General features: G+C 49.1%; 46 protein-coding genes (2 of these 46 cut by a window edge). 16 read left to right on the top strand and 30 right to left on the bottom strand.

Annotation, left to right across the window (positions count from 1 at the left end; translation table 11 throughout):
* From map to A596_RS21870, 3 genes are all read left to right on the top strand, one after another.
* Positions 1-60: the 3' portion of a type I methionyl aminopeptidase gene (gene map / locus A596_RS03325; protein ID WP_039912657.1), read on the top strand. 720 nt of this gene lie to the left of the window's left edge; 60 of the gene's 780 nt are visible here — the last part of the coding sequence; its start codon lies off the left edge, out of view; its stop codon occupies positions 58-60.
* 203 nt (positions 61-263) lie between these two features.
* Positions 264-878, top strand: a complete 615-nt coding sequence (locus A596_RS03320; protein WP_039912656.1) for a class I SAM-dependent methyltransferase — start codon at positions 264-266, stop codon at positions 876-878.
* A gap of 24 nt (positions 879-902) precedes the next feature.
* Positions 903-1391 carry a GNAT family N-acetyltransferase gene (locus A596_RS21870; RefSeq protein ID WP_052417193.1) on the top strand — a complete coding sequence of 163 codons (489 nt, stop codon included), beginning with the start codon at positions 903-905 and terminating at the stop codon, positions 1389-1391.
* Positions 1392-1530: 139 nt separating this feature from the next.
* On the opposite strand, the gene A596_RS03310 is transcribed toward A596_RS21870, so the two are convergent.
* From A596_RS03310 to A596_RS03275, 8 genes are all read right to left on the bottom strand, one after another.
* On the bottom strand, positions 1531-3714 hold the full coding sequence (locus A596_RS03310) for a xanthine dehydrogenase family protein molybdopterin-binding subunit (RefSeq protein ID WP_039912655.1): 2184 nt from the start codon (positions 3712-3714) through the stop codon (positions 1531-1533).
* Positions 3714-4199 (bottom strand): (2Fe-2S)-binding protein, encoded by a 486-nt coding sequence (locus A596_RS03305; RefSeq protein ID WP_039912653.1) that lies wholly within the window; start codon positions 4197-4199, stop codon positions 3714-3716. Before A596_RS03305 ends, A596_RS03310 begins: the two co-directional genes overlap by 1 nt.
* 67 nt (positions 4200-4266) lie before the next feature.
* Complete coding sequence (locus A596_RS03300; RefSeq protein ID WP_039912652.1) at positions 4267-4860, bottom strand: nucleotidyltransferase family protein; 594 nt, start codon at positions 4858-4860, stop codon at positions 4267-4269.
* Positions 4861-4876: 16 nt separating this feature from the next.
* Complete coding sequence (locus A596_RS03295) at positions 4877-5917, bottom strand: XdhC family protein (protein ID WP_052417192.1); 1041 nt, start codon at positions 5915-5917, stop codon at positions 4877-4879.
* 163 nt (positions 5918-6080) lie between these two features.
* Positions 6081-6971, bottom strand: a complete 891-nt coding sequence (locus A596_RS03290; protein WP_039912651.1) for a hypothetical protein — start codon at positions 6969-6971, stop codon at positions 6081-6083.
* Positions 6972-7178: 207 nt separating this feature from the next.
* Positions 7179-7547, bottom strand: a complete 369-nt coding sequence (locus A596_RS03285) for a hypothetical protein (RefSeq protein ID WP_039912650.1) — start codon at positions 7545-7547, stop codon at positions 7179-7181.
* 453 nt (positions 7548-8000) lie between these two features.
* On the bottom strand, positions 8001-8504 hold the full coding sequence (locus A596_RS03280) for a hypothetical protein (protein ID WP_052417191.1): 504 nt from the start codon (positions 8502-8504) through the stop codon (positions 8001-8003).
* A 19-nt stretch (positions 8505-8523) separates the two neighbouring features.
* A complete protein-coding gene (locus tag A596_RS03275) occupies positions 8524-10698 on the bottom strand; it encodes a tetratricopeptide repeat protein (protein ID WP_268745675.1) in 2175 nt (724 codons plus the stop codon).
* Between the two features lie 290 nt (positions 10699-10988).
* Here A596_RS03275 and A596_RS03270 point away from each other — a divergent pair, with 290 nt between their 5' ends.
* Both A596_RS03270 and A596_RS03265 read left to right on the top strand, forming a co-directional pair.
* Positions 10989-11627 carry a Crp/Fnr family transcriptional regulator gene (locus A596_RS03270; RefSeq protein ID WP_039912703.1) on the top strand — a complete coding sequence of 213 codons (639 nt, stop codon included), beginning with the start codon at positions 10989-10991 and terminating at the stop codon, positions 11625-11627.
* 360 nt (positions 11628-11987) lie between these two features.
* On the top strand, positions 11988-14930 hold the full coding sequence (locus A596_RS03265; RefSeq protein ID WP_039912649.1) for a TonB-dependent receptor: 2943 nt from the start codon (positions 11988-11990) through the stop codon (positions 14928-14930).
* Between the two features lie 75 nt (positions 14931-15005).
* Here the strand turns inward: A596_RS03265 and trxC are convergent, their stop codons facing one another.
* The 4 genes from trxC to A596_RS03245 form a co-directional block, all read right to left on the bottom strand.
* Complete coding sequence (trxC, locus tag A596_RS03260) at positions 15006-15446, bottom strand: thioredoxin TrxC (protein WP_039912648.1); 441 nt, start codon at positions 15444-15446, stop codon at positions 15006-15008.
* A gap of 233 nt (positions 15447-15679) precedes the next feature.
* Complete coding sequence (locus A596_RS03255) at positions 15680-17125, bottom strand: efflux transporter outer membrane subunit (RefSeq protein ID WP_039912647.1); 1446 nt, start codon at positions 17123-17125, stop codon at positions 15680-15682.
* On the bottom strand, positions 17122-20328 hold the full coding sequence (locus A596_RS03250) for an efflux RND transporter permease subunit (RefSeq protein ID WP_052417189.1): 3207 nt from the start codon (positions 20326-20328) through the stop codon (positions 17122-17124). The genes A596_RS03255 and A596_RS03250 overlap by 4 nt, the downstream gene beginning before the upstream one ends.
* A gap of 150 nt (positions 20329-20478) precedes the next feature.
* Positions 20479-21660 carry an efflux RND transporter periplasmic adaptor subunit gene (locus A596_RS03245; RefSeq protein WP_039912646.1) on the bottom strand — a complete coding sequence of 394 codons (1182 nt, stop codon included), beginning with the start codon at positions 21658-21660 and terminating at the stop codon, positions 20479-20481.
* A gap of 344 nt (positions 21661-22004) precedes the next feature.
* Here A596_RS03245 and A596_RS03240 point away from each other — a divergent pair, with 344 nt between their 5' ends.
* Positions 22005-22649, top strand: a complete 645-nt coding sequence (locus A596_RS03240) for a TetR/AcrR family transcriptional regulator (protein ID WP_039912645.1) — start codon at positions 22005-22007, stop codon at positions 22647-22649.
* A gap of 38 nt (positions 22650-22687) precedes the next feature.
* Here the strand turns inward: A596_RS03240 and A596_RS03235 are convergent, their stop codons facing one another.
* The gene (locus A596_RS03235; protein ID WP_039912644.1) at positions 22688-23587 is read right to left on the bottom strand and encodes a LysR family transcriptional regulator; all 900 of its coding nucleotides are present in this window, start codon (positions 23585-23587) and stop codon (positions 22688-22690) included.
* A gap of 118 nt (positions 23588-23705) precedes the next feature.
* Here A596_RS03235 and A596_RS03230 point away from each other — a divergent pair, with 118 nt between their 5' ends.
* Complete coding sequence (locus A596_RS03230) at positions 23706-24917, top strand: MFS transporter (protein ID WP_235425605.1); 1212 nt, start codon at positions 23706-23708, stop codon at positions 24915-24917.
* A 51-nt stretch (positions 24918-24968) separates the two neighbouring features.
* Positions 24969-25778, top strand: a complete 810-nt coding sequence (gene dkgB / locus A596_RS03225; protein ID WP_039912643.1) for a 2,5-didehydrogluconate reductase DkgB — start codon at positions 24969-24971, stop codon at positions 25776-25778.
* A 171-nt stretch (positions 25779-25949) separates the two neighbouring features.
* Here the strand turns inward: dkgB and A596_RS03220 are convergent, their stop codons facing one another.
* The 16 genes from A596_RS03220 to A596_RS03145 all read right to left on the bottom strand — a co-directional run bounded on the left by A596_RS03220 (position 25950) and on the right by A596_RS03145 (position 49825).
* On the bottom strand, positions 25950-27233 hold the full coding sequence (locus A596_RS03220) for a DUF5009 domain-containing protein (protein ID WP_052417188.1): 1284 nt from the start codon (positions 27231-27233) through the stop codon (positions 25950-25952).
* 204 nt (positions 27234-27437) lie between these two features.
* Positions 27438-30116, bottom strand: coding sequence for a YncE family protein (locus A596_RS03215; RefSeq protein ID WP_039912642.1), 2679 nt, complete (start codon positions 30114-30116; stop codon positions 27438-27440).
* Positions 30117-30161: 45 nt separating this feature from the next.
* A complete protein-coding gene (locus A596_RS03210) occupies positions 30162-30740 on the bottom strand; it encodes an NAD(P)H-dependent oxidoreductase (RefSeq protein ID WP_039912641.1) in 579 nt (192 codons plus the stop codon).
* Positions 30737-33364: an efflux RND transporter permease subunit gene (locus A596_RS03205; RefSeq protein ID WP_052417186.1), complete on the bottom strand. Its 2628-nt coding sequence runs from the start codon at positions 33362-33364 to the stop codon at positions 30737-30739. The genes A596_RS03210 and A596_RS03205 overlap by 4 nt, the downstream gene beginning before the upstream one ends.
* Positions 33339-34157, bottom strand: coding sequence for an outer membrane lipoprotein-sorting protein (locus A596_RS03200; protein WP_039912639.1), 819 nt, complete (start codon positions 34155-34157; stop codon positions 33339-33341). The genes A596_RS03205 and A596_RS03200 overlap by 26 nt, the downstream gene beginning before the upstream one ends.
* Before the next feature lie 40 nt (positions 34158-34197).
* A complete protein-coding gene (locus tag A596_RS03195) occupies positions 34198-35475 on the bottom strand; it encodes a DUF1302 domain-containing protein (RefSeq protein ID WP_039912638.1) in 1278 nt (425 codons plus the stop codon).
* The gene (locus tag A596_RS03190; RefSeq protein WP_039912698.1) at positions 35463-36239 is read right to left on the bottom strand and encodes an SDR family NAD(P)-dependent oxidoreductase; all 777 of its coding nucleotides are present in this window, start codon (positions 36237-36239) and stop codon (positions 35463-35465) included. The genes A596_RS03195 and A596_RS03190 overlap by 13 nt, the downstream gene beginning before the upstream one ends.
* Positions 36240-36244: 5 nt before the next feature.
* The gene (locus tag A596_RS03185; protein WP_039912637.1) at positions 36245-37009 is read right to left on the bottom strand and encodes a 3-oxoacyl-ACP reductase family protein; all 765 of its coding nucleotides are present in this window, start codon (positions 37007-37009) and stop codon (positions 36245-36247) included.
* 153 nt (positions 37010-37162) lie between these two features.
* Positions 37163-40099, bottom strand: coding sequence for an aminotransferase class III-fold pyridoxal phosphate-dependent enzyme (locus A596_RS03180; RefSeq protein ID WP_052417185.1), 2937 nt, complete (start codon positions 40097-40099; stop codon positions 37163-37165).
* Positions 40100-40104: 5 nt separating this feature from the next.
* Positions 40105-41388: a beta-ketoacyl synthase N-terminal-like domain-containing protein gene (locus A596_RS03175; RefSeq protein ID WP_039912635.1), complete on the bottom strand. Its 1284-nt coding sequence runs from the start codon at positions 41386-41388 to the stop codon at positions 40105-40107.
* Positions 41372-42658 carry a beta-ketoacyl-[acyl-carrier-protein] synthase family protein gene (locus tag A596_RS03170; RefSeq protein WP_039912634.1) on the bottom strand — a complete coding sequence of 429 codons (1287 nt, stop codon included), beginning with the start codon at positions 42656-42658 and terminating at the stop codon, positions 41372-41374. The genes A596_RS03175 and A596_RS03170 overlap by 17 nt, the downstream gene beginning before the upstream one ends.
* Positions 42655-43809: a beta-ketoacyl synthase N-terminal-like domain-containing protein gene (locus A596_RS03165; protein ID WP_039912632.1), complete on the bottom strand. Its 1155-nt coding sequence runs from the start codon at positions 43807-43809 to the stop codon at positions 42655-42657. The genes A596_RS03170 and A596_RS03165 overlap by 4 nt, the downstream gene beginning before the upstream one ends.
* 88 nt (positions 43810-43897) lie before the next feature.
* Positions 43898-45172, bottom strand: coding sequence for a beta-ketoacyl-[acyl-carrier-protein] synthase family protein (locus A596_RS03160; protein ID WP_039912631.1), 1275 nt, complete (start codon positions 45170-45172; stop codon positions 43898-43900).
* 5 nt (positions 45173-45177) lie between these two features.
* Complete coding sequence (locus A596_RS03155; RefSeq protein ID WP_039912630.1) at positions 45178-45747, bottom strand: acyl carrier protein; 570 nt, start codon at positions 45745-45747, stop codon at positions 45178-45180.
* An 831-nt stretch (positions 45748-46578) separates the two neighbouring features.
* Complete coding sequence (locus tag A596_RS03150; protein WP_039912628.1) at positions 46579-47076, bottom strand: FKBP-type peptidyl-prolyl cis-trans isomerase; 498 nt, start codon at positions 47074-47076, stop codon at positions 46579-46581.
* 160 nt (positions 47077-47236) lie between these two features.
* Positions 47237-49825, bottom strand: a complete 2589-nt coding sequence (locus A596_RS03145; RefSeq protein WP_039912627.1) for a di-heme oxidoredictase family protein — start codon at positions 49823-49825, stop codon at positions 47237-47239.
* 345 nt (positions 49826-50170) lie between these two features.
* On the opposite strand from A596_RS03145, the gene A596_RS03140 reads away from it, so the two are divergent.
* The 4 genes from A596_RS03140 to fabB all read left to right on the top strand — a co-directional run bounded on the left by A596_RS03140 (position 50171) and on the right by fabB (position 53982).
* The gene (locus A596_RS03140) at positions 50171-50908 is read left to right on the top strand and encodes a 4'-phosphopantetheinyl transferase family protein (protein ID WP_039912626.1); all 738 of its coding nucleotides are present in this window, start codon (positions 50171-50173) and stop codon (positions 50906-50908) included.
* A gap of 93 nt (positions 50909-51001) precedes the next feature.
* Entirely contained in the window at positions 51002-51964 is a 963-nt protein-coding gene (locus A596_RS03135) for a polyprenyl synthetase family protein (RefSeq protein WP_039912625.1), read from the top strand.
* Between the two features lie 137 nt (positions 51965-52101).
* Positions 52102-52626 carry a 3-hydroxyacyl-[acyl-carrier-protein] dehydratase FabA gene (fabA, locus tag A596_RS03130; RefSeq protein WP_039912623.1) on the top strand — a complete coding sequence of 175 codons (525 nt, stop codon included), beginning with the start codon at positions 52102-52104 and terminating at the stop codon, positions 52624-52626.
* A 144-nt stretch (positions 52627-52770) separates the two neighbouring features.
* Positions 52771-53982 (top strand): beta-ketoacyl-ACP synthase I, encoded by a 1212-nt coding sequence (gene fabB, locus A596_RS03125; RefSeq protein WP_039912622.1) that lies wholly within the window; start codon positions 52771-52773, stop codon positions 53980-53982.
* A gap of 61 nt (positions 53983-54043) precedes the next feature.
* Here the strand turns inward: fabB and A596_RS03120 are convergent, their stop codons facing one another.
* On the bottom strand, positions 54044-54919 hold the full coding sequence (locus A596_RS03120; RefSeq protein WP_039912621.1) for a sugar nucleotide-binding protein: 876 nt from the start codon (positions 54917-54919) through the stop codon (positions 54044-54046).
* 140 nt (positions 54920-55059) lie between these two features.
* Here A596_RS03120 and A596_RS03115 point away from each other — a divergent pair, with 140 nt between their 5' ends.
* The 4 genes in view from A596_RS03115 to A596_RS03100 are tightly spaced (at most 18 nt apart) and all read left to right on the top strand, a layout consistent with a single transcriptional unit that may run on beyond the window.
* A complete protein-coding gene (locus A596_RS03115; protein ID WP_039912620.1) occupies positions 55060-56340 on the top strand; it encodes an NAD(P)/FAD-dependent oxidoreductase in 1281 nt (426 codons plus the stop codon).
* Positions 56337-57155, top strand: coding sequence for an aldo/keto reductase (locus A596_RS03110; RefSeq protein ID WP_039912619.1), 819 nt, complete (start codon positions 56337-56339; stop codon positions 57153-57155). Before A596_RS03115 ends, A596_RS03110 begins: the two co-directional genes overlap by 4 nt.
* An 18-nt stretch (positions 57156-57173) precedes the next feature.
* Positions 57174-57554 carry a phosphoribosyl-AMP cyclohydrolase gene (hisI, locus tag A596_RS03105; protein WP_039912618.1) on the top strand — a complete coding sequence of 127 codons (381 nt, stop codon included), beginning with the start codon at positions 57174-57176 and terminating at the stop codon, positions 57552-57554.
* A gap of 15 nt (positions 57555-57569) precedes the next feature.
* Positions 57570-57671 carry the beginning of a phosphoribosyl-ATP diphosphatase gene (locus A596_RS03100; protein ID WP_039912617.1) on the top strand. Its footprint extends 240 nt past the window's final position, so the window shows 102 of its 342 coding nt (coding positions 1-102); the start codon lies at positions 57570-57572; the stop codon falls past the right edge of the window.

Raw genomic sequence — 57671 nt, 5'->3', positions numbered from 1 at the left:
GTCACCGCCGATGGTTTTGAAGTATTGACACTGCGCGCCGAAGAAAAAATTAATGCGTAAATAAAAATGGATAACGTCAAAATATAAATCAACATCGCGTTAAGGTCGTAAAGTAGTAACATCTAACCTCCAATGCGTTATGTGCATAAAAAAGTACCTCTATTATTTAATCAACGACACCCTGGCCTGGGGATCATAAAATTCATCAAATTCCTATCCCTTTGTTTTTTAACATGCTTATAAATAAATATAAGTGATGCATTATGAAAATAAATGATTACGACTCCATCGAAAGACATTGGCTTCACGCAAGAAAGGCACTTCCACCAAAAGACCGGGAGTTGTTCGAATTATTTCTGGGCACCCTTCCTATCAATAGCAAAATACTGGATTTAGGTTGCGGCCACGGAGCCCCTATCGCTACATTACTTGCAACCGGCGGACACAAAATAGTGGGCATAGATCGTTCAGAAAAATTATTAGGCTATGCACGAAATACGCTGCCAGAACATGAGTGGATATTGAGTGATCTTGAAGACTTTGAACCTGCAGATAGTTATGATGGAATTGTCATATGGGATTCCCTGTTTCATTTGCCAAGGGCGAACCAGCTAACCTTACTGCGCAAAGCCGCTGCATCATTGAAACCAAAAGGAATGCTTATACTTTCAAGTGGCGGATCAGAAAATGATATTCCTCCATTCACAGATCAAATGTTTGGCCACACATTTTTCTATGATTCATTTACCGTAAACCAGCTCTTGCAACACTGCTCAGAATTAGGGTTGAACGTCATCAAAAGTATCCTGCTCAATACTCCGGATGGAAAAAGGGACAAAGGACGATTAGGCGTTGTCCTGCAAAAATCAAAAAAGTAATTTTTTAATATAGATAAAACCAAAATGTATCTTGAACAAGCAAAAACCATCAAAGATTGGCAAGCCGCATCAAAGCTATTACTCGATGTTATGGAAAATTTAAATCATCAACACCTAACACTATGGAATGAAAGCCAACTAACGCTGGATGGCTTGAAAAAACAATACAAAGACAATGAGCTTTATCTGGTTAAAAATCAGGGAACACTTGAAGGAGTAATATTCCTACAGGAGATAGATCCTTATTTCTGGCCAGAGCTCACGAGTCGAGATAGCTTGTTCTTGCACAAACTCGCCATTCATCCCAAACATAAAGGCTTCAATAAAGGAACCGAATTAATTAGATTAGCAGAGCAGGAAGCAACTAAACGCGGATTAACATGGTTGCGGCTGGATTGTGATGACAGAGAACCTTTGCATAATTTTTATCAAAGTAATAACTTTCAACTAATTGACATTAAAATAATAAATCAATTCACAGCTGCCAGATATTCAAAAGAAATAAAAACCTGAATACTTTCGTTAACAATATCGTTTTACAATGTAGCCCGTATGGAGTCTAACGCAATACGGGATTTCGTTTTCATAAAACGCCCATGCATTAGAACAACCCATAATGCGTTTCACTCCACACGGGCTGCGGCTCGGCAAATTAAACCTTATTCCCCAACGGCAATTTAGTCACCGGCTTGCCAGTAGCCGCAAACAACGCATTACCAACAGCACCCGCAATCGGCGGCAAGCCAGGCTCACCTACACCAGTGGGAGCTTCTGCGGATGGAACAATATGCACTTCCACTTTTGGCATCGAATCAATTCGCAGCGGGGTGTAAGTGTGGTAATTAGTTTGTTCAACGACGCCATTTTTCAACGTGATGGCTTCGCCCAATGCAGCACTTAATCCCATACCAATACCACCTTCCATTTGCGCGGCAATGACATCCGGATTTACTGCGACACCACAATCCACAGCACAAACTACGCGCTCGACGTTAAATGTTTTATCGGCATTGATGCGCACTTCGGCAACTTGCGCCACCCAGGTTCCAAAGGATTTATGCACAGCAATACCGCGCGAAACACCCGCAGCCAGAGGCTTCCCCCAATTGGCTTTTTCAGCGGCAAGGTTTAATACACCTAACGCACGCGGTTCATTGGCTAACAATTCACGTCGGAAAGCTACCGGATCTTTTTTTGCGGATTTTGCGAGTTGATCGATAAATGTTTCGATAACAAATGCATTGCCGGAATGCCCCACCGAACGCCACCACAACGTAGAAATTTTAATGGGAATTTCTGTGCCCTGAACTTGCAGATTGGGAATGGCGTAATGCATGTCGTTAACGCCTTCGACAATACTATTATCGAGTGGGCCTTGAATCATTCCTTCAAAGGGCGTGCCACGCATAATGGATTGCGCAACAGCATGGTGTTGCCATGCAAGCGCTTTTCCATCGGGCGATACTGCACCGCGAAGATGATGAACCGCCATAGGGCGATAACGCGCGTTGAGAATTTCATCTTCGCGCGTCCACACCATTTTTATCGCGCGGCCAGGAAGTTGTTTGGCGATCTGCGCAGCATCCACTACATAATCACCGGCGCAAGCACGGCGACCAAAACTGCCACCGGCATATAGTGAATTAATTTTTACTTGTTCCGGTTTTAAACCGGTGACTTTGCCAACTTCCATTTGGTCGATGGTCGGCATTTGGCTGGCGAACCACATTTCACATTGGTTTTTATCCACTTTGACAACACAATTCAATGGCTCAATAGCAGCGTGTGCAAGATAGGGAATTTCGTATTTGGCTTCGATAACCTGTTCAGATTTTTTTAATGCAGCTGACGCATCGCCTGTATTTTTGACGATATGGCCAGTCTTACTGGCGGCTTCATGACAAGCGGCAAACAATTCATCACTACTGCGGGTTTCACATGCCGATAAATCCCATTCAATTGCCAATAATTTTCGCGCTTTATTCGCCGCCCAGAAATTTTCGGCAACAACTGCAACGCCGCGCGGGATTTCCACCACCGCAATAACACCGGGGGATGCTTTGGCTTTGGCTACATCTACTTTTTTCGCCTTGCCAAATAGTTGCGGAGGGTAAGCTACCAGCGCCGTTAGCATGCCGGGCAATTGGATATCCTGCGTATAAATAGCAGTGCCGTTGGTTTTATCTGCACTATCTTTGCGCGGAATTTTTTTGCCGATTAATTGGAAATCCTTTGGATCTTTTAAAACCGGTTTTTGCGGCGCGGGCAAGGTTGAAGCCGTGGCCACCAACACACCAAATTCACTGGAGTGCTTGCCGTGGCTAACCACACCATTTTTGATTTGCACTTCAGCCTGTGGAACTTTCCATTCCGCAGCTGCAGCAGCTTGCAACATTTCGCGCGCAGCAGCGCCCGCAGTGCGCAATTGTTGCCAGGAGTTTGCGATAGACGATGATCCACCAGTACCTTGCGTTGGCCCCCAGAATAAATTGTTGTAACGCGTCGCATCTGCCGGTGCAAACTCAAATTGAATTTGGTCCCAGCGCGCGCCCAGCTCTTCAGCTATTAGCGTTGTCAATCCGGTGCTCACACCCTGCCCCATATCCATATGCTTGATTGCCACAATCACGTTGTTATCCGGTGTAATTTTCAGAAATGCGTTAAACACCGGTGCATCACTCACCGTCGCGGCATCGGCGGGAATTGTTAAGGAAATAAAACCACTGCCGACCAATAAACCGCCACCAACACCGGTCGCTTGTAAAAATTGACGGCGCGATAATTCCAGCGGGGAATTTTTATCGATTGTTGCGAATTGCTTATTGAGGAAGTTCATCAGGCTTTTCCTCCGACTGTGCTTGCAGTTTTACCGATTGCATCGGCCGCCTGGTGAATTGCATTGCGGATACGATGATAGGTAGCACAACGGCAAAGGTTGCCCGACATTGCCGCGTCGATTTGTTCGTCAGTTGGTTTTTTATTGGTTTGTAATAAAGCAGTTGCCGACATAATTTGTCCGGACTGGCAATAACCGCATTGCACTACATCCAGATCGCGCCAGGCTTTTTGCACCGCTTGAAAGGCAACAGAATTCATACCTTCGATCGTTTGAATATTTGCATTTGCTACGGCGGACACCGGTATGCTGCAAGAACGCACGGGGGTGCCATCCATATGCACGGTGCACGCGCCGCATAACGCCATACCGCAGCCAAGCTTGGTACCGGTCATGTGTAATTCATCGCGCAACACCCACAACAGCGGAGTATCCGGGTCTATATCCAATTCCTGTTTTTTACCGTTAATCGTGAGCGAAATCATAGGAGACTCCTGCGAATAAAATTCAGTGAAATATCTTTCGGCCAAGGTTATGTATAAATATTTTTATTTAGATTATTGCTAATTCACGCTGCAAATCTGCGGGTGTATCTATATCGAATTCCGCAGAAGGAATATGCACAGCAACTACGTGTTGCGCGTAATTGAATAGCAATTGTTTCGCACCACGGTCACCCACACAGTTGCGTAAATGCGTTTTGAAACTTGCTGGAAAAATTGCCGGCACACCCAATGTATCGGCAAAACTTGCACAAATAATTTGGCTTGGACTACTGTTCCATAAGCGATATAAACGCTTGACATCATCACAGCTGATGCGCGGCTGATCACCCAACAATACCAAAACCGGTTTATCATTCTCCAGTTGGCTTACACCATGAGCCAGCGAATGTCCCATTCCCATTTGCCAATCAGCGCAATAGGCTAATTCGACACCCGGAGCATCAACATGCAGGCGATCACTATGGCTTACCAATTGTTCGTGACTGGCCCCGGTCACAATAATAATTCGCTCTGGCGCCACTGCTTTCGCCGTTTCAATGACATAACTGATTAGCGGCTGGCCTCGATAATCGGTAACCAACTTACAACTGCCGAAACGTGTCGCTGCACCGGCAGCAAGAATGATGCAATCAATCGTCATAAAATATTTCCTTGTACTAATTATTTACAAGGCTGGGCAAAGGTAGTGCTTGATCCGGCGCGGCAAATACACCCAGCGGCAACGCGCTGCTACCAAATAAACGCGCATGACATTCCGCCAACACCGATAACGCAATGCTTTCCGGCAAATCCCCACCCAAGGCTAGCCCCATCGGACCAGCGATGGGATAACGCAATTGCGCGTCAACCAATCCGGCAAGCGCAAGCACTTCCGCTTTGCGGTGTGCAGGGCCAAGCAATCCGATATAAGGGTTTTGCAAATCACGTGTTTGCAAATTGGCAATTGCGGCAGCATCCAGATTTATATTGTGATGCGCGATAACGATGGCATCTACTTGCTGCAAATATTCAGCAGAAATATTTTCAACAGATTGTGTAAGTGCTGAAATATTTTCAGGAAAATTTTCGCGCTTTTGCGGTGTCAGGCGTTGATCGGCCAAAGAGACTCGCCACCCCAATGCAAGCGCGAGTTGGCATAAAGGAATCATATCCACACCATTCCCCAGCACTAGCAAATGCGGCAATGGATTGATGGTGGTTGTTAATTGCTGGTGGACGCCCGATTGCAAATAACCGGCGCGGCGCAGTGTAAAATCACGCATGCAAGCCGTAAAACTTGCCGTCGAAAAATCCAGTTGTACAGAGTACTCACACGCTTGATGCTGCTGTAAACAGGAAAATATCTCGGCAAGTAATAAATAATTGTTTTGTGTATTGCACGGATGCAACAAAATTTCAGCGGCACCGCCACAACCAATGCCCAAGCGCCAGGCAATATTATCCTCATCGCTTGCATCGTAAATAACACGTCGCGATTTTCCCAACGCAATTACCTTGCGCGCTTGCAATAGCAAATCTGACTCTATGCAGCCGCCGCTTAGCAAGCCAAATTGATGCCCGGCATCACTCAGCAGCATTAACGCACCGGTTTTGCGATAAACAGAACCTCGCGTTTGAATGACCGCCCCCAGCACCCAATTGGCCTGCTCTTTTAACGGCAACCAACGCGATAACAAATGAAAGAAATGATTGGACATACACAGGCATCCTTAACGTCGGCTGCGGTGCTTAACCAAACGATAATCCCACCGGAATTAATGGAAAGAAAGACCTGTTAACAAAACTAAACAGCGATATGACAAATGCCACCGGCAGAGTTCTTGAATATCGCCCTGGAAAAATCGCAAATAAAAATTATTATCAAAAAAGCTGGAGCCGCCTGTGATCAGGCACACCTAAACTACCGTCGTCATCCGGATTGGATAATTCAATCAACTGTCGATCAGCGAGATGCAGGCGTTTTAAACGTTCGCCAAAATGATCAGTAAATATTTTTCCCATCAGTCCGCTTGCGCTCAGGTAATTCAAACCCAACGTTAAGCGATCAGCCAATTCCGGTGCAGCAGGGCTCACATAAAAATAGACTGGCAACGGCATATAAATCAGTAAGGACTTTTCCGGAACCAGACTCCTTACCAATGCGCCATCAATTTCATAATGGTCATCAATTTCAATCGCACTGAGCGGCACAAAATAATAACGTTTACCTGCCAGCATTTTGAGTAACATTGGCATCGTTAACGCTTCGGCGACAGAAAAGCCATTGTGTTTATATACATGCCCTTCCCAGCCCTTACCAAAACCCATTGGCAGTTTTCGCAATTCATCGCTGGATTTAATGTTGGAGAATAGCGGCTGGTTTTCGTTGCGAATTAATAGAATCCGGTATCCCATAAAACCATTCAGGATCGGAACACCCACACGAATCAATCCTTTACGTGCGCCATTCATTGTCGGAAATCCCACCAGGCGATCCACATTGACTTTATCACCCAATACCAGCAAATCATGTTTGCGCTCGGAACTGATTTGTTCCTGCGCATACATCAATTTGAAAGGACCATGGGTTGATTCAGTCACCTTGAGTGCTGCAGAGATAAGGGCCAGGTAATAATCCTCGTTAATCGAGGTGTTGTTACCAATATATTTCACTAACAACGGCTCCCCCGCCAACGCGACAGGCGCAAGCCAAACCGTAGTTAAAAACAGGGACACAATAAATTGCAAAACACCGCTTGAACGGCCACACATAACGCCCTCCCCTTATTTTTTCCAGGGTGTGGTTATGTCAATAATCCTAGCAGTAGTTTATTTCTGCGACACGCATTTTTTCAAATTTGAAAATTGCACCATCTTTGTTCACAGCAGGCAAAAACAAAATCACAGCGAATGAATCAGCAAGTGAAATGAAACGCACTGATATATGAACTGAAAATGATGTAGTCGCGGCAAGAACAGCTACTTGGTAGAGGGAGAGCGCCGCAGGTAAAAAAAGGTGGCGATAAATATCAACAGGATCGCAATCAGAGGATTCGCCTCCGAAGAATTTTGCGGCACCGCAAACCATTCATGCAGGGTATGAATTTTGGGGGGATTATCAGTGGAGTCGCTACAATGGTCAGCGGTTTTGCAATCTTCCTTATTAACTTGAGCTTCTGCGACATCCCTGCCAGTAACTCCTCCTTGCTGAAGCCCCACATCCTTGTGCAAGACCGCATCTAATGCTGCCGTGACTTCGGCAGGGTTCACATCCAATGGAACCGTACCGGCCTGAGCAGCCAGTGAAAAATTGAGTAACGCGCAGACAATGAGAGAGTGAGGGACCATTCGCGTAACTCCTTTTTTCACCCTGATTAAACGCTAGATCTGTATCCTTGATACCATGCCGGTGGTGATGCCAATCAACCTGCCATTGCGTGATACGGTGGCCAGAATAACGACATTACTAACGAAAGGCTGTGAAATATTCACATGAATTTAGCTGATGATAATGTAGCCGGGCGCCCTGCCGCATGGCTGAATACCTGCCGCAAAACTCAAGGCGATTGGGGGAGGCGTAATGCCTGATATGCGTCCTTGCCACCTTCGGTTTTGCTGCAAGCAGCGTCTTGTCCTTGAATATCGGAATACCTATTCCGCTCGCTTATCCTTGCTGACGCCCTGCTACTGATGGCTAAGATATAGTGATCCTGATGAAAAATATGTGCGGTTTTGTAAGGGGGGGATGTGACTTATTCACATGGGGTAAAAAAGCCGGCTGGCGCCGGCTTTCAATAAAAATTAATCATCACGTTTAATAATAAATGGGGGGTCGAGCTCACGATCCTTAATTCGTATAGCATAATTAAATCTGACTTGCTTGGTTTTGGCGAACTCTTCTCTGAATTCAGGCCTGTCCAATATATCTTTAGGAACATCCACAGTCACAACACCATTAGCTGATCTATATAGTGTTTTCTTTTCAGGAATTTTTTTATCTTTAAATATTATCTGAAAATCGTCCGGCCCAGCAAAAATTGCTCTTTGCCCTGGTTTCAAAACAATCTCTCTAACAGTTTCTAAAGGCATTCCGTCTTTATCAATAGCAATCCCAACAACAGCCGTATTTGTGCCTTTTAACGCAGTGCTTACCGGCAATTTTGCCCTAGTTAACGACGCTGCCCCTCGATCAACAGCTGAAACGACGCTCTTGTCAACTGAGGAAACAGTATTATCAACTGCAGATACACACCCTGCAAACATAAACAAAATTGATACAACACATAACTTACTTTTTACTTTCATAACAACACACTCCTTAGTTTCACTTTAAAATTAATAATTTTTTTATTCTATCCTCATTTAGAAGAACAAAATCAGGATCTGCAAGAAGCAACCCAAGAGTATATTCATTGCTCAATAGTTTATTTGCATATTCAACAATATTTTTCTCATCTTGCTCCAATACAGCTATTCGTAAATGCGAATAATATGATTCTGTATTGTTTCCTCCGAGGTTATCTGCAATAAGCATGTACTCTTTAGCTTTTTTTATTTCACCTAAATATGCGTATGCTCTTGCAAGATACTGATAAGGCTTTTCTATATTACTATTCACATCTATCTCAGAGTTGGCATACTTTATAACATCATCAAAGCATTTGGCGGCCAAGTGCTTCTTTAATGGCATAAACTTAAAAGCATCACCGAGATATGCCATATATTGATAATTATTTGGCTCAAGTTCTAACGCTTTTGCATAATAAAAAGCCGCTTTTTCAAAGTTTTTGTCAACATAAAACACAGTTCCGGTATTAATGAAAACAGTTCCAGAAGGTTCAATATCAGCCGCTTTGGAAAAATATTCAGCAGATGATGAAAAATCATTCAAATAATAATAATTTACTGCTATGTTATTCAAGGCAATAACATTTTCAGGAAGTATCTTTAGAACATGTTTGTGATTTTCAATGGCATCCAAGTGCCTACCAATTCGACTTAGATAGTAAGCATAGCCTGAAAAACCCCTCCAATTTTTGGGGTTATTTTTAATTGTTTCAGAATATAACTCCTCTGCCTTTTTACGATCTCCCATAGCAAACAGAGTAGAAGCCAACGCAACGTAAGCAGTAACATCTTCTTTATTAATTTCAATAGCTTGATCCAAGTATTCAATCGCCTCGGAAAATCTACCTGTATCCCTATAAATACCACCTAAAGCTTTATATGCTTTTGAAACCTTTGAATCAATTTGAATAGCAATGAGGCAATTTTTTTCGGCGTCATTGAGCCACGAAGATAAATTTGTTATTTCATATTTTTTCCAATAAGCCTCACATAGGCCGGCATTGGCGAGGGAAAATTTTTTATCGTGAATTAGTGCTGTCTGAAAATTCGCGATGGCTTCATCTGCTTTTTCGTGTGATAGTTCGCCATTCAAAAAATCCAACCCCTTCAAATAAAAATCATATGCCGTAATATCATTAGTCAGCCTTAACGGCGCCGGCCTAAAGTTCTGCAATTGAAATTCATCAGCAAGATAACGCGCAATCTCCCCCACCAAACGATCCTGCAAAATAAAAATATCCTGATAGGTTCCATCCAACTTTCCGCCGGCGATTTGTACGTTGTCTTTGCGGCGGAATAATCGATAGGCGATGCGTAAATTGTCGCCGAGCTTTTGTACGCTGCCTTCCAATCTTATAGGGGCGTGAATACCTTCTTTGGCATCGACGATATATACATCGCGCATATCCGCGAGTTGCGAGCGGACGGCTTCGGTGATTCCGGCGGAGAAATAATCCGCATCGCCTTTTTCATTCATCAGGTTTTTAAAATCGGCGATTTCTACATAGTTGGCCGCATAACCCGGAACTAACCAGCGCGGAATAAAGTAGATGCCAGCGGCGATGAGTGCCAGTACGGTGGCGGCGATCGGGTAACGATAGGCGACAATTTTTCGATTCAGGCCGCGCAAAAAATAATGCAGGTGATCACGCCAGTTGATGCCGGCGGGTTTGATTAAATAGACACGGATTTTTTGCTGGATATTTTTTAACGATTGCGCACCCAGGCGTTTAGCTGGTGCAGACAGTGAAAAGCGAACTTCGTCATAAACACTTTGTGAAATACAAATACCATCAGCAACAGCAAGCGGTTCCAATCGCGCGGCGATGTTGACGCTATCGCCAAACACTGCACCATCGCGCAGCATTACCTCACCTTTGTTTAAACCGATGCGCGTTTGCAGGCGCGGGAGTTTTTTATCGCGCGCTTCATTAAACGCGAGCAAATGTTGCTGGATGGCTATAGCAGCCGATACCGCTGCTACTGCCGTATCAAAACGCGCAAAAACTGCGTCGCCCACAAATTCCACCAATTGCCCGCCTTGTGCTTCGATGTGTGAGAGCAAAATTTTGCGATAATCCCCCAACATTTCCACCGCCAGCGACTCATTGCGCCCCATAAGGCGTGAGTAGCCGACAATGTCGGTGAACATCAATGTTTGTTCACAATGCTGGATAGAATCGGCGACCATGGTGCAGTCAGCTCTCCGTGCGCTAGCGATTAATGGTTGGGATAAAATTATGATCCTTGCCACAAAATGCGGGCAAATAAAGGCGCGATTATTGTGTGTTTTGGTGACAATAACAACCAATCGACAACGCCGGATCAGTAACGTGAGACAATCCACAAGTTTTTGAAGACTTTGGCGCCAAAATTGGCTCTCGCTTAAGACATGGGGTTATGATTGCCATCGCCAATCAACTATTCCAAGAAGCCATTGCCATGTTAGAGAACGTCAGCTTGTTTGCCGATGTACCACCGCATTTTCTCACGGAACTGGAAAAACTCAGCGTACAGCGCAAATACCCCAAGAACACCGTACTGGTCACGGAAGGCGATGAATCCACTCATTTATACATTATTCGGAAAGGCACCGTTAGCTGCTATTTGAATAATGAAGATGGCCGCCAGGTCAATCTGAATTACTTACACGAAGGCGAATATTTTGGCGAGTTATCACTCATTGATGGAAAACCTCGTTCAGCATCTGTCATGACTATCAGCGATTGCGAAATTATTCTGGTGTCGCGCGCCAGCGTGCAGGAATTAATTCGCAAACATCCCGAATTCGCGATGTTACTCCTGATCGAAGTCACACGTCGCGTGCGTGAACTCACCGATAGTGTAAAAGATATGGCGCTATTAGATGTCTATGGTCGCGTAAGCGCAGCACTGGAAAAGTTAAGCGACGACAACAAACGCATTCACAACCCTAAAGTTACCCACCAGGACATTGCCAATATGGTTGGCTCATCGCGCGAAATGGTGAGCCGGATTATGAAGCAATTGTTGATTGGCGAATATATCGAGCAATGCTCTGGCTATATCGAAATTAAAAAGCCATTGCCACGTTACTGGTAACCGCTACACCACATACTGCACGACAGGGATGTTATTCCACGCTCTCCACTTTTCAGCAATACTGAATTAATTCAAACAGTAACCCCCACCCGACCATATTTATTGCAGCACAGGCAACACCGATTCCTCTAGCGACAGAAAATGCAGTATTAATTTTCCCTGTTGATTTCAGCAAAGCTCGCTGCACTGGATAAAACACAAACGCGAATAACGCCAAAAAGCTGCCATGCGTGCCGCTTTAAAAACAACAAGCCATTTCAAAAATAAACATTCTGCTACACCGTAAAAAACTCTGGCACACATATCGCCTTAAAGGGATGCGAGTTATTCAACATCATCGTCCGATCACAAGGTAGTTATATGCCGATTAAAGCCATAAAATTTTTCGTGGATTATTTATTTACATTTTTTCCCTCCAATAAAAAAACAAACCAATTCTTACCTGTTTCGATAGAGCGACCACTTGCACATACAAACAAACGTGCAGGAACCCATAAGGCGAAATGGATCGCATTCGGCCTTATTCCTTTATTCATTCAATTTGCAATAGCAGAACAATCCACCACCAATGAAAAAACAACGGATGTTACTGAACAATTGATATTGCCCTCGACTACGCTTGCACAAGCAGCCCAACATGGCGAAGCAACCAACCAAGGGGCTAACCAAACCAGACTCGGAAAAGTTACGGTGACATCCAGAAAAAAAATTCCACCATTGCAGACAGTGAAAGAAGTTCCTGCATCTATTTCGATAGTGGCCGGTGAAGAACTTACCAAACAACAAACATCAAATTACCGCGATATTTTAAAACGCATCGGCAATGTGAAATGGGGCGGTTCCAGTACCAACCCTACTACCACGGCACTAGCCGTGCGCGGCGTCGGCTATTTGGGTAGCGGCGGTGCATTGGGTTTTGACGGGAGTGTTAATACTACTGTTGACGATGTTCCGTTTATCCTTTCCAACATGGCAGTGTTCAACAGTTATTATGATCTCGATTCTGTGGATGTTGCGCGCGGCCCGCAAGGAACTCGCGGCGGATATACCGCCAGCCTCGGAAAAATTTCGTTTAAAACCAAAGCCCCTTCATTCGAACCGGAAGCGGAAGGCTCCCTCACATTTGGCCAGCTGAATAGCATCATTACCCGCGGAGTGATTGGTGGGCCTATTATTGAAAATGTGCTTGCGTGGCGCGGTACGTTTTATCGCGAACAATCGGACGGCGCGTTTGAAAATTATTATTACCACACGGCCAGTAACGGTGGTAACGAGGTTACTTACGGCAATATTGATCGCACCTTCGGCAAGGTACAATTTTTATTAACACCAAGCGAGAATTTCAGTGCGCGCTTAAGCATTGATGTCACACCCAATAGCAAAGAATATGGCATTTCATCTAACGGTGGTTTTTTACCGCGCGCGATACCGGATTATTATGACTCACTCGATCCCGCTACCGGAAAAATTACTTACAATGATCGCAAAGTAAATCAGGATAACCAGGACACCGGCAAACTCACTCGCCGCTGGTTTTCACAGAATCCCGGTTACAGTTACGATGGTACTTATTTACATAAATCCTATCGTGCGGAGCATTATCCTATCGCCAATGACAGCAAAGGTGTTGCGTTGCACCTGGATTGGACAGTGGATAATTACCAATTGAAATCCATCACCGGTTGGCGCGATTACCATTTTGATTTTGGTAGCCCCAATTTCAGTTTACCAACGCCGTTCGATATTCTGGTCGGGCCATCATCCGGCCTTGGATATTTCAAACAAACTACGCAGGAATTTCGATTAACACACAAGTCCGACGCCAGTATTAATTATCAAGCCGGCGTATTTTTTGCGGATGTGTTTAAAACCAACGGTGGTTTCGGTCGCGGCAATAAATTCGGCAATGATGCCGGCGCCTACTACGCGAGCAAGGCCCAATATGATGCGCTGGATATTGATGGCAATGGCCGATATTTATTGAGCAATTCGTTAAATGACTTAGCCTCCAATACCTATGCCGAAAAAGAAGACAGGTCTCTGGGCCTTTACGGCAATTTGCAATGGCAGGCTACCGAAAAATTTATCGTCGATGTTGGCTTGCGCATTTCTGATGAAGAAAGGCGCAATGATGAAAACTACAATTTAATTTACAACCAGGGTGTCGCACCGGAATTAAATCCGGCAACGGTTAATAATGTGCAGCTTGGCGGCTTTGATTCAACCACGACGGGAACACTTTATTCAGGGAAAATCAGCGCAGCCAGTTCAACCAATATTGGTTTCCTATCACCGGGCAACACACCGGAGCAGCGAGCATTAGCCGATGCTGCAGCAAAAAAATATTTTGGTGTGGCAAGTTATGGTGATTTAACCGGCGCGCAAGCGCGCCAGTTGGCCTATGCAAAAGCTATTCGTTTTGGACGCCTCAGCACGCTGTACAATTCAACGGCCGCCGAACCATTTAACGATACACTTTACACCACACACCTGAGCCCGAGTTATGCATTTACCCCGAACCATACCGGTTATATTTCCTGGCAACATGGGGAGAAAGCTGGCGTATCACAAATTGTTGGCGCCACCAAACTTGGCGGAACATCCTACCCGGTCAAGGCCGAAAAAAATGAAACCTTTGAGCTGGGTTTAAAATCTGTTTTCCTCGATCAAACACTGGTGGTAAACACCACGGTGTTTTACCAGGAAATCACTGATTACATTGCCAATCGCTTTGTATTTGATGAAGTGCAAACCCGCGTTAATAACGATGGCAATAATGTGTATATCACCGCGATTGGCAATGTGCCTGAAGTTAGCGCAAAAGGGATCGAACTGGATATTGCCTATAACATTAATAACACCAGTATTCGCTTGTCCGGCGCTTACAATGATTCACGCTACGAAGATTTTAAAGAAGCCGGCAAGCCACTCGAGCTTGGGGGAACTAACACACCCTATTATGATATTAGTGGCCGCCGCTTACCCGGTGTCGGGCCAACCAGTTTCAATGCGTTTGTAGAACATACCTGGAGCTTCACTAACAAGCGCGAAATTTTCGCCAATGCTAATTACAACTACACCAGCAATTATCTCACCGACCCGGCATTATCGCGTTACAGCAAAGTAGATAGCTACGGGCTTACTGATATCGGTGTGGGTTACGGCACCAGCGATGAAAAATTCCAGATCAGTTTGGTAGTAAAGAATTTATTTGACGAGGAATACGGTTACCAACCCTTGTGGAATATTGCCATTCCCAGTACTCCGCGCTGGGCGGGGATTACTATCAGCGGAAAATTATAATTACCAAAAAAATAAGGGCCCACTCCGGGCTCTTATTTTTTTACTTTTCGCTGCGACTTTTATGTGAACACCTGATTAACCAAACAACCCCGATTCATGCAGCCAGCGCATTAATTGCGGCATGGGTAAAGCCCCGGACACACGCTGCACTTCTTTTCCATGGTGAAACAAAATCAAGGTCGGAATACTGCGAATATTCCAGCGCTGACCGATACTCGGTACGTCTTCCGTATTGAGTTTAACGAAGCGAATGTAGGGCTCCATTCGTGCCGCCGCTTCTTCAAATACCGGCGCAAAACCCTGACACGGGCCACACCAGGGAGCCCAGCAATCCACCAGCACTGGAATATCATTACCCTCCAGGGTGTGCGCGACATTGCCGGGATTTAATTCCATCGATTTGCCACTGAATAGCGGGCGTTTGCATTTACCGCAATTAGGCTTGTCTTCCAAACGTTCGCCCGGCAGGCGGTTGGTAGCAAAACAATGTGGGCAATTGATTTGAATACTGCTCATAGGATTTTCCACGGATAAATAACAATTTAATTATTGGACGCCGACAGCTTAACAGAATTTCACCTGCTCATAAAAAGCGACATAAAAAAGCCCGCTCGTGCAAGACCCAAGGGGTAGGAGCAACACGGCAGGCAAAGAGCAACTCTTTACAATGAAGGGCTTAAAGAGTCGGTTTTCCAAAATAAAAACAATAACCAGAAACACAAGACAATACGCACGGAATCAATGATGACTTAAGGATTACTCGCCACCGGATTCTGTTGCAACTCCCAACCACCACCCAGGGTTTTATACACCGCAACCAGGTTCAACAGCACTTGCATATCGCTCTGCGCTAATTGCGCACTTACGTTTAGCTGTGAACGTTCAGCATCCAATACCGTGAGAAAATCGCTGCTACCTACTTCAAACTTTTTCCGCGCAAAAAATGCCGCTTGGTTGCTGGCGGACAGTGCGCGCTGCAATCCGGTGCGGCGCTCCTCTTCACGTGCAAAATTTTGCAATGCATTATCGGTTTCTTCCAATGCTACCAACACGCGCTGCTCAAATTCTGCAATGCGTTGATGCGTGCGGGCATCAGCAGCATCAATTTGCGCATCGACGCGACCAAGGTTAAACGCGGCCCAATGGATTCGCGGTGTAAAAGAAAATGTTTCAGTTTCCCGATTCCCCAAACGCTCCCAATCCGTAGAGAGATATCCGAGGCCACCGGTAAAACTGATACCGGGATATAAATCCGCCACGCGAATATTGTATTCAGCAACCGATCCCGCCAACGCTTGTTCCGCACGGCGAATATCCGGGCGACGCTTTAATAAATCCGCGGGATTTCCCACCGCAAATGAGGCTGGAATTTCCGGTAGTGATTTCACTTCCGCGAGCGATGTTTTTAATTGCTCTGTTGGTGTACCGGTTAATACGCCAATGCGATTGAGCGCTGTGTTGACTTGCGCTTGTAATGCGGGAATGGTTGCGCGCGTTAATTCGAGCTGTGCTTCTGCGCGTGCCACATCCAATTGGTCACCGCGCCCCACTTCTTCAAACCGCTGCGTTAGCTGCAAGGATTCCTGTTGGTTTTTGGCGTTGCGTTCGGCCACATCCAATAAATATTGATTACCACGCAAACTGATATACGCGCTGGCAACTTCCGCCGCTACACTCACTTGTGCGGCTTGCAAATCTGCTTTACGCGCGGCAACTTGCGCTTTGGATAATTTCACGCCGTTGCGCACACGGCCAAAAATATCCAGCTCCCAACTTGCACCAAAACCTGCTTGATAGGTTTCCGTAATCGGAGCATTGGCATCACCACTGATATCTACACTTTGGCGCTGGCGGGTGCCACTTGCATTAGCTTCAACAGTCGGATAGCGATCCAGCCTGCTGTTGCGTAAATATGCGCGCGACTCTTCCAACGATGCCTGTGCGATACGGATGCTGTGATTGCGCTGTAATGAATCCGCAATCAATTGATTTAATTGCACGTCATGCAACTGCGCCCACCAATCAGCGACCGGCTTTTCTGCACTGACTCCCTGCGGCAAATTAAATGCCGCCGGAGTTGCTGGCAATTGTGCGAGTTGTTGCGCGTTTTCAACCGATTTAAATCCGCTGCATGCACTGATCATCAAGGGTAACAACGCCACACTGAATACTTTAATCAATACTTTTCGTTTCATGCTTTCACCTCGTGATGGGTAATTGCTGATTGCTGTTGAAAGTTTCCGGCGGTCTCATCGTGGTGATGATATTTACGGTTACCTTCCAGCTTGCGCAACAACACATAGAACATCGGGGTAAAGAACAATCCAAAGAAAGTCACACCCAACATACCGGAGAACACCGCGATTCCCATTACGCTACGCATTTCTGCACCGGCACCGGTTGAGAACACCATCGGCAACACACCCATAATAAAAGCGAAGGAAGTCATCAATATCGGACGCAAACGCATGCGGCTGGCGGTAATGGCAGCTTCATAGGTTTGCATGCCGCGAATTTCCAACTCCCGCGCAAATTCCACAATCAAAATCGCGTTCTTGCTGGCGAGGCCGGCAAGCACAAACAAACTGATTTGCGTAAAGATGTTGTTATCGCCATTGCTCACCCACACACCGAACAGTGCAGACAAAATCGACAGCGGAACAATAGTCACTACTACCAATGGCAATGCCAGACTTTCGTATTGCGCAGCCAACACTAAAAACACCAGCAACAAACACAATGGCAAAATATAAATTGCAGTATTGCCAGCCAACACTTCCTGATAGGTCAAATCAGTCCATTCATACACAATACCTGCAGGCAATACTTCATCCAGGATTTCAGCGATGGCATCTTGCGCTTGACCGCTGGAATAACCGGGCGCTGCATTGCCATTTATATCCGCCGCCAAATAACCGTTGTAATGCGCCGCACTTTCAGGGCCGTAGCTTTCTTTCATCGTTAATACTGCACCTAACGGCACCATGTCGCCTTGCGCATTACGCACTTTTAAATTCAACGCATCTTCCGGCGTGTTGCGATAAGGCGCATCCGCTTGTGCGATGACTTGATAAGTGCGACCAAACTGGTTGAAATCATTGACGTAGAGCGAGCCCAGATAAACCTGCATGGTGTCAAAAATTTCTTTTACGTTTAATCCCAGCTGTTTGGCCTTGGTGCGATCCACATCAGCATACAATTGCGGCACGTTGATTTTGTAGTTGGAGAACACGCTCGCCAACTCAGGGCGCTGCATGGCTTTTTGCTGCACTTGCGCAACAACTTCCGCAAGCTTCTCGTAACCTAAACCGGCGCGATCTTCAATTTGCAATTTAAATCCGCCTGTCGTCCCTAAACCGCGCACGGGTGGTGGAGGGAAAATTGCAATAAATGCCTCTTCGATGCCACCAAATTTCATTTGCAGTTTTTGCGAAATTGCCGCCGCAGAAAGATCATCGCTTTTACGTTGGTCGAAATCTTTTAACGGGAAAAACACAATGCCGGCACTGGAGCTGTTGGTGAAACCATTAATACTCAAGCCCGGGAATTGCACTGCATTTTCTACACCCGCTTCGGCCAAACCGATTTCCCCCATCTCACGAATCACTTTTTCAGTGCGATCCAGGGTTGCACCGTCAGGCAATTGCGCGAACGCGATCAGGTATTGTTTATCCTGCGCAGGCACAAAGCCTTTCGGGATAATATTGAAACCCACCACCGCAATGCCAAGCAAAATCGCATACACACCTACAGCAGCCATTTTGCGGCCAAGAATTTTTCCAACTTTGGTTGAATAATTTCCGGATGCACGCGCAAAGCTGCGATTGAACCATGCGAAGAAACGGCCAAATATTTTATCCATACCAATGGTCAGGCGATCCTTGGGTTCGTTGTGGCCTTTTAATAACAACGCTGCTAACGCCGGGCTTAAGGTCAGCGAGTTAATTGCAGAAATCACCGTAGAAATCGCAATCGTCAACGCAAATTGTTTGTAGAACTGCCCCGTCAAACCACTAACGAAGGCAATAGGTACAAATACCGCAATCAGCGTTAATGAAATGGCAATAATCGGCCCGCTCACTTCCTGCATCGCTTTATAAGTTGCCGCGATGGGTGTTAAGCCTTCTTCGATATTCCGCTCAACGTTTTCCACCACCACAATCGCATCATCCACCACGATACCGATTGCCAATACCAAGCCAAACAGCGAGAGCGTATTGATGGAAAATCCGAACGCCCACATCAACGCAAAGGTACCGATAATTGAAACCGGAACGGCCAGCAACGGAATAATCGACGCGCGCCAGGTTTGCAAAAACAGGATCACCACCACTACTACCAATGCGAGCGCTTCGGCCAGGGTTTTAATTACTGCTTTGATCGAACTTTTTACGAAAATCGTCGGGTCATAAACAACGTGGTAATCCACACCTTCCGGAAAGCGTTTTTTTAATTCCGCCATAGTGGCACGAACGTTATCGGAAATTTGAATCGCGTTGGCACCGGGTGCCTGGAAAATGGGGATAGCAACCGCAGGCTGACTATCAAGCATGGAGTTCAACGCAAATTCGGACGCGCCCATTTCCACACGCGCAACATCTTTCAAGCGCGTGATTTCACCATTACTGCCGGCGCGAATAATAATTTCACCGAATTCTTCGGGATTATCCAAACGACCTTTGGCATTAACCGGTAATTGCACATCCACGAGGTCAGTCACCGGCGCACCACCGATAATACCGGCAGCAACCTGCACGTTTTGCTCGCGAATTGCATTGACCACTTCATTGGCGGTGAGATTTTTCTCGGCGATTTTTTCCGGATTCAACCAGATACGCATCGCGTAATCGCCCGAGCCAAACAGGCGTACCATACCAACGCCCTGCACTTTGGCGAGTTCGTCTTTAATATTCATCAACGCATAGTTGCGCAGATAAAGTTCGTCGTAACTTTTATCCGGCGAAATTAAATGCACCACCATGGTTAAATCCGGCGAGCTTTTTACTACGGTCACACCGCGCTGGCGCGTTACATCAGGCAAACGCGGCAATGCTTGTGAAATACGGTTTTGCACCATTTGTTGTGCAAGGTCAGGGTCGGTGCCGATACGGAAGGTCACGGTCAAGGTTAAACGACCATCAGTAGTCGCTTGCGAAAACATGTACAACATATTTTCAGTGCCGGCGAGCTGCTCCTCCAATGGCGTTGCAACGGTTTCCGCAATTACTTTCGGGTTTGCACCGGGATAAGATGCATTAACGACCACCGAAGGCGGAGAGACATCAGGGTATTCCGAAATCGGTAATTGAAACATGGCGATGAAGCCAGCGATAAAAATCAGGAGTGAAATCACACCGGCAAAAATGGGGCGATCCACAAAAAATCTGGATATGTTCATGGTGTACCTGCCAGCTTTTATGGCCAGGGTCTTATAGAGACCGGGGTTTTAATGGGATGAGTTTGGAGAGCACCGGTAAAATTTACCGGTGCCTCGCTGTGCTCTTTCAAAAATTAAATCGTGTTACAGAATGTCAGGAAACCAATCAGACTAATGAATTGACGCAACCCGCGTATCTTCTTCCTCTGATTTTTTGGTTACTGCAACGGTGGGATTCACGACACTTTTCGGTCGCACATGAGAAAGGCCATTCACAATTACTTTTTCACCGGCATTCACCCCAACCTGAATAACCCGCTGGCTTTCGTAATGATCGCCAAGGGTCACTTCGCGATAATTGGCGGTGTTGGTTTCATCCACCACCAACACATATTTTTTACTTTGGTTGGTCCCGATTGCGCGTTCAGGCACTAATAACGCCTGAACTTTTTCCGCCGACCCCAAACGCACATTGGCAAACATTCCTGCGGTCAGTGCGCCATCTTTGTTGTCAAAAATTGCGCGGGCGCGAATAGTGCCGCTGTTGGTATCCAGACGATTATCAAACGCATAAATGTGGCCTTCATATGCAGATTTCGTATCACCGGCAAGGCTCAGCTCTACTGGCATCGCTTGAACATCTTTGGTGTTGCGCACCAACTGCACGTAAGTCGCTTCATCAACATTGAATTCAGCGTAGAGTTTGTCGTTGGCAACAATTTGCGTCAGCACGGGTGCATTTACACCGGCTTCCACTACGTTACCGACGGTGAGTTCAGCGCGGCCAACACGACCGGAAATCGGTGCGCTGATGTGCGCATATTCCAAATCAAGTTTTGCCTGGTTCAATGCGGCATCGGCTTGCTTTACGTCGGCCTGGGCAACCTGATGGGCGCTCAGGGCAGAATCGTAAACACTTTGCGATACCAGTTTTGCACCGATTAATTGTTCGGCACGGGTCAGTTCATCCTGCGCGAGCTTGGCGCGCGATTGGGCGGTCGCCAATTGCGCTTGTGCACGCTGCACCGATGCCTGGTGCGGACGCGGATCAATTACAAATAACGGCTCACCTTTTTTCACCTGTTGACCTTCGGTGAACAACACCTTCTGGATAGTGCCGCTAACCAGCGGTTTGATCGCTGCGCTCTCTACCGGCGCCAGGCGACCGGAAAAGCCAGCCCAGGAACGGATTTCCTGGGGCTGTAAAACAACAACATCAACCGCCGGGGCGGGTGGTACGGCTGCGGGAGTTGCCGCAACGACACCAGATACATAATGGACACTGGCAATACCTGTCAGTATGGCGATTGCAGCGTAAGTAATAACTTTGCGAGATAGTATTGTGCTAGACATGATGGGCTCCTGTTGCTCTTGCAAATCAATGACGAGTTAAGCTCCCTTGGGGGAATACCAGAACGGAGAGGTTGAACCGGACATTTCGGCAAACTATACATACCGGTTGGTATGCTGGTCAACAGAATTTTTTATTTCCATTGTTTCCCAGTGCAAATGCAGATGCCTAAACCGCTCAAAACATCAATAAAATCAACAGACTTATCGGGTTGCAGGATTTTTTCCAAAGCGCTATCTTTCCCGTACCGACGGTTTAAAGCCCGAGTATGCGATTGAAAAACATACCACCCGGTATCATAATAACCACAACATTTGTACGCCCACTTTTTTGAGTAACCCTGTTTATGAACGCCCCTGATACCCGAACACTGCTACTGGAAACCGCGCTGGACCTGATCTGGACCAGCAATTACAGCGCTGTGGGTGTAAATGAAATCTGCAAGCAAGCAGGCGTCACCAAGGGAAGTTTCTATCACCATTTTGAATCCAAAGCCGAATTGTTCTGCGAAGCAACCAGCCACCACTGGGAAAAAATTCGCCAGGATATGGATTGCATGCTCTCGCCCATCAACACACCGCTTGAGCAATTGGAAAACTGGTTGCAATTTATTTACGTAAACAAAGTGGGCGAAGATAAAGACAACGTTCCCGGGTGCGCTTTTTTCAGTGCGGGTATGCAGGCGGGTTGTAGTGAGCCGCGCATTACTGAAACCTTGCAGCTGATGACGGAGCGCGGCGCAAAATACAATCAGGCACTGGTGCGCAGCTTGCTGAGCGGCAATTATTTGTGTGAACAAAAAGATATCGAACAAACCGCGCGCTTGATGCAGCAGTATGTGCAAGGCCTGATTACGCACGCACGCGTGACCCGCAATATTGATAATGTGCGCAGTGATTTGCCAACGGCAATTTATCGCCTGATTGGTTTGAAACCGGAATTCTGGTTTAGCGCAAAACCCACTTGGCCTTGCTCTGGCGGTGACAAATAATTTTCAACTATCCGCGATAGAAAATTAATTAAGGAGAATTAATTTATTTTTTGTTTCCCCACCTGTTCGCTCACATAGTCCAGGAAGCAGGAAATGCGTGAAGCCAGTGCCGTATTGCGATAATAGACTGCATTTACCGGCTGTAATACCTCTACCGTATCACCTTCCAATACCTGAACCAGGTTTCCTTTTTTTCTATCTTCGCTCGTCATAAAATCCGCCAGGCAAACAATACCTTCACCGGCCAACGCCAATTGCCGCAATGTTTCCCCGCTTGATGCGAGCACCTGCGGTGCAATAATAAATCTATCGCCTTGTGCGCTTCGCAATGGCCACGCATTCAAGGATTCAGGCCGCGAAAAACCCAGCAAGCGGTGCGACAATAACCCCCCGGGAGATTTGGGCTCACCCATTTCACGCACATAACCAGGGCTGGCGAGAATACGCAAACGATTCGTCATCAATGGCCGCGCATGCAAACTGGAATCACCAAGCGCGCCGATGCGAATAGCGATATCGGTGCGATGTTCCAGTAGATCGATAATTTGATCATTGGTATTTAATTCGAGTTCTATATCGGGATAACGTTGGCGAAAGCCGCGCACCAATGGCACAAGCACATGCAACATAAATGGCGATGCGGCGTTAACGCGTAATAAACCCGCCGGTAACTTGCGGCGAATTTCCATCTGCTCTTCTGCTTCTTCCACCGCGCTAATAATTTTGCGCGTTTGCGCGAGAAATACCTGACCTTCTTCGGTTAATTCCAAGCGGCGTGTGGTCCGGCGCATCAAGGTGACTTCCAGTTTTTCTTCCAGGCGCGCCAGCGCGCGACTCAATGCGGATACCGTTTGCCCCAGTTGATCGGCAGCGGCAGTGATCGATCCGGTATCTACTACGCGCACAAACGCCTGCATTTCATCGAGTGTTGTTTTCATCATTGCCTCATTGTTGATTTTTTCGCAAAAATCTTATGCATATAAGGCTATTTTTCTGCAAATATCAACCCACCACAATAGCGACCATCATTGATTAATCGTTATTGAGGAAAGATTTATGCGTATTCCCATCGCCTTGCTGGCGCTGACCATCAGCGCTTTTGCCATAGGCACCACCGAGTTTGTGATCGTCGGTTTGATCCCGACCATTGCCGCCGATCTACAAGTCAGCCTGCCGCCAGCAGGGTTACTCGTCAGCCTTTATGCCCTTGGTGTTGCGGTCGGTGCACCGGTGTTAACCGCGCTCACCGGCCAATTACCACGCAAATGGTTGCTGCTGGGTTTGATGTTGTTATTCACGCTGGGCAACCTGGTTGCCTGGCAAGCACCGGGTTATGAATCGTTGGTGATTGCACGAATTCTAACGGGCCTCGCGCACGGTGTTTTCTTTTCAATAGGCGCAACGATTGCCACCAATTTAGTGGCTAAAGATAAAGCGGCCAGCGCGATTGCGATTATGTTTTCCGGCCTTACGGTGGCGTTGGTGACCGGTGTTCCATTGGGCACTTTTATTGGCCAGCATTTTGGTTGGCGCGCAACATTTTTAGCCGTGTCCGCGTTAGGTGTAATCGCATTTATTACAAGCTTGTTATTTATTCCACGCACCTTGCAACACAACAAGCCGGCGTCGGTTTTGCAACAGTTACAGGTGTTAAAACAACCGCGCTTGTTATTGGTCTATGCAATGACGGCGGTGGGTTATGGCGGTACTTTTATTGCGTTTACCTTCCTCGCGCCGATCCTGGAGCAAATCACCGGCTTGAGTAATAGCAGTGTCGCTCTGGTTTTACTGGTGTATGGCTTCTCTGTGGCAGTGGGAAATATTTGGGGCGGAAAACTCGCCGATCAAAAAGGTCCGATTCCTGCACTGCAAATTATTTTTGCCGGATTGGCGTTAGTGCTGTTTGTATTTACATTTACTGCTGCGAATCCATGGTTTGCAGTGGCAACCGTTTTAATATGGGGCGCATTTGCATTCGGTAATGTGCCGGGATTGCAAGTTTATGTAGTACAGCAAGCCGCGCATCACACGCCCCATGCAATTGATGTTGCATCAGGCTTGAATATCGCTGCGTTTAATTTGGGAATCGCATTGGGTGCATGGGCCGGTGGATTGATTGTCGATAGCTGGGGTCTGCAACACACCCCCTGGATCGGCGCAATGGTTGTCGTGTGCGCCATTTTGTTAACACGCTGGAGCGGCAAGCTCGACAAAGCCAACCCATTACCCGGTGATTTACCGGAGAACCTCGCTGTCAGCTCTCATTAATATCGATTACTTTTTTAGCATCATCTCAAAATATTTTTACGGGGATACATTATGAGCACCGCAAATATTCCACCATTCGGCCTGGGCACATTCCGCTTGAAAGACCAGCAAGCATTTGATGCGGTTTATAACGGCATTGAACTCGGCTATCGCAATATCGATACCGCGCAAGCTTATGACAACGAAGCCGATGTCGGCAAAGCAATCAAAGCCAGCAAAGTTTCTGCAAATGAATTATTTGTTACCACCAAAATCTGGACGGATCGTTTTGCCGAAGGAAAATTAATTCCCAGCCTGAAAGAAAGTTTGCAAAAATTGCAGCTGGAACGCGTGAATCTCACGCTGATCCACTGGCCGTCGCCCAACAATGAAATTCCAGCGGCGGTTTACCTGGAGCAATTACTGCAAGCAAAAAAAGAAGGCTTAACCGAATTAATCGGCATTTCCAATTTCACCATCAAACATACGCAGGAAGCGATTAACATCATTGGCGCCAATGAAATTGCTACCAACCAGATTGAAGTGCATCCGTTTTTGCAGAATCGCAAATTGATTCATTTTTTGCGCGAACAAGGCATTCATATTACAGCTTACATGCCGCTCGCTGTCGGCAAGGTGTTACACGAGCCGGTTATCCAAAAGATTGCGGAAGCCCATAAAGCGACGCCGGCGCAAATCGCACTGGCATGGTCTTTACAGCAAGGTTTTGCGGTGATTCCATCGTCGACCAAACGCGAAAATTTGCAGAGTAATTTACATGCGACGAACATCAAATTAACCGATGAGGAAATAAAAGCGATTACGGAACTGGATAGTGGTGACAGGGTTGCTAACCCCGGGTTTGCGCCTGAATGGGATTAATCTGTTGCCGGAAATTACTCGAATGTGAGTTCGTGGTCCGGTTCATTGTTTCAAAGTCCTAGAGCCATGGATGGCGAAAGGAAGCTCCATGGATGGATGCGTTTTTGAAACAATGAACCGGACCACGAACGTGCTACAAAGCGCGATCAAAAACATTTACACAACCGTAGATTAAAGCTTAACGCGCAATCCCATCCGTGTAAGGCCAGCACCAATCAACATAATCACGCACGAAAAAAACAAACTCCAGATAATTCCCGGCACACCCGCATCAAACATTTCCGGACGAAAATGAAAGCCGACAATCCCGCTTAATGCAAACAAAATGTACGGCAAAATATAAACCAGCAGAGGATTGGTTGCGGAAGGTTCAAAGAATTTGGTCCAGGCATATTGTTGTTTTACATCCACCAACCAATACACCGCACCAAAAATTGCACAGCAGAAAAACACGCTAAACAAGCCCCAACTCGGGGTAGACCAAATTTTAGAGATCGGAAAAAACTGCCAGCTTGCAAGCGCCAGCAATCCCGCTACCGCGGTAAACAACCAATAATATCCAGCTTTCTTTGTAGCAAATTGCGGGGCATAAAATAATTGCGACAGGATAACGCCAGCCAACACAATCGCAGCGTGGGTGTAATTACCGCCCTGCTCTTTTATCAGTGCAAGTAGCGGCGCAGTGGTTGTATCAGCTTTAAATGAGATCGCAAACAATCCGAGTAAAACTAACGCAATAATCGCCAGTGTTAATACGCGCGCGGATGCAGAAATAATATTGCGGCACAACAAAAAAATTGTGCCCGCAATTAAATAGGCCCAACCAATTAACCCGAGGATTCCCCACCACTGCGGTGTCATACCGGCACTCGCGGTGCCTTTATACAACCACCACAACATGATTAAACCGGCAACACCAATTAACTTTGCACCCAGCGCAATCGCAGGTGAAATAGTTTTGGGATAATTCGACCAGATCAGCAAGACATAAATAAACATCAGCAACGACCACAGCGGCATGGAGATACTCATCGCCGCCGCGTCATAACCGGATTCGGTATTAACCATAAACACCCCAATCACGATCAACCCGACACTGCGCAGCACAATGTGTTTAAAAATTTCCAGCGATGAATCGCCTTTATTAGCGCGCGCCTGGATTGCAAACGGAATAGACATACCGACGATAAATAAAAACGCCGGGAAAACCAGATCCACAAATGTCATGCCGTCAACGTCCGCAGGAAGATGCTTCATCCACTGCGGAATATCCGCAACACCTGCCAGCTCGTTAACAAATACCATGGTAAAAATGATGATGCCGCGAAAGACATCGATGGATAACACGCGATTAGGCAACGCACGGCCAGGTTGCCCGTTACCCGATAGCTCGTTATTAGATGGATTATTAGATAACCCGTTGCCATGCCCCGGAATTGAGGTTGGAGAACTCATGATGTTAGCCCGTCGTAATTTATAAAAATTATAGAACCAGCCGACAATAACGGACCCAAACCTGTTACTGCAAGCCATCCTGACAACGTTGCCTTATTTTTTACACTTTTCAACAAAACAAAGCCCGCATGGCGATAAAACCAGCGGGCTAGTATTAGCTTTGGTTGATATTCACCAACCAGTATTGCAAGAAACTACTTTCTATTAACGCTCATCGCCGTCCAGAACACCATCTTCATCGCGATCCAGGGCCATGCGGTAACCCGAGCCGGGTGGTGCGCAGGTAAAGGTCAACGTGTTGCCCTTAACGGCCGAGGCGTACATGAGGGTGGCCAAACTGAGCGGCGGAGATTTGCGACTATCCAATGCAAATTTGCCATTATCTTTTAACAAGCCACCCACAGATTGCCCAAGCAGTTCTCCCTTAACGATCAAATCACATTCAGGGCGCGGTGTTTTTACTTGCGCAGCTGCGAACATAAGTTCTATCCGATCGCGCGTGGCCTTGTTAAAAACATTTTTGTAGTTGAGCGTAACTTGCTGGCCAACAACCGGTGCCATCTCACCCACCATACTCAAAACAAAATCCACCACATTTTGTTTATCGGTTTCCGTTTCAAACTGGAACAAATTGAATTCCAGTGTAAGGAATTCGCTGACCGAATCGATACTGCCATCACTTTGGTAACCGAAGCCGCGAATTTGTTCACCGGTAAATGGATAGCCGTCATTCGGGCTACCGGTGCTGCCAAACATTCCCACTTTTTGATAGGCGTTGCGCAGATGCGGTGTTTTAAAGTTCTCAGCAAGGCCACCACCTTCCACCGCCATTAAACCGGATGTACCAAATTTGCCGGCTGCAATATCCACGGTGTGGCAATCATTACAGGACATCAGCCCTGGACCAGTGCTAAGAAAATTGCGGAAGGTTTCTTCGCCGGCAGCCTGGCTTGGCGTTAGCACATTATCCAAACGGCGAATAGGGGTTGGTGGATAGGTTAACTGCATGGCAAATTTCGCGAACGCATCAATTTCTTCATCGGTGAGCGGTGTCGCGCGTCCTAATAATCCCTGGAATGCAACATTGAAATCTTCAAAGGCCTGCTCTTCCAATGTTTCATCAGCATCGTGCGTAATACCGGTGCGGTCACCGCGCCAATGCATCGGTCCGTTGCCCGCCATGCCACGGAAACTTTGCGTTCCCATCGGGCCTTTCATCGGATTGAAATACGGCGTGGTAAATTCCGGGAATGCGTCAAAGAGCGGAACATACTTGCGCGGGTTATTGGCAATTAATGCATCGGGATTTCCCAAATCCCAGGACAAGTGATCCATATCGCCAAAGACATGGCAACCTGCACAGGAAGAATCACCGCGACTGGATGTAAGCGCTGCGTCATATAAAAATTTTCGCCCATCGACAATAGTTTGCGGCTCCGGATTGTAAAGCGCGAGCTTGGCAATTTCCTTACGGTTTTTGGTATTGATCATAGCGACCGAATTATCAAAACGCGTAATGACAAACAAGCGTTGATTGTCATCATCCAAGACCAAACCGCTCGGACCACCACCACTCAAATTAATTTGCTGGTTTAGTGACGGCGTAAAACTATCGGATTTCAATTCATCAGTGGAATAAATACCAATTTTTTGCGAACCAAAACCAGCAAGGTATAGTTTTTTTCCATCATTGGAAATCACCATTTCCAATGGTGTGGCCAAACTTAACTGCCGCTCTGTTTCTGTGCCGACAGGTTTATCGTAGGATTTAATATGTTTGTTCAAATGGCGCGGCAACACTTTGCCATCATCAATCACAGTGATACGGCTCTGCACAAAATTGCCGCGCACAGTTGATGAAATGGAACCCGGCCCCTCAAAACGAATATTGTTGCGCGCTTCAGTGTTGGAAACATACAGCGTACCGGTTTTAGGATTTACAACCATATTAAACAAGGTCGTCCCAACACCTTTGTATTCTGTAATTTTCCTTGGCAATTTCGCATCGGCATCGATCACAAATACGTCGTTGTCCGGCAATGAAAAACGGACTCGGTCGTTCCAGATTTTCGGCGCTTCGCCCGTCAGCGGATTCCCCGAATCCACCCAATCCTTACCGTTGAATTTCACAATTACACCAGTGGATACTGCCTGCTCACCGGCAGTATTTATATGGGGCGATGCTTTGGGCAAACCACCATTCGGTAAATCACCTTGCAATACGGTCGTCTGGTTACCGGAATTGAAAACGGCGGCATACACTTTTGAACCATCTTTGCTGGTTGCCAATGCGCGCGGCGTGTCGCCAAACAAACTTAAAATAGTAAGCGGCTTTCCACCCAAGCCTTCACCGGGATCGGTTGCATCAAATACCCACACGTCAGCACGGCCAACACCGGCTTTTTTTAATTGCGGATCAAAAGGTGCATTCTGGCCGCGATGCGCGGTGGTAATAAACGCGCGGTTTTTATTTTTCCCGGCAAACACAATATCGCGCGGTTCATCGCCAACCAATAATGTTTGCGTTACGCGCGGCTTGCCCTGATCGAGACGCACAATGCTGATGCTGTCGGATAAATGATTGACAACCCATACTTCATTTTTATTGCGTACGGCTACCGATACCGGCTCCATTCCCACGGGAACCGAATGCAAATGCACAAGGCGATCGGATTCCGCACGTAAAATTTCCAGACGGTTATCCGGCGTATTCACCGCAAAAACCAGGGATTTATCGTTCGATATTGCCAGTGGCCGTACATGGCCACTTTCAAAGGCAACGAATGAACTGGTGGGAGGAGTGGCGGCAGCCGGAGTGCAGGAAAAAAAAGCACTGAGCAATGCCATCGATATTTTAAATAAGTGTTTCTGACTAACACGCATGATTAAACCCTGCCTTGGATTCATTTAATGATTGAGTGAAAAATCCTAAATACGCCCGGCGTATTTAATTACCGCTTGCCGCCATTTTTCGCGTTGTTGGTCGGTTGAATTGCGCACCGGGCCAAACGCACTGATTTTGACGGGCTTGATACCACACCATTCGAGAATGGTAATTTTCATTTGATTGTGCCCCGGCATTTTATAAATCCAGCGGTAATACCAGGGCGGTGTATCCATAGTCACAATCAAATGCGCACTTCTCCCTGCAAGCAACCTATCCCACCACACAGAATTCTCGCGGTAGCGAAACGCAAAACCGGGCAAGAATGTCCGATCAAAAAAACCTTTCAACAAAGCGGGAATGGAACCCCACCAAATGGGATAAACAAACACAATGTGCGAAGCCCATAAAATGGCCTCGCGCATTTCCACCAGGTCAGGTTCCAGTTCCTGCCGCTGGTTATAACCGTGGTGTAAAACGGGATCAAAATTCGCGTCACCCAATTTGAATAACTTTACGTTGTGGCCGTTTGCTCGCGCCGTTTGCGTATAGGATTCGGCCAATGAACCGCAATAGCTGTTGGAATCGGGATGCCCGAGAATCACCACAATATTTTTAGTCATGAATACTCACTTGTTTTTGCTGCTTTTATGAAAAGAGGGTTTTCAATTGCCTCACTATTTTCTGCTTGCGGCTCCTTGCGCATAAACCAGGGTGCCAGCATCGAGATCAGGAAGATCGACATAAAACCGCTGATTGTCAATGCTAATGCCACCAGCCCACCAAGATGCGCAATCGGCGTAAATTGTGAAAATAATAATGTGAGGAAACCCAACGAAAACAGCGCAACGTTAAAAACAATCGATGAGCCTGAATGGCGAATGGCATACAGCAGTGATTCATCAATACTGTCAGAGCTGGCGAAATGTTCTTTCACACGATGCAAGTAGTGAACGGAATAGTCCACAATACCGACCACTATAAATGAAATCAGAGCAGTGCCAATATTCAATTCAATTCCCAACGCCGCCATTATGCCGTAATAACTGACCATGGTTGCCGCGAGCGGCAACGCAGTCAGCAAACCCAAACGCGCAGAGCGCAACCACAACATCAATACCAGGCAGATGGAACTGAATGCCAACACAAAACTGGTAAATTGGCCTTTAATAATCTCGTGCAACACACCGGTCCAGATCACAGGAGTCCCAGCCACTTGCAGTTCCACATTGGCAGGTTTGTTCGCCGCGATCCATGCATTCAGATTATCCAGCAATACCTGATATTCAGTTGCCCGTGTGGTATTCATCGTAAATAACACTGCCGCTTTGGAAAAATCGCGTGTGAGCACGTTGTTCAGATCACTGCCGCCGCCATTTTCGTAAAGCAGCACCAATTGTGATACCACTTCATCGCCACTGATTTCCTCAACAATGGTTTGGTTGGTGTCAGGATCAATTGAACTGACTTGTTCGATTTTATTCGGCAAACGATTGAATGCCGGGTCCATATCGTGCAACGCCAGGTTCATACGTTTAATGTAAGTGGCGATGGAATAGGTATAAGTTACGTTTTGCTGGGTTAATAAAAATTTATCCAGTTTATCGATAAAGGCAACGGTGTCGACATTCAAAATAGCATTGGGCCCAACGCCTTTTATTTCCACCCAGCCTGGACTGGTCCCGGCAATATGAGAATTAACAAACTCATCAGAAATACGGAATTTATTATCCGCCGCAAAATAATCCGAACCTGCGTCCTCCACCACAATACGCGTGGCCATTGCACCGCAGCCCAGCATCACTACTGCAAATACGACGAGTGATAAACGGCGGCGACGAATCATCGCACCGAAGAATGTTGCCAATGCTTCACCCAGGTATTCACGTCCGGATTCTTTTTGCGCATCGGGTTGGCGCTGGCCTTTGGTTAAGTTCAACCAGGCAGGGATTAATAGCAGCGAAATAATTTGCGCCGTCACCAAACCAACCGCCATATAAATGCCAAACGATTGAATACTGGAAATATTGGTCGAGGTGGAAAATAGAAATCCCGCAACTGTGGTGACAGTGGTAAGGACGATCGGCGAAAACATGGCACGCAAGGATTTTTTAACCGCTTCGCGCGGCGGCAAACCGGAATTATGGTGCGTGTAATATTCGTTCATCATGTGGATAGCGTCAGCACCGCAAATGGTAATTAAAAATACCGGCAAGGCACTGGTTACCAAATCCATCGGCTCGCGCATCAAACTCATCATCCCCAGCGTCCAGATGGTGCACATAATGACGTTGAGCATCGGCAACAAAAACCCCATGGGGCGACGGAAAAATACCACCAGGATTGTACCCACAATTAACAGTACAACCGGTAACAGCGTGCCCAGATCGGCATCTGTTAATTTTTTTTGCTCAGCGATAAAAATGGGCACACCGGCAATATAAACTTCATCGGTAAACTCCGGATGGCGCGCGCGGTAATCCTCAATTAATTGTTTGATTGCTTCATAAGCACGCACCTGCCCATCGGCGTCATCCTGCTTTACAAATAATTCCACAGTAATCATGGTGGATTTGTTATCTGCCGAGAACACGCTGTTTACCATCAATTCATTGCCCATTACCTCGCGTTTGATTTGCTCGGCAGGCACTTCCTTATCGTGCAGGCTTTTGAATATTTTTAGCGTACCATCTTCAGTGATAATGTTATCCGATGCTGCCAGGCCTGCCATTTCCTTGATCGGGTTCAAGCGGCGCGGCAAATACGCAAGGAATGCAGCTTCGGTATGGGTCAGTGAAAGATGCCTGGTTTTTTGCAGCAATTCATCCGCCGCAAAAAAATCACTTTGAGCCAATCCATCGCGCACAATGGATTCACTCAGTGTGCGAAACTCCGGCACCTGCGCACTGTACTTATCAGCCAGCTGTTGCAAGTATTGCGCATCGGCGTCGGTGGCTAACATTAATTTGCGAAATTCAGTGGTCAGTTCATAAACCGCATCCAATGTAGTGCGATTAAAAATATCCTGTTTGTTATGTACAACCACCATCGCTGCATCAAAAGTGCCGCTGAATTCCTGCTGCATATCCAGAATGGATTTGCGCGCTGGATGGTTTTCCGGCAATAGATAAGGATTGCTGTCATTGGTCAAATTGCCCAACTGCAATGCAAAAAACAGGGTGATCGAAAAGAGTACGAAAATAATCGCACGCGACCAACGATCAACGAACTTGAGGTAAGTTTCCATTTTTCACTCCTGTTTTCATAATATTGTGTTGAAACAAACTGTCATCCAGCCCTACGTCATAACGCACCCCGCTGAAAATTAATTCCGACGTGCGGCCATTGACCAGATCGCGCATTTCGCTGTGGGTAACGGTCCAGATGTTTTGCACTTGTTCCAATTTTTTTGCAAAGAATTCTTTGAACGGAATTCCCTTTGCATCGAAATACACTTGCTTCACCACCACCGATGAATCCTTGTCCACCCATACATTTACCTTGTGATAACCGGTGCGATTCACCACTTCCAGCGACGATGGTATGCGCTCAATTACATAGCAATCGCGCTCATTGATTTTTTCTTCGCGCACCAATGTCTGGCGATAATCCGTCACACGCAATTTATCCAGGTCGATGTAGGAAAATTGGCTACCCATAAAAGAACCGCGTTTGTCTGTTGCGGCAATGCGACGGATCTGGCGGAACGCTGGCAGATACATCCATTGATCATCTTCTTTTTGCACCGATTCATCGTAGTTAATGCTTTGCAATACCACGCCTTTCACATCCGCAGGCGTGGTAAAGCTCAGGGTGAGCTTGTCGTCCTTGCCGTAATCTTTTTGCAGGAACAACAAATCGCGTACGCGCTTGCTGCCATTTTTTTCTATCAATACCAAACTGGCATTGGCAAATGTATCTACACCATCGGGGCGGTTGCGCACCTGGGAGAGAATATCATCGGCAGTCACGGCGGCCACTTGTGTGGCGGACATGAAGCACAGGCTAATGCCTGCTGCCGCAATGGATAAAAATTTCATGACAAGCTCCTTGTAAAATCCATAATAACTATTAAAAAAATTAAAAATAACGTTGCACTTTTATCCATACGCGATCTTTATGCGCAAACTGGCCGAAGGTGCCTTGTGCTGGCCCGCTAAAATAATCCGCGCCCAGTGTGTAGGCCCAATAATCGTCTGGCCGCCAGCTGGTGCGAATTTGCAATAATTGATCATTGGACTCGTCGGTAAAACGCGCAATTGCAATACGCGATTCCAGACGGCCGGAAAAACTTTGCCCGGTAGCGGAAAAGGTAACCAGGGGTTGATGTTCTGCGCTGGCAAATTCATTGGTCCAGTTATCGATATAACGATCATTGGCTTGCATCGAGAACAACCAGTCGCGCCAGGAATAATCCAGACCGAGCAATGCATTCACCGTGGTTTCTTCAATTAATCCGCCGTTAATGTCTGCTACATTCAACATATAAACACTGTCGGGAATAACCAGCCACTCTGTGCGCAATACAAAACCGTTCGCTAATGAATATGCAGCCGCTACACCTAAATGCAATTGACGGTGATATTCCGGTTGCAATTCAGCAATGAATTCACCGCTGGCATCAATCGCATATTGCTGGCGATACACCGGGTTGTCATCCCAGGTATGGAAGATGGAAAAATTTATATCCAGCCCGGAAAAACTGCGTGCGATTTGCACACCGGCTTCACCATTATCAACGGTGTGTGCCGGTTTTTTTTCTGGCAACAATGTGAAACTTTGCAAGAGCTCAGGATCTATCGCAATAAATTCATACTCACTGCCAGGTGTCGCCTGATCGTTAGGTTCAAACCAGGGAATATAAAATGTTTGCACCGACCAATCGCCCACATAACCTTCACCTTTGGCCATCCATAACGGTTTGCGGTAATCATTTAAATCCGGCAACACAAAATCGCGGTAATCGAGCGGGTTAACCTGGTCCAGCACACGCAGGTTGTCTGCCTTGCCCCACACCACCTGTTGCATGCCAAGGCTGATATTCCATTGGTTAACATCTTTGGCGATATACAGTTCGCGCCAGTCAGCGCTCCATTCGTAATCGTCGCGCGCCGCTTCGCTGTAATCATTTGCATACGCATGATTCCAGCGCGCACGGCCTTCGCCGACCAACGAAAATGCGTCGCGGTCTTCAGTAAATTTCACTACAAGTTGACCGCCTTGTTCACTCAAATCCGGTTCCGCACCGGCAGTGTGCGCAGCAAGGTTTAACGCTGCATTGCCGCTCACTTCCAATGCTTGCAATTCACAAGCATTGGTAAATAGCGCTAGCGATGTGAATTGGATTAAACGCCGCATGTGAAGCCACCATCGATAGTAAAACTTTGCGCCGTGATGCTGCCCGCACCGGCGGAAGCGATAAACGCAATCAGGTTGGCTACATCATCACTGGGCGTGAGGCGTTTCAGAGGAATTTTCTTTTTGGCAGTGCGCAACATTTGTTCCGGATCTGCGCCAATTTTTTCTGCATTCAATGCAATTTCGCGGCGCAACATCGGTGTATCCACCCAACCGGGTAACACTGCGTTCACGGTAATTTTGCGCGGCGCCAAATCCAGCGCGAGGCTTTTGGTGAAACCCAGTATCCCATGCTTGGAGGTACAATAGGCTGTGTTACGCACATTGCCTGCGCGCCCTAAAATAGAAGACACATTAATAATGCGCCCACCATTAGGCATAAACGCGAGCACTTCAATGCTGGTGTAATAAGTGCCGTGCAAATTTATGCCGAGTACCTTGTGCCAGATTTGACTTTCTTCCGGTTCGTTTTCATCACCGACACCAGCGCTGTTGACCAGAATGTCTATATGCTCCACTTGTTGCAGCAATGGTTTGAGCGATTCATGCAATTTCTGTTGATTGGAAATATCGGCAACGCAAGTAATGATGTAAGTATGTGGATAAGCTTCACGCAATTCTTTTGCAAATTGCCGCAGTAAAGGTTCGGCGATATCCAGCAATATCAATGTGCCTATCTGTTCCTGGCAAAATTGTTTGGCAGTGGCGGCGCCTATTCCAGTGGCGGCGCCGGTAATCAATGCGTTTTTTGTTTGAAAGTTCATAATCATTACGCCATTTTTAAACCGCCGTCGAGGTGCAATACCTCTCCGGTCATGTATTGGTTAGCGGGGCTGGCAAGCCAGCACACCAGGTCTGCAACTTCATCGGCTTCGGCATAACGTTTTAATAACAAACGCGCTTTAATTTCCTCTTCACCCAATTCGCGAATTTGTTCAGACATTTCCGTCACTATCACACCGGGTGCAACTGCATTAACCAAAATATTGCGCGGCGCCAATTCCACCGCCATGGCCTTGGTAAATGCTTCCACACCACCTTTTGCAGCGGCGTAATTGCTTTGCCCTTTGCCGGGTTTGGAGGCAGCGGATGAAGAAAGATTGACGATGCGCCCGTAGCGTTGACGCATCATTTGCATGGCAACGGCCTTGGTGGGATAAATCACGCCGAGCAAATTAGTATTGATGACGGATAGAATATCCTCCGGCTCCAGGCTGACTAATAAATTATCGCGCGTGATACCGGCGTTGTTGACCAATACATCCAGGCGGCCAAATTTATCCAACGCGGCAGCCACCATATTTTCACACGCGGCGTAGCTGGAAACATCAGCGGGAACTAATAATGCCTCGCGGCCCAATTCGCTGATTGCAGCCGCGGTTTGCGCTGCACCGGCTTCGTCGTTGCGATAATTAATTACCACATGACAACCTTGCTGTGCGAGTTGCACGGCGATAGCGCGACCGATACCACGGCTCGCACCGGTTACCAAAGCGATTTGCTCATTTAAATCATTATTACGGATAGCCTTCATACTGAATTCCTTTTGTTTACTACGTGGTGTTTACTACATCGTATCTACTGCATGATGCTTACTGAAATTTTTTACATCAGCCAGCCAATTTACATTCACACTACATCACTTGTTGTTAAAAAAAGTGGCGTTTACTTTTGCGTCGTATTCGAATTAAAGCGAATTACCGGTTTTATAACTTGCCAACGAAAATCCGTGCGCTTTGGCGAGCGTGAGAATTTCGCGTACTTGTTGTTTGGAAATAGCACCGTGCGAATAGTGGCGATTAATACCGGACAAACCAAGCACTGCCGTTTCCGCCATACACGCAAATAATTGCCCGGATTTGAGGAACGCGCGCGCGGTTGGATGCAAGCTTTCACCATTGGGTGTCGCCACTACACCACCTTGTTGGTAAATCACATCGGGGCGTGTAGAGACAATATCGGCGCGCACATTATTGGGCACCGCGATATCGCACACGATCGCGTTCTCCCGGAAATCCTCCGCACCTAAAAACGCTTCAGCAGCATTGGCGGAGCACAACACAATGTGGCCTTGCTTAATTAGATTGAGATCGGTTGATACCGTGATAAAAGGATCTTGTCCATGGTGCTCCACCAATTTCGCGGCGATGGTTTTACCGATATTTTTTTCCGGTGCATTTTTATTTTCAAACCATTCCTGCACAAACGCTTCGGCAATTAATTCTTTTGCCAGGGCGCCCCACTGATGGCGAGGAGTGCTGATAATTTCCTGCCAGGTATCTTCATAAATGCTGTATGCCGTTTGTTGCAAACGGTTGATTGATCCGCTGCGCTCACTGCCAAGCAAAATCAGGTGCGTGGTTTTCTCGCTCAGTAACGACGCATAGGTGGAGGCAATATTGCCCGCAGCGCCGACCACTACAACCGTCATATCACTAATTTTTAATGATTGCCGTGGCACTGCTTGTTTGATCGCTTCCAGCGCCATGCCGATGGTTAATGCATTGCCGGAAGTAAGTGCCATATCCGGAATTTTGAGGGAGGTACAATTGTTGGTAACGATGGAGGTGTACATCCCCAGGCCGGCAATTTCACAACCCTCGGTCTGCGCGGCTTTAATGCGATCTTTAATATCATCGCGAATAATATCCAGGTTGCCTTCACTTAAATAACGCGCCATTTGATGCGAGCTTACGCAGAGTGGATATAAATAAAAATCCACCGCTACACCGAGGGGCGAATGAATGCGCACAGGCGGGAATGGTGCCGTCTTTTTGTTGGGCTCCATGCGTTCTACAAATTGACGCAACTCGTCGCTGCTGAGTGCTTGCAATGATGGATCAACTTCTGCGAGCAATTCCGGGGTAATCAGGTGATTAATGAACGCGACTTTGCGCACCGGGCGCGTCAGGTTCATGCCTGCCGGGGTAGTCACACTGGCGGTGAAATCCTGCTGGAAATTTTCTATGGTGGCGCGCGGTTTTTGACGTGCAGAACCGGTCAATGGAAATGCCAGGTGCAACGAATCTTGCGCAGCAACAATTTGGCATAAACGGGTGAATGCCTGCTCGATATGCTCAATTTGTGCATCGGTTAAAAATAACGATGGTTCCAGGCGTAATACATTCGGTGCGCTGCCCGGTGGCGCAATACGAATACGCTCTTCGTGCAACAGGTAGCCCGCGAGCAAATAACCGAACGAATCGTTGTAGCTGCTACCACGAAACAAAATCGAGCTGGCATTTTTTTGTTCGAAAAATTCTACGCCCAAAAACAGACCGATACCGCGCACATCGCGAATGACTTGCGGGAATTTTTGTTGTACGCGTTCCAGTGCAGCGCGCAATGCTGCGCTACTGGTGCGGATTTTTTCGTAGGCGCCCAAGTCCGGATCATCCAGCATCGCCAATACTTTTAATGCAATACCGGAGGAGAGATCGTCCTCTGCAAAGGTGGAGCTGTGCACCAGACTAAATTCTTTGCGCAAGCGGCTTTTTCTGATCAGGGTTGCAGACACTTTGGCAATACCACCACCGAGGGATTTGGAGAAGGTGTAGTAATCGCCTTTTAAAGGAATTTGGGTGCTAGCCAGGAAACTGCCGCTGCGCCCCATGCCCGATTGGATTTCATCGATAATTAACGGGCAGTCCAATTGGTTGCACACACGGCGTACGCGCCGGGCAAATTCGGCTTCCAATACATTTACGCCACCTTCGCCTTGAATCGGTTCTACAATAAATGCGCTGAAAATAGGCAGTTCGCGTTCAACAATAGCCACCTGGCCGTTGTCAATCGCCAGATCAAAAATAACGACACGTTCCTCCTTGATTACCCGGTCCAACTGCTCCGGATCGCGCGGGGAAATAAAACGTGTATTCAAACCAAAATACTGGAATGGCCTTCTGAAATTTTTGTTGTAGGTTAATTGCACACTGCCAATTAATTTACCGTGGAAGGATTTTTCCAGCACCAGGAAAATCGGGCGTTTCACTAATTGCGTGGCGTTGTGATTGACCAGGCCAACAATTAATTCTTCAAAATTGCGCACATCAAATACGTATTCGCGAATCGATGTGTGGCGATAAATATTTTCCGGAATTTTGGCATCGCCAACGCGAATGGCGCGCTGCACAGTTTCAATATTGAGGGTGACCTCGTCGAGCAAATCTTGCAGCTTGAGTACGCGTTCCAATTCAGCGTGCTTGATCGCCACCTCAATGGCTTCGGCACCACTGTTGGCGAAAGTCACCGCAAACTCGTCATCGTTTTGCAGTTCGCGTTGCATAACCTGATTCAATTTGCGCGCGAGCTCACCTGAACCTTCGCGCAAGGAAAATTGCGCATGCACCGGCACTTGTGCGTCGAGCAAGCGCTTGGTTTCGGCAATAATCTGCGGATGATTATGGCCAAAAATCAGCGAGCCGTAACCGCCGAGTAAATCCAGCACCGGCACTTCGACGTTTTGTGCATCGCGATAAAATAAATAGTCGCCTTGGGCCCGGGTGTAATGGATATCCAGGCCTAAAGTGTTCATCAAGTTGGCTAAATGGGTTTTCACAAACGTTTGATAGAGCGATTTTTGCGGCAACGGTTGTTGCGAATGCGGTGTTTGATAAATGGTCATGGCAATTACCCGATAAAGGACGGCAGGGAGAGGGAAACAGCCGAATGGAAACCGCTGTAACAGCGGCCCAGGCTGAGCACGCGCGCAATGGCTTTGGTGTGCGGTTGGCGATAAACCCAGGGCACCCGTGTTGACGCCGGGCGGGTGAGGTTCGCAATCGCCGGGATTTGCTGGTGCTGCAGCATTTGCAGCGCCAGCAGTAAATCCACCGGGCACGCCGGTACCAAACCGGTAATCGGAGAGGCGCAGGTCACCGGAATTGCCTGACCGTCGACCAGCAGGTGTTCCAACTGCTGGATCTCCTGCTCATCATCATCCTTGCTGCCCAGACCGCGCGCGACTATGGCATCCACCGAATCCAGATCGAGGCCAATACTTTGCAATAAACGATCTGTGCAACGGCGATAGGCCGAGGGATCGCGCTCGAAGCGGGTGGTGTTGCTGATGCCGTCGATAGTTGCCAGCACCGGGGCCGAACGCGCCCGGGCACGGGCGGCGGTTTCCAGTACAAATGCGATAGCGCCTTCGCCGGCAATACCGCCATCGCGCGCTTGATCGAACGGCCGGAATTCGTTGCTCGCACCGGCCGAAGTAAGTTGTTGCGCCTGGAAGAGTTCAGCCAGAGTAAGGGCTTCGTTGTAGCTGCCGGTAAAAATCACCAATGCCACGTCGCTATCGCCACGTTTGAGGCTGATCATGGCGCTCCGCAATGCCGCCAGGGTGGCGCTGGCGTTTTGCACATAGGCACCGCAATCGCCACGCGAACCAAACGCCAGGCTGGCGATGGCGAGCATATTGTTGGACAAGCCTTTAATCGACAGGAATGAATCCATGCCCCGCGCATTGAGGAATTCATGGGTCAGGCCGGGAATATCCAGCTCGCCTTGTTCGTATTGCTGGCGAATCCCGGTCATAAACGATTGTACGGCGGGGTAACAATAGTCGGCCTGGGCGGTGAATACACCAACCCGTTCAGCGTCAACGCTGGCCAGTTCAAGGTTGGCGGATACCAGCGCATCTTTGGTGGCTTTGATGCCCCATTGCGATGCCGCTGTGGCGTAGCGGCGCAGCTTGAACGGTACCGCGTCCAATGCCGCAGCGCTTTGCTGCGTGTTGATATGGCCGAAGCGGGTGATCAGTTCGCTGCGCACCATGTCATCCGCATAGGGAACGGTGGCGCAACGTTGTTCCAGCGCGCGCTGCCAGAGCTCTGCCGGGCTATCGCAACCCGGCAGCAGGCAACCCGCGCCAGTGATGACAACACTGGTGCAATTATCCATGGTATTCATGGGCATCCTCCTTGATGTAGGGCTTAACGATTAACGATGCATTGAGCCCGCCAAAACCGAACGAGTTGGATAAGGCCGCACCGATTTTCATGGGGCGCGCCTGTAGCGGAACATAGTCCAGGTCGCAAGCGGGGTCCGGGTTTTCCAGGTTGAGCGTGGGTGGCGCAATGCCGTCGCGCGCGGCCAGCAACGTCGCAATAAACTCCGGCGCCCCGGCGGCTGCAATCCAATGGCCAATCTGGGATTTGGTCGCACTAACCGCGAGCTTGCGATAGTGGTCACCCGCTGCAAATACGTGTTTGATAGCCATTGTCTCGGCAGGATCATTTAAGGGTGTAGATGTGCCGTGAGCATTGATATAGTCGATATCGCCCGGAGCAATACCTGCATCGCGCAGGGCATTCTCCATGGATTGCGCGGCCCCCCTTCCCTCCGGATGTGGTGCAGTAACGCGGTAGGCATCCATCGAACTGCCAAAGCCGAGCACCTCACCGTAAATAGTGGCATTGCGTGTACGGGCATGGTCCAGGCTTTCCAGTACCACAAAGGCACCGCCTTCAGCGGCGATAAACCCGGAGCGGGCTTCATCGAAGGGACGGCAGAGTTTATCGCCCAGGTCTTCATTCACGGAAGGCGCGCCGAGCAAATGCAAACCGGTGATGGTCATAGGGCTGAGCACTGAATCGGCGCCGCCGGCGATCATGCAATTGATCTCGCCGTTGCGGATCATGCGGAAGCTGCTACCGATGGCGTGGGCTGCACCGGCACAGGCAGTACTGAAGTTTTGGACCGGGCCACGCGCCTTGAACTGACGCGCAATGACCGCAGCCAGTTGGTCGTTGCCGCCACGCAAGGCGGGGTTGAGTTGCGCACGGCGCGCATAGAATGCGTCCCAGCTCGGGCCGGCATCGGTCATCGCCAGCAGCATATCGGCCGTATCGCGCTCGGGAATACCGGAGCCTACGGCGACGCCCAGCCTCAGGTCTTTATCAATCAGACCGGCATCGTGCATGGCGGCATAGGCAGCCATAGCACCGAAGCGGCTGCGGCGTTCCATGGGCGGCAGGGATTCAACCAGGCCGGCAAATGCGGCGGTAAATGCGGCATCGTCAACAGGTGCGGCGTAGCGCACCGGGAAATCGCTAATCGCTCCCGGTTGCCAGGGTACGACTGCCGATTCGCCGGCGAGCAATGCCTTCCAGAAATCGCGCCAATGGAAACCCAGGCGACCAACCACACCCAAACCGGTGACTACAACACGCTGGCTCATAGTGCTTCCTCCCTGGAGATAATGACGACGATATATTGGCCTTCAGGGCCAGCGGCACTGAGGGCAACATGGCGCAAGCTGCGCGAATAGCATTGCAGCGGCTGGCGCGAATCGCCTTCCAGCAGCATTTGCTGTTGCACACCCGCCAGCGCCAGGTTGAGGTTTAGCAGTGGGTTGGCGGCACCGGCGTAACCCAGAAATGCTTCGCTGAATAAAAACGGTAATGATGCGCAGGCGCCCGCCAATACCAGGGCAGCGCTTTCCACCAGGTCATCTTCGCCGGCGATAAACCAGTCCAGATCGCTAACCGTTAACCCCGCGTTGCCCAATGCCTGTTGCAACAGGGCGGCACGCTGACTGATCGCCTGGGCCGGGTCCGCAATAAAACCGCGCGCGAAACCGCTCACACTGGTCGCCCGGGGTTGCGCACCGACCACGGCAAAGGCCGATGCCTCGGCGGGAATACGGGTGGCTTTTTGGTCCCATCCCCAATAGTTGTATTGCACCAGCAATTGCGGGTTGATCTTGGGGCTGACTGCACCGACCAATGCCAAGTGGTTTTCGCCATTGCGGATAGACTCCACCGCATCGATCAATGCCTGGAACGCCGCATCGGCAAAGGGCGAATACGCCCCCATCGCACCCATCAACCCAAAGCGGGCAGAAATGTGCGCACAGGTATTGCTGTTAAGCGTGGATAGCCCGAAGAACGCGGGAATTTCGCGCAGCAGGAATTCGGTGGAATTCAGCTCGGCGGGTTGCGCCGGTTGTGCGGATTCTTCATGCAAGGTTTCCAGCAAGGTCCACGGCGGCACTGATTCATCCACCGTAGGGATGGCGAGGTAGAGCCCACGCCGCGCCGGACTAATATGCTTGTCCTGCAAACTCGCACGGGCATCCGCCGACAGGCAAGCGCCATAAAGCGCCAGCTTGGCCTGCTTTTCCATCGTGCGCAGGACTTTGCGGTCCACCCCCAGTTCCAGTGCACCCGGTTCCGGTGTGGCGTATACCTCCGGCCAGGGCCAGGTATCGTAGGCGGGACAAGGCAAAGGCTCTTTGGGAACGGTGCCATCCACCAGGGATTGCCAGAGCAAATCCACCCGTGTAGCCGCTGCACAAACCACAGCGCCCGGTTCAATAAATACTTTCACGTTCAATCTTCCTTTTTACGACTGCATGATCCTTATGGTTCATGGCTTATTGATAAACGTCAGGTGGCACTATTCAGGCACCACCCGGTCAGGCAGCACTGAGCACCAGCGCTGAATTCTCTCCACCAAAACCGAAGGAATTGGATAGCACATGGCGAAGCGGCGCCGGTGTTGCTTGCCGCACCACCTGGATGTCCGCCGTGTCATCATCCGGTTCCTGGTAATTTAATGTTGGCAACAGCAATTGGTGTTGCAGTGACAAGATCGACATGGCCGCTTCTATCGCGCCGCTCGCCGCCAGCGAATGACCAATGGCCGATTTATTCGAGGTGACCGGGATCTTCGCGGTACGCTCTGCAAACAGTTTTTTAATCGCCAGGCTTTCACAACTGTCGTTCTGTTCGGTGGAAGTGCCGTGGGCGTTGATATGGTCGATATCGTCCAGTGCCAAACCTGCATCCCTGATTGCCGCCTGCATACACCGGGCGTAATCGGAGCCGTCGCGCGGGCTGGAGGTAATCCGCCAGGCTTCGGTTTGTTTGGCAAAACCGCTGATGTAACCCAGTATCACGGCGCCGCGCGCCCGGGCATGGGCTTCGGATTCCAGCACCAGGAAAGCGCTGCCATCCCCCATGACAAAACCGCTACGCGCCTTATCGAATGGCCGACTGATTTCACCGGGATTAACTAACCCCTGTGGTGCCAGCGCACCTAATACCGAGAATGACAACATAGGCATGTAGTTGCACATGGTTTCCGCTGCACCGGCGAGGGCTACATCCAATTCACCGCTGGCGATGTAACGATAAGCGGTGCCGATGGAGATACCACCTGCAGCACAGGCATCGCCGGGGGTCATCACCACATCGTCAAAACCGTAGCGTTCTGCCAGCGCCAGCGCGCCCATGTCCTGGCGTTTGTGGAAATAGGCCAAGGGATCATGGCGCTCCAGTTCCAGGTATAAATCCAGGTTCAGAGTATCGGTGTGGGGATCGAGGTGCTGCGCCAGCACCAGCAGATCTTCCGCTTCCATGGACTGCTTATTACACGCGGCGAAGAGTCCTTTTCGCACAACGGTCGCCAGATCCAGGCCGGCATTGGCGACGGCCTGGTCGGCCGCGTGCAACGCCAGTAATGCGGGCGGGCCGCAACGCGACGCAACCGCGCCATAACGCGCCGCTAACCCGGCCAATACCGCCTCATCCACATACGAACAGGCCGCATTGGCAACACCGTAAGCCGCCAACCCCGGATGCACGCGCACAGATGACTGCAAGGTTTTAATGCGTTCAAACAATGCCGGAGCCGACATTGCCTGGCCGCAAATAAGTCCCATCCCTGTTACTACCACCCGCTGTTCCATGATGGTTACACCGCCTCTGCCAAGGTGAACTCGAGGTATTTACGCAGGCCTTGCTCTTCTGCCTCATCGCCATGCAAGGGGCGCACAGGTGTGCTGCATTGCTCGCACACCAGCTTCCCTTGCGGTGAAAGGCGCGCATGGGTATGGCCACAATCCGGGCACGACGCAGGCAAGTATTGGCTGAAGAGGTTGTGGCACAAACTGGCGATATTAACGACGCGCGTTGAGTTGAAAATATCGCTGATGCTCGCACCGGTTTTTAAATGGGTGTAATGGGATAAACACTGTTTTAACAGCTCGACACCATCATTAGTCAGGCCGGTTTTGGAACTGTAAAACAATTCGGGACTGCCACTGATTTTACCGGCTTGCAAGAGCGCGCCTTTTTTGGGGAGCACGAAATTAAATCTTTTTTCCAGGTTTGCATTGAACTCGACAAAGTCCAGTGATTCCGCACCCAGGTCATTGACCATTTCACTGTCAGGGGAAATTTCATCCGGTTCAAGGCCGAGAACATCCGCTAACATTTGTGTGATTTCGGTTAAAAAATATTCGTGAGTCATTGGGTTTTTCATCTTAATTTCCTTTAAATAATTGCACTGTTTAAAATAAATTCACTGCTTAGACAGTGGCCTAATGCCGTAACCATGAACACAATGTTCAACTTTCCAACTACACCGAACACGCACAGATCATCGCACCGAAATGCGAATCGAATCAGCGTCGGCAGCGAAAAACTGCCAACACATCAAGCGATAGTTTGTATCGAAATCGCCACGGGATATTCAGGAAAACAGATAAAGGACCAGCACAATTTTTCCAGCAGAAAAATTTGCTGCAGTAAGAGAGGGTTATTGCCAATAGCCCCATGCCATGAAGATGACAATAGACACTATTAACAAAACAAGGAATGTAACCTTGGTTCACGTTGCTTTCCCCAATCCTTTTAAATCAACATTTTCCTATCTAAAAATCTTTAGCATTCGTTACGCCAATCCACATTTTCTTGCGGAGGCGCATCCTGGCGATTAAGACTTCCAATAACAATTCATTAAAAAATAATTCAATGTGCTGTAATGAATCCAATCGATGCTGCTATTTTTTCAGCACCTTGAGCAAAACAAAAATCAACATTTTATTTGCGCATGCGTTAATAAAACGCTTCTGGACCAATGAGCTCAGTGAAAAATATTATCACAGAAATTTTTGAAATTTTGTTAAAAAATGTGTGACAAATATGTAAAAAAATCACATCAACATAAAGAATATTGTGCCAAGCAACATAAAAGAATGGAGTTTTGAATTAACAAATTGTTTTATATAAAAACAATTTGTATAAAAAAAGCCCGCACTATTTTTGTGCGGGCTTTTTTCGGAGTGTTTGTGGTTTGCGCAACAACACACCATTAATCGTGGTGATGGCCACCGGCACCATGAGCGTGGCCGTGCGCCAATTCTTCTTCCGATGCGTCGCGCACATCAACTACTTCCAATTCAAACTCCAGGTTTTTACCCGCCAATGGATGGTTGCTATCGATATCCACATTGAACTTACCGACTTTCAACACGATTGCTTCCCATGGTCCCTGTTGGGTGTTTACAGCGACTTTAACGCCAGGTTTTAATTTGTTTTTGATTTTTTCGTGGTCGAGCAAATGTTTAATCGGGATACGTTGCACCGCACCTTCCTTACGTTCGCCATAACCTTGTTCAGGGGTAACGCTAACGGTCACTTTATCACCCTTGGCTTTACCCTCCAGCGCGCTTTCCAACACCGGTAGCAAGTTGTTGTGGCCATGGAGATACAGGGTTGGATCTGCATCGTAAGAGGTTTCCAATTGCTCACCACCGGTTTCGTTCAGGCGGTAATGAAAGCTGACAACTTTGTCGGCAGAGATTTGCATGATGGCTCCAGGAATAGATTCGTTTTTTTTGAGGGCGCGGATTGTCGCTGATTTATTGGGCGGGCGCAAAGCTTGTCTGACGGGAGTACGCATCTATAGTGCAAGAGTGAACAACATTAAAAAGCCCGCCGAAGCGGGCCAAAGGGGAGACAACAAACACTTATAGGGAGTTGAGGAATGCTTTTAACGCCGTACGATCGGCCACGGACAGGGCTTCATATTTCAAACGGCTGTTAGTGGCTTCGCCGCCGTGCCACAGGATTGCCTCATCCAGTGAGTGCGCGCGGCCATCGTGCAGGTAGCGAACACTGGCTTCATTGCCAGCCGAAGTTCCGCTTTGCACATACTTCAGGCTACCCAATCCCCACAAAGGCGCGGTACGCCACATAGTTGCCGGAGCGCCGTCTTGCGGCAGGGAATCCGCCAGGTCAGAGCCCATGTCATGCAGCAACAGATCGGTGTACGGGCGAATAGTCTGGTTGCGCAATTCGGCGAAGGGATGGGTATCGCCAGTAACCAGCGTCGCTTTATGGCAGGCCACACAGTTGGCATTTTCAAACACGGTTTTGCCCCGGGCGATGTGCTCCCGGTTTACATCGTGCTCCACCGATACGCGCATACCTGCCGGATAACCACTGCGGTAACTGCGTTGCGCCGGCACTCCGAGCAATTGCAAATAGTTGGTCAATCGGGTCAACTCCAACTCGGATATATGGGTGGTAACGCCGGTTTGATGGCAATTGGTTTCAGTCTTCTGGCAAGAGCGAACGGGATATACCGGTGAGGTCACCCCCAGATCCTGCACAAAAGCTTCAGCCGCTTGATGGCGCACACTCACCTTTGCTGCTTTCCAGCCAAAACGGCCCAATTGGGTCGCGCCGGTTTCAGGGTTTTTCACGAAGTTGGCTTTACCGCGTACACCATCGCCATCGGCATCGTTGGCATCCACATTGGCGAGAATGGTTTCTTCCGGAATCGCTTCCAGCAAACCTGCACCAATCACTTGCGGTGCCTGCCGCACTGAATACAACTGCGGCACGGGCCCGGTGAATTCATATACCGGTTTGTGCATATCCACGCGTGTCCCATCACTGAGGAAGCGCGGGGTTACATCGTAGCGCTGCAGTTTCACCGTATTGTTTACCGCACCTTTTTGCAGGACGTTAAAGCCGTAGGCTGGATCGGGCAGGTTGCCCGGCGCGCCCGTTAATACTGACAGCGTATCCAGCGCCTCACCGGCAACAGCGGCTTTACTGCGCCCGTTCAATTGGTGGCAGGCGATACAACGCACATCGTTATAGTTACTGCCCAATTGATTCACGTGCTCGGAAAAAACAGGGTTCTGCGCCGGGAATTCCGAATGCTGGCCATTCGCAAACGATGTGTGGAACAAACGGCGGCCTTTAAGGAAACGATCGGTATTGCGAATACCGATATTGTTCGCCATTTGCTGGAACACGCGATAAGGCTCTTCGGAATAGTTGTAGGACACACTGGTCTCACCACCGAGCAAGGCATCCTCTGGCACTGGTGCTGAATCCAGGTTTGGCGCTACGCCGTACCAGGGACGCACGCCCTCGCCCACCACATAAAGCTGCTCGAAGGAGTAGTAACGGGAACCGCCGCCATCAGCGCGCGCACGGTTATCGGATTCGCTCATCTCCACCAGGCGCGGTGCCGGCGCCAGTTCGATACGGTCCCCCATTACCAACGGGCGATGCGGATCTTTACCGGTATTCCAATAGGAATCGACGTCCATATAACAATCTTCATTGCCGCCATCGAAGCAGCGCGGCAAGTTGCCTTCTTTCAGGTTGTTGAAACCGTAGTTCAGTGCCCAGCCAAATTCCGTCACGGTGGGATCGCTGGAATTGCGGAACACGCTGAAGGTAGTGCCGAAGAAAGTGCCTTCGTTAATCAGCATGGTGATGCGGATATTTTTTCCACCCGCCGGAATGGTATCGCGCACTTTCAAACCGAAAGAGCGATTCTGGAAATAAAACGGTGGATAGGTGAAGTAACGCCCGTCCGCTTCATTGGGCGATAACCAGGCTTCGCCGCGTTCGCGCGCATGGCGTTCAGTAGAGCGCATACCGATCAGGGTCACCAGCGTTCCATCCGCTTCGCGATACTGGATTTGTTCAGTGACCTGGGTGCCTTCGGGAAACAATGGCACGTATCCCACTGGCACTGCGCGACTGGATGAAGATGAACTCAACGTCGATGACCGTGACGATGAAGAACTGTTGCTCGCATTAGTTCCACTGCCAAATACCTTCAGTTCAAAAATCGAATAGCCCCAGGCATTGCCCGGTGCCGGTTTCGTCGCATTGATACGCACGTAACGGTAGCTGCCACTCACAGCAAAGGTATCGGTACGGTTGCCAAAGGTGCCGCCAGTCTTTTGCGCGAGGCTGGTCCAGGTCGAATTATTGTTGGAGCCCTGCACCTGGTAAATCTCCGGATTGGCAGCTTCCCAATCCACAACTACCTGGCTCAGATTGGAGGCGCTGCCGAGATCCACTGTAATCCAGCTCGGGCTAACACCGTGGGCGGATTCCCAGCGGCTGTAGCCGGAGCCATCGACGGCATCTTTTGCGGCGCGCAGTTCGCTGCTGGCAGACACCGGTTTGTTTAATGCGAGATTCGTTTGTGCCAGTGCAGTAGTGGTCAAAGGCAGGGTACAAGCGAATGCAGCCCCCGCCATTAACAGGCGCTGCAACGCCCGCATCGGGTTGATAATTAACATGGGGATTTTGCCTCTCTGTCTATTGTTATTCGAGCGATTGATATACCCACCTGCACGACAGCAGGTGAAGCTAAACAACCGGACTAGTGTGGAAGCAAAAAAATAAATAGCGTTCGCACAAACGGTGCGAACGAAAATTTTGGCGTTCGGCTAACGCGTGCCAGCCAAACCTGGCATCAAAAAACCAAGGCTTTTCACCACGAACCATGCAATTTGCGCGGTTGCTCACAACGCCAAAAAGTGCGACTCACATGAAGGATGCACAGGCATTTTTTTTGCGTGCATCAATGTATTCATGAATAAAGGAGGATTGCGTATCATGGGCGCCCTACATAAGGATCCCTCATGCAACCTTTACCTGAACTCCAACGCTCACCACAATTATTACAATCAGGACACGTCCACTTGTGGCTATTGGATGTACGCCAATTCAACGATGCCCTGGCTGAGCAAGCATTCTTATTAATGAGTAGCGATGAACGCGAACGCGCGCAAAAATTTATCCGCGGCAAAGATGAATACATCGCCAGCCGCTGGTTGTTGCGTAAAGTGCTGGGGCAGTATCTACGGCAGGCGCCGGCATCACTGGTGTTTAGCCGCGGCGAAAAAGGCAAACCTTACATCGCCAATATTTCGATCAGGTTCAATTTAAGCCATAGCGCCAATTGGGCAGTGCTCGCGCTGGCACAAGATATGGAATTGGGTGTGGATATTGAGCAAATCCGCACTTCGCGCGACTTGTTGGGTATCGCTGAAAATTACTATCACCCGGATGAATTTACGCAGCTGCGCCAGCGGCAGGGCGATGACCAGTTTCACTTTTTTTACCAGCTATGGACATTGAAAGAAGCGCTCCTGAAAGCGATGGGAGTGGGTATTTCTGCCGGGCTGGAAAACCTCAATTTTAATGTACAGAATGGGATATCTGTCAGCCTGTCGCCCGGATTGCGGGCACAATCGGTCACAGATAAATGGCAGTTTCATCAATGGCAACTACCCGATGACAGTTATTGCGCGCTCGCCGCTGCCAGTGGGGATCTACCGCAAACTTACTGGTTCGATCCACTGCAAGCGCTGGCCTGACCAGGAAGCCTGCACACGCTTTTTACTTGACTCTCAGGTCTCCACTGCTAGCATGGCCGCCATTATCACACCTCCGATAAATAAGAAGATTCCATGCTGCCATTCCATGAGGCGGTGAAAGACGATTTCACTGCGGTTAACCAACTGATTATCGACAAACTCCATTCCGACGTGGGCCTGGTAGAAAATATCGGCCATTACCTGGTGGAAGCTGGCGGCAAACGCCTGCGCCCCTTGCTGGTATTGCTCACAGCTAACGCGCTGGGCTACCAGGGCAAGGATCACTTGTCGCTGGCAGCGATTATTGAATTTATCCATACCGCCACCCTGTTGCACGACGATGTCGTTGATGTCTCCAGCTTGCGGCGTGGCCGCCCCACCGCCAATGCCCAATGGGGCAATGCACCCAGTGTGCTTGTGGGTGACTTCCTCTATTCGCGCGCCTTCCAGATGATGGTGGGCATCGGCAATATGGATGTTATGGCAATCCTCAGCGATACCACCAATGTGATCGCCGAAGGTGAAGTGCAACAATTGGTGAACGCCAAAGATCCCAACGTAAACGAGGAAAACTACTTCCGCGTGATCGACAAGAAAACCGCCATCCTCTTCGCTGCCGCTTGTGAAGTGGCAGCCGTCGCTTGCGGCGCAACTGACGCACAACGTAAAGCACTTGGCATTTATGGTCGTAAAGTGGGCGTTGCATTCCAATTAGTGGACGATGCGCTGGATTACACCGGCGATGCCGCAACCCTCGGGAAAAACGTGGGTGACGACCTGGCTGAAGGCAAGCCCACATTGCCGTTGATCCATGCCATGCGCACGGGCACGCCCGAGCAAGCGGACCTGATTGCAACCGCCATTCGCAATGGCGACGCCAGCAAACTCCCGGCGATCCTGGAAATTGTCCAGGCCACTGGCGGCATGACCTACACGCTGGATTGCGCCAGGCAACAAGTGCGAGACGCGCTTGCACAACTCGCACAACTGCCGGATAACCGCTTCACCCAAGCCATGAAACAACTGGCTGAATTCTCGCTGGCGCGCAGTTTCTAGCCATCAAATCCATCTTCCACAGGCGGTGGCTGGCATCGCCTTAACTGGACAACTGGGCCACAGCGGTTAGAATGGCGCACTTTGCGCGGGACCTGCAATTTCCGGCCCGCCCAGCTAACATCGAATGAGTAAATTCCATGACCAATTTTGAACCCAAAAGCTCCTACAGCCGCGAAGACCTGCTCCTGTGTGGCGACGGCAAATTGTTTGGCCCGGGCAATGCACAACTACCGAAACCCAACATGCTGATGCTGGATCGCGTAGTGCACATCAGCCAAACCGGCGGTGAATTTGGTAAGGGCGAGATCGTGGCTGAACTGGATATCAGCCCGGACTTGTGGTTCTTCGAATGCCATTTCCCGGGCGACCCGGTGATGCCCGGTTGTTTGGGATTGGACGCCATGTGGCAGCTGGTAGGCTTCTTCCTCGGCTGGAAAGGCAATCCCGGTCGTGGTCGCGCGCTAGGTTGTGGCGAGGTGAAATTCACGGGCCAAATCCTGCCTACGGCGAAGAAAATCACCTATCACATTAATTTAAAACGCGTCATTGAACGCAAGCTCATCATGGGTATTGCCGACGGACGCGTTTCCTGCGATGGCAAAGACATCTATTTTGCCCACGACCTGCGCGTCGGCCTGTTCCAGAATACCGACAGCTTCTAAGCTTTATAAAATAATGATAGACGGTGAGCGCATACGCTCCTGTGGCATAATACTCACCGTTTTATAACCCCGTCAGATAATTACGCCAGAGTTCTGTTCAAACCTGCTGTTCAGGCGCTGTAGCAAAAAAGTAAGAGGTAGCCTATGAAACGCGTTGTTGTAACCGGTATGGGAATCGTGTCCTGCCTGGGCAATGATAAGAATGCCGTGTTGGATGCATTGCGCGCTGGCCGTTCCGGTATCAAATTTCAGGAAGCCTATAAAGAGATGGGGTTTCGCAGCCACGTGGCTGGCTCCATTGATATCAATCTATCCGACCTGATTGACCGCAAGGTACTGCGGTTCATGGGCGATGCAGCAGCCTATGCCTATCTTTCCATGCAACAAGCGATTGCCGACTCAGGCCTGAGCGAAGAACAAGTTTCCAGCGAGCGCACAGGTATCATCATGGGCTCCGGGGGCGCATCATCCAAGAATCTGGTTGAAGCTGCCGATATCCTGCGTGAAAAAGGGTTAAAACGTGTTGGCCCTTACCGTGTAACACAAACGATGGGCAGCACCACCTCGGCATGCCTGGCGACCCCGTTCAAAATCAAAGGCGTTAACTACTCAATCTCCTCCGCCTGTGCTACCAGCGCCCATTGCGTTGGCAATGCGATGGAGCTGATCCAGCTCGGCAAGCAAGATATCGTCTTTGCCGGCGGCGGCGAAGAAGAACACTGGACCCTGACCGCGCTGTTTGATGCGATGGGCGCGCTCTCTACCAAATATAACGAAACACCGGAACAAGCTTCACGCGCCTATGATGCCAACCGCGACGGTTTCGTCATCGCTGGCGGCGGCGGTTGCCTGATACTGGAAGAATACGAACACGCCAAAGCACGCGGCGCAAAAATCTATGCTGAAGTCATCGGCTACGGTGCGACCTCCGATGGTTACGATATGGTCGCTCCATCCGGCGAAGGTGCTGTACGCTGCATGAAGCAAGCACTGGCAACCGTGCAAGGCGAGATTGACTACATCAATTCCCATGGCACCTCAACACCGGTAGGCGACCTGGCTGAACTCAAGGCGATCAAAGAAACCTTTGGCGACAAGATTCCCGCTATCAGTTCTACCAAATCCCTCACCGGCCACAGCCTGGGTGCAACCGGTGTACAAGAAGCGATTTACAGCTTGTTGATGATGGAAAATGATTTTATCTGCGCGTCTGCCAACATCGAAACACTCGATGCCGAAGCGCAAGGTATGCCCATCGCCCTGCAACGCCAGGACAACGTGAAACTGACGCGGGTAATGTCCAACAGCTTTGGCTTTGGCGGCACCAACGCGACCCTGGTGTTCCAAAAGGTATAATTCACCAACACAAAAAAGCCGCTGGTTTCCAGCAGCTTTTTTGTTTTTTGAAACGCGTCAGTCAGGGTCGCCTGGTTTGTTCGCGGTTATGCAGCCATTGCTTTACCAGCGGTAACAAGCTCGGGCGCCAGGAGCGCGCCTGAACCCCGAAATAATCACGCACACGGCGACAACCGAGAATCGCACTCAGAGGCTCGTGCTCCGGTTCTTCATCCACCAGTGTCAGGCTGGGCTCTGCGGTCAATAATTGCTGCTGGATAAGCAATTGCAGCAACTGCTCGGCAAATTCGTCTTCGGTACAAGAATCCCCGCTGCAATAATGCATGATCCCCCAGTTTTCAGCGCCACTGCTAATTTGCTTGATCAGTGCAACAGCAACCCGCGCAGCATCTGACAGTGCCGTCGGCGCACCGCGCATACGGCGATTGACACTGACCGACGCCCCCGCCAGGTATGCGCTGAGCAGGCGGGTGAGGAGGTTGTCGCCAAAGGCACCTATTACCCAACTGAGGCGCAAAATAATGTGCCGGGGTACTTCGGCCACCAATTGCTCGGTCGCCATAAACGCACTACCGGTATCACTCACGGGGGCCGGGGTATCTTTTTCACTGTGCGTCCCTTTCGGATCGGCACCAAATACGCTGTAACTGGAAAAATGGATCAGCGGAATGTCCGCCGCTGCACAATAAGTCGATAATAATTGCGCCGCCTGTAGCAATGGCCCCTGGCCGCCAGCGTGATACGCCTCTTCCCAGCCACGGCAGTTAAGCACCAGGTCTATTTTGTGATTTTCCATATAGCGGGCAAGGCTCGCAGGAGATGACCAATCCACGTCAGCCCCCGGCACCAGCATTTTGAATGGTTCGCGCTCAAGCTCATGCTCAAGGGATTTGCCCAAAGGAGAAATTACATCCGTTAACAACAAGGTAAATGACATGCTGATCGACTAACCCTTAAAATTTTCCTGCATATTAGCAGCAGAACCCGTCGCTGCGGCAAGGGCATTTCGCGTCGGAAACACTTATACTGCGCGCCCGTCTGCCAGACCTGGATTTTTTACCGGATTCCCGATCACCCATGACCCTCTCACCTGTCAGCATTGCCCTTGACCTCGCCATTATTGGCGGTGGCGTCGCCGGTTTATGGCTGGCCAACCGTGCCGCCAGCGCAGGCTACTCGGTGGCGGTTTTTGAATCCGGCGGCCTTGGTGGCGGCCAGACGCTAGCGTCCCAGGGTATGATCCATGGCGGGATGAAGTACACATTGGCCGGCGCCCTGAGTGGCGCCTCGGAAGCTATCGCAGAGATGCCCGGACATTGGCGCGCCTGCCTGTGCGGTGAAGGCGATGTGGACTTACAGCACACCCGCATCCTCAGTGATCACTTTTTCATGTGGTCTGGCGATGATCCGGGCAGCAAGATTACCGGCTTTTTCGCCAGCAAGATTACCCGGGGCCGGATCGAACCGGTCAACCCCGATCGCCGCCCGCCGCTGTTGCGCCACCCCCTGTTTACCGGCAGCCTCTATCGACTTGAAGACCTGGTAATTGATACACCCAGCCTGGTTAACAACCTTGCCAATAATATCGAGGGGCATTGCTTCCGCATCGACTGGAGTGAGGCACAATTACAGAAGGATGCAAGCGGACAGCTCAGCTTGCACATCCAGACGCAGCAGCAAACGCTGGTTGTCCAGGCCCAACGTTTTATCTTTACTGCGGGTAAAGGCAATGCCGAATTACTCGCACAAATCGGCGAACGGCAGCCAGCGATGCAATTGCGCCCGCTGCAACAGGTAATGGTCAAAAACCATCACCCGTTTGACTTTTACGGCCATTGCCTTGGTATAGGCACCACCCCGCGCCTGACCATTTCCAGCCACCGTTTACCCGATGGCAATCATGTCTGGTATTTGGGTGGAAGCTTGGCGGAAAACGGCGTCAACATGAGCGCGGACGAGCTTATCCGGAAAGCCGAAGCCGAATTACGCGACTTGATTCCCTGGATCAACCTGCACAACGCGGAATGGGCCACCCTGCCTATTGAGCGAGCCGAGCCATTACAACCAGGCTTTGCGCGGCCAGATAACGCCTTTATGGAAAAAGTACCGGGCACTAATCTGTTAGTCGGCTGGCCCACCAAGTTAACCCTCGCACCCAACCTCGCCAACCAGGCGCTGGAACTGCTGAAGGGCGATGGGGTAACTCCACAACCGGCAAGTAACTTCCACTATCTGCATGATTATTTACCCTACGCTGAACCGGATAAAACCCCGTGGGAGAAGGCATTCCCTCCCAAAATCAGCGCCGAAGAAGCCATGGCGTTACGCTTTAAAGAACCGGATGAGAACGACGAATGATGCCACGCAAGCGCCTGGGGCGCACCGATATAGAGATCAGTAGCTTTGGCCTTGGCACTGTGAAGTTTGGCCGCAACCAAAGCCTGAAATATCCCAACCAGTTTGAATTACCGGACGATCAACAACTGCGCGACCTGCTCGCCTGCGCCAGAGACTATGGCGTAAACCTGTTAGACACTGCACCCGCCTATGGCTACAGCGAAGAGCGCTTGGGCGACCTGCTGAAAAAGGAGCGCAAGGAATGGGTGATTTCCACTAAAGTTGGAGAGGAATTCGAGCCTAATAAATTTGATACCGGGGGTAAATCCTGGTTTGACTTCAGCGCCAAACACACACGCTTGAGCGTGGAGCGCTCCATGCGTCGCCTGCGCACAGACTACCTGGATCTGGTGCTTATCCATTCCGATGGCAACGATGTGGGCATACTGACCCAAACCCCGGTTATCCAAACCTTGCAACAACTCAAACAGGAAGGCTGGATACGCGCGTTCGGTATCTCCTCCAAAACCCTGGAAGGCAGCCTGGTTGCTGCTGATATGTGCGATGCGATCATGATGGTTTACACCGCCAATTACACCGATGAGCTACCGGCAATTGAAAAATCCGCACGGCAAAATGTGGCAATTTTATTAAAAAAGGTTCTCGACAGCGGACATATCTGCCATGATGTGCAACCCGCTGAAGACCCTATACAGGCCGCCCTGGATTTTGCTTACGCGCATCCGGGTGTTACCAGCGCCATCCTCGGCACCGTTAACTTGCAACATTTGCGCGCTAACCTAATAAAAGCATTGCGCGCACAAAAGCTGGCGTGAGATTCTATTGAGTAATTTATGAGCAGTTGGTTAGATGCTGTTAACTGGAACAGCGATGGTTTGATTCCAGCAATTGCGCAGGACGCCAAAACCGGCCGTATCCTGATGATGGCCTGGATGAATCGTGAATCCCTGCAGCTGTCTGCCGAGCGTGGCGAAGCCGTTTACTGGTCGCGCTCCCGCAACAAACTCTGGCACAAGGGTGAAACCTCCGGCCACATCCAAAAGCTCCATGAAATACGCCTGGATTGCGATGAGGATGTAATTGTTCTGCAAGTTGAGCAATTGGGCGGCATCGCCTGTCATACCGGACGGGAATCCTGTTTTTACCGGGTATTGAAAGATGGTCAATGGGAAACCGTTGACCCGGTACTGAAAGATCCCTCTGACATTTATTAGTAATAAGCAGATTTCATGAGCAACGATATTCTCAAGCAACTGACGGAAATTCTCGAAGCCCGTAAAAATAATGCGGATGCAGAAAATTCCTACGTTGCCAGCCTGCATAAAAAGGGC

The organism is Cellvibrio mixtus subsp. mixtus J3-8 (assembly GCF_000766945.1).
In the GTDB taxonomy this organism is placed as follows: domain Bacteria; phylum Pseudomonadota; class Gammaproteobacteria; order Pseudomonadales; family Cellvibrionaceae; genus Cellvibrio; species Cellvibrio mixtus_A.
This window is presented reverse-complemented; position numbering and strand designations above follow the sequence as displayed.

What these genes read in the sequence shown, in the direction of transcription:
- A596_RS03300 (WP_039912652.1), bottom strand. Translation starts at nt 4,860, where the DNA reads ATGACGATTGATTGCATCATTCTTGCTGCCGGTGCAGCGACACGTTTC.
- A596_RS21870 (WP_052417193.1), top strand. Translation starts at nt 903, where the DNA reads ATGTATCTTGAACAAGCAAAAACCATCAAAGATTGGCAAGCCGCATCA.
- A596_RS03215 (WP_039912642.1), bottom strand. Translation starts at nt 30,116, where the DNA reads ATGCGTGTTAGTCAGAAACACTTATTTAAAATATCGATGGCATTGCTC.
- A596_RS03185 (WP_039912637.1), bottom strand. Translation starts at nt 37,009, where the DNA reads ATGAAGGCTATCCGTAATAATGATTTAAATGAGCAAATCGCTTTGGTA.
- dkgB (WP_039912643.1), top strand. Translation starts at nt 24,969, where the DNA reads ATGAGCACCGCAAATATTCCACCATTCGGCCTGGGCACATTCCGCTTG.
- A596_RS03160 (WP_039912631.1), bottom strand. Translation starts at nt 45,172, where the DNA reads ATGGAACAGCGGGTGGTAGTAACAGGGATGGGACTTATTTGCGGCCAG.
- A596_RS03145 (WP_039912627.1), bottom strand. Translation starts at nt 49,825, where the DNA reads ATGTTAATTATCAACCCGATGCGGGCGTTGCAGCGCCTGTTAATGGCG.
- hisI (WP_039912618.1), top strand. Translation starts at nt 57,174, where the DNA reads ATGAGCAGTTGGTTAGATGCTGTTAACTGGAACAGCGATGGTTTGATT.
- A596_RS03180 (WP_052417185.1), bottom strand. Translation starts at nt 40,099, where the DNA reads ATGACCATTTATCAAACACCGCATTCGCAACAACCGTTGCCGCAAAAA.
- A596_RS03255 (WP_039912647.1), bottom strand. Translation starts at nt 17,125, where the DNA reads ATGAAACGAAAAGTATTGATTAAAGTATTCAGTGTGGCGTTGTTACCC.
- A596_RS03120 (WP_039912621.1), bottom strand. Translation starts at nt 54,919, where the DNA reads ATGTCATTTACCTTGTTGTTAACGGATGTAATTTCTCCTTTGGGCAAA.
- A596_RS03250 (WP_052417189.1), bottom strand. Translation starts at nt 20,328, where the DNA reads ATGAACATATCCAGATTTTTTGTGGATCGCCCCATTTTTGCCGGTGTG.
- A596_RS03135 (WP_039912625.1), top strand. Translation starts at nt 51,002, where the DNA reads ATGCTGCCATTCCATGAGGCGGTGAAAGACGATTTCACTGCGGTTAAC.
- A596_RS03275 (WP_268745675.1), bottom strand. Translation starts at nt 10,698, where the DNA reads ATGTTCACCGACATTGTCGGCTACTCACGCCTTATGGGGCGCAATGAG.
- trxC (WP_039912648.1), bottom strand. Translation starts at nt 15,446, where the DNA reads ATGAGCAGTATTCAAATCAATTGCCCACATTGTTTTGCTACCAACCGC.
- A596_RS03235 (WP_039912644.1), bottom strand. Translation starts at nt 23,587, where the DNA reads ATGAAAACAACACTCGATGAAATGCAGGCGTTTGTGCGCGTAGTAGAT.
- A596_RS03115 (WP_039912620.1), top strand. Translation starts at nt 55,060, where the DNA reads ATGACCCTCTCACCTGTCAGCATTGCCCTTGACCTCGCCATTATTGGC.
- A596_RS03220 (WP_052417188.1), bottom strand. Translation starts at nt 27,233, where the DNA reads ATGAGTTCTCCAACCTCAATTCCGGGGCATGGCAACGGGTTATCTAAT.
- A596_RS03265 (WP_039912649.1), top strand. Translation starts at nt 11,988, where the DNA reads ATGCCGATTAAAGCCATAAAATTTTTCGTGGATTATTTATTTACATTT.
- A596_RS03140 (WP_039912626.1), top strand. Translation starts at nt 50,171, where the DNA reads ATGCAACCTTTACCTGAACTCCAACGCTCACCACAATTATTACAATCA.
- A596_RS03190 (WP_039912698.1), bottom strand. Translation starts at nt 36,239, where the DNA reads ATGAACTTTCAAACAAAAAACGCATTGATTACCGGCGCCGCCACTGGA.
- A596_RS03290 (WP_039912651.1), bottom strand. Translation starts at nt 6,971, where the DNA reads ATGTGTGGCCGTTCAAGCGGTGTTTTGCAATTTATTGTGTCCCTGTTT.
- A596_RS03320 (WP_039912656.1), top strand. Translation starts at nt 264, where the DNA reads ATGAAAATAAATGATTACGACTCCATCGAAAGACATTGGCTTCACGCA.
- A596_RS03280 (WP_052417191.1), bottom strand. Translation starts at nt 8,504, where the DNA reads ATGAAAGTAAAAAGTAAGTTATGTGTTGTATCAATTTTGTTTATGTTT.
- A596_RS03240 (WP_039912645.1), top strand. Translation starts at nt 22,005, where the DNA reads ATGAACGCCCCTGATACCCGAACACTGCTACTGGAAACCGCGCTGGAC.
- A596_RS03310 (WP_039912655.1), bottom strand. Translation starts at nt 3,714, where the DNA reads ATGAACTTCCTCAATAAGCAATTCGCAACAATCGATAAAAATTCCCCG.
- A596_RS03230 (WP_235425605.1), top strand. Translation starts at nt 23,706, where the DNA reads ATGCGTATTCCCATCGCCTTGCTGGCGCTGACCATCAGCGCTTTTGCC.
- A596_RS03205 (WP_052417186.1), bottom strand. Translation starts at nt 33,364, where the DNA reads ATGGAAACTTACCTCAAGTTCGTTGATCGTTGGTCGCGTGCGATTATT.
- A596_RS03210 (WP_039912641.1), bottom strand. Translation starts at nt 30,740, where the DNA reads ATGACTAAAAATATTGTGGTGATTCTCGGGCATCCCGATTCCAACAGC.
- A596_RS03200 (WP_039912639.1), bottom strand. Translation starts at nt 34,157, where the DNA reads ATGAAATTTTTATCCATTGCGGCAGCAGGCATTAGCCTGTGCTTCATG.
- A596_RS03170 (WP_039912634.1), bottom strand. Translation starts at nt 42,658, where the DNA reads ATGAGCCAGCGTGTTGTAGTCACCGGTTTGGGTGTGGTTGGTCGCCTG.
- A596_RS03295 (WP_052417192.1), bottom strand. Translation starts at nt 5,917, where the DNA reads ATGTCCAATCATTTCTTTCATTTGTTATCGCGTTGGTTGCCGTTAAAA.
- A596_RS03110 (WP_039912619.1), top strand. Translation starts at nt 56,337, where the DNA reads ATGATGCCACGCAAGCGCCTGGGGCGCACCGATATAGAGATCAGTAGC.
- A596_RS03285 (WP_039912650.1), bottom strand. Translation starts at nt 7,547, where the DNA reads ATGGTCCCTCACTCTCTCATTGTCTGCGCGTTACTCAATTTTTCACTG.
- A596_RS03270 (WP_039912703.1), top strand. Translation starts at nt 10,989, where the DNA reads ATGTTAGAGAACGTCAGCTTGTTTGCCGATGTACCACCGCATTTTCTC.
- A596_RS03195 (WP_039912638.1), bottom strand. Translation starts at nt 35,475, where the DNA reads ATGCGGCGTTTAATCCAATTCACATCGCTAGCGCTATTTACCAATGCT.
- A596_RS03305 (WP_039912653.1), bottom strand. Translation starts at nt 4,199, where the DNA reads ATGATTTCGCTCACGATTAACGGTAAAAAACAGGAATTGGATATAGAC.
- fabB (WP_039912622.1), top strand. Translation starts at nt 52,771, where the DNA reads ATGAAACGCGTTGTTGTAACCGGTATGGGAATCGTGTCCTGCCTGGGC.
- A596_RS03155 (WP_039912630.1), bottom strand. Translation starts at nt 45,747, where the DNA reads ATGAAAAACCCAATGACTCACGAATATTTTTTAACCGAAATCACACAA.
- A596_RS03175 (WP_039912635.1), bottom strand. Translation starts at nt 41,388, where the DNA reads ATGAATACCATGGATAATTGCACCAGTGTTGTCATCACTGGCGCGGGT.
- fabA (WP_039912623.1), top strand. Translation starts at nt 52,102, where the DNA reads ATGACCAATTTTGAACCCAAAAGCTCCTACAGCCGCGAAGACCTGCTC.
- A596_RS03245 (WP_039912646.1), bottom strand. Translation starts at nt 21,660, where the DNA reads ATGTCTAGCACAATACTATCTCGCAAAGTTATTACTTACGCTGCAATC.
- A596_RS03150 (WP_039912628.1), bottom strand. Translation starts at nt 47,076, where the DNA reads ATGCAAATCTCTGCCGACAAAGTTGTCAGCTTTCATTACCGCCTGAAC.